The organism is Pseudomonas sp. B10(2017), from assembly GCF_002113295.1.
GTDB lineage: Bacteria > Pseudomonadota > Gammaproteobacteria > Pseudomonadales > Pseudomonadaceae > Aquipseudomonas > Aquipseudomonas pudica.
On sequence record NZ_NEJU01000004.1, the window covers coordinates 285237 to 333063 of the forward strand.

45 protein-coding genes (1 of these 45 running past the window's edge) are annotated in these 47827 nt (G+C 62.9%); 22 read left to right on the forward strand and 23 right to left on the reverse strand.

Going from position 1 to position 47827, the window contains the following annotated elements; genetic code table 11:
• On the reverse strand, positions 1 to 244 hold the 5' portion of the coding sequence (gene plsY / locus CAF92_RS07895; protein WP_085600102.1) for a glycerol-3-phosphate 1-O-acyltransferase PlsY. The gene continues 326 nt to the left of window position 1, outside the view; 244 of the gene's 570 nt are visible here — the first part of the coding sequence; its start codon is at positions 242 to 244; its stop codon lies off the left edge, out of view.
• Between the two features lie 74 nt (positions 245 to 318).
• Here plsY and folB point away from each other — a divergent pair, with 74 nt between their 5' ends.
• Together folB and folK are read left to right on the forward strand one after the other, a co-directional pair.
• Positions 319 to 675, forward strand: coding sequence for a dihydroneopterin aldolase (gene folB / locus CAF92_RS07900; RefSeq protein ID WP_004375185.1), 357 nt, complete (start codon positions 319 to 321; stop codon positions 673 to 675).
• A complete protein-coding gene (gene folK / locus CAF92_RS07905) occupies positions 666 to 1175 on the forward strand; it encodes a 2-amino-4-hydroxy-6-hydroxymethyldihydropteridine diphosphokinase (RefSeq protein ID WP_085600104.1) in 510 nt (169 codons plus the stop codon). Before folB ends, folK begins: the two co-directional genes overlap by 10 nt.
• Positions 1176 to 1338: 163 nt before the next feature.
• On the opposite strand, the gene CAF92_RS07910 is transcribed toward folK, so the two are convergent.
• The 11 genes from CAF92_RS07910 to CAF92_RS07960 all read right to left on the reverse strand — a co-directional run bounded on the left by CAF92_RS07910 (position 1339) and on the right by CAF92_RS07960 (position 15361).
• Positions 1339 to 2445 carry a multifunctional CCA addition/repair protein gene (locus tag CAF92_RS07910; RefSeq protein WP_085600106.1) on the reverse strand — a complete coding sequence of 369 codons (1107 nt, stop codon included), beginning with the start codon at positions 2443 to 2445 and terminating at the stop codon, positions 1339 to 1341.
• Positions 2446 to 2500: 55 nt separating this feature from the next.
• Positions 2501 to 4069 carry a SpoVR family protein gene (locus CAF92_RS07915; protein ID WP_025337455.1) on the reverse strand — a complete coding sequence of 523 codons (1569 nt, stop codon included), beginning with the start codon at positions 4067 to 4069 and terminating at the stop codon, positions 2501 to 2503.
• Positions 4066 to 5340 (reverse strand): YeaH/YhbH family protein, encoded by a 1275-nt coding sequence (locus CAF92_RS07920; protein WP_046614422.1) that lies wholly within the window; start codon positions 5338 to 5340, stop codon positions 4066 to 4068. The genes CAF92_RS07915 and CAF92_RS07920 overlap by 4 nt, the downstream gene beginning before the upstream one ends.
• Before the next feature lie 128 nt (positions 5341 to 5468).
• Entirely contained in the window at positions 5469 to 7391 is a 1923-nt protein-coding gene (locus CAF92_RS07925) for a PrkA family serine protein kinase (protein WP_046614421.1), read from the reverse strand.
• 283 nt (positions 7392 to 7674) lie between these two features.
• A complete protein-coding gene (gene glpE, locus CAF92_RS07930) occupies positions 7675 to 8007 on the reverse strand; it encodes a thiosulfate sulfurtransferase GlpE (protein ID WP_085600108.1) in 333 nt (110 codons plus the stop codon).
• A 5-nt stretch (positions 8008 to 8012) separates the two neighbouring features.
• On the reverse strand, positions 8013 to 8888 hold the full coding sequence (locus CAF92_RS07935) for a symmetrical bis(5'-nucleosyl)-tetraphosphatase (RefSeq protein ID WP_085600110.1): 876 nt from the start codon (positions 8886 to 8888) through the stop codon (positions 8013 to 8015).
• Entirely contained in the window at positions 8888 to 9268 is a 381-nt protein-coding gene (gene apaG / locus CAF92_RS07940; protein ID WP_012270198.1) for a Co2+/Mg2+ efflux protein ApaG, read from the reverse strand. Before apaG ends, CAF92_RS07935 begins: the two co-directional genes overlap by 1 nt.
• A gap of 205 nt (positions 9269 to 9473) precedes the next feature.
• Positions 9474 to 10277, reverse strand: a complete 804-nt coding sequence (rsmA, locus tag CAF92_RS07945; protein WP_085600112.1) for a 16S rRNA (adenine(1518)-N(6)/adenine(1519)-N(6))-dimethyltransferase RsmA — start codon at positions 10275 to 10277, stop codon at positions 9474 to 9476.
• Positions 10274 to 11263, reverse strand: coding sequence for a 4-hydroxythreonine-4-phosphate dehydrogenase PdxA (gene pdxA / locus CAF92_RS07950; protein WP_085600114.1), 990 nt, complete (start codon positions 11261 to 11263; stop codon positions 10274 to 10276). Before pdxA ends, rsmA begins: the two co-directional genes overlap by 4 nt.
• Positions 11260 to 12579 (reverse strand): peptidylprolyl isomerase, encoded by a 1320-nt coding sequence (locus CAF92_RS07955; RefSeq protein ID WP_015268722.1) that lies wholly within the window; start codon positions 12577 to 12579, stop codon positions 11260 to 11262. Before CAF92_RS07955 ends, pdxA begins: the two co-directional genes overlap by 4 nt.
• Entirely contained in the window at positions 12560 to 15361 is a 2802-nt protein-coding gene (locus CAF92_RS07960) for an LPS-assembly protein LptD (RefSeq protein ID WP_085600116.1), read from the reverse strand. The genes CAF92_RS07955 and CAF92_RS07960 overlap by 20 nt, the downstream gene beginning before the upstream one ends.
• Before the next feature lie 130 nt (positions 15362 to 15491).
• Here CAF92_RS07960 and CAF92_RS07965 point away from each other — a divergent pair, with 130 nt between their 5' ends.
• Genes CAF92_RS07965 through CAF92_RS07975 form a run of 3 tightly spaced genes read left to right on the forward strand, consistent with a single transcriptional unit; the run spans position 15492 to position 17948 of the window.
• Positions 15492 to 16511: an aminoglycoside phosphotransferase family protein gene (locus tag CAF92_RS07965; protein WP_085600118.1), complete on the forward strand. Its 1020-nt coding sequence runs from the start codon at positions 15492 to 15494 to the stop codon at positions 16509 to 16511.
• A complete protein-coding gene (gene murU, locus CAF92_RS07970; RefSeq protein ID WP_085600120.1) occupies positions 16508 to 17179 on the forward strand; it encodes an N-acetylmuramate alpha-1-phosphate uridylyltransferase MurU in 672 nt (223 codons plus the stop codon). The genes CAF92_RS07965 and murU overlap by 4 nt, the downstream gene beginning before the upstream one ends.
• A 1-nt stretch (position 17180) precedes the next feature.
• Positions 17181 to 17948 carry a TerB family tellurite resistance protein gene (locus CAF92_RS07975; protein WP_046614413.1) on the forward strand — a complete coding sequence of 256 codons (768 nt, stop codon included), beginning with the start codon at positions 17181 to 17183 and terminating at the stop codon, positions 17946 to 17948.
• A 107-nt stretch (positions 17949 to 18055) separates the two neighbouring features.
• Here CAF92_RS07975 and CAF92_RS07980 read toward each other — a convergent pair whose 3' ends face one another.
• Positions 18056 to 19051 carry an alpha/beta hydrolase family protein gene (locus CAF92_RS07980; RefSeq protein ID WP_046614412.1) on the reverse strand — a complete coding sequence of 332 codons (996 nt, stop codon included), beginning with the start codon at positions 19049 to 19051 and terminating at the stop codon, positions 18056 to 18058.
• A gap of 94 nt (positions 19052 to 19145) precedes the next feature.
• Here CAF92_RS07980 and CAF92_RS07985 point away from each other — a divergent pair, with 94 nt between their 5' ends.
• The 9 genes from CAF92_RS07985 (at position 19146) to trpE (ending at position 30281) form a co-directional block, all read left to right on the forward strand.
• On the forward strand, positions 19146 to 21533 hold the full coding sequence (locus CAF92_RS07985; RefSeq protein ID WP_085600122.1) for a PAS domain S-box protein: 2388 nt from the start codon (positions 19146 to 19148) through the stop codon (positions 21531 to 21533).
• Positions 21534 to 21540: 7 nt separating this feature from the next.
• A complete protein-coding gene (locus tag CAF92_RS07990) occupies positions 21541 to 22173 on the forward strand; it encodes a response regulator transcription factor (RefSeq protein WP_178081771.1) in 633 nt (210 codons plus the stop codon).
• Positions 22174 to 22467: 294 nt separating this feature from the next.
• Positions 22468 to 23592, forward strand: a complete 1125-nt coding sequence (locus tag CAF92_RS07995) for an ABC transporter ATP-binding protein (protein WP_012270208.1) — start codon at positions 22468 to 22470, stop codon at positions 23590 to 23592.
• Positions 23593 to 23632: 40 nt separating this feature from the next.
• A complete protein-coding gene (locus tag CAF92_RS08000; RefSeq protein WP_085600124.1) occupies positions 23633 to 24667 on the forward strand; it encodes an ABC transporter substrate-binding protein in 1035 nt (344 codons plus the stop codon).
• Between the two features lie 313 nt (positions 24668 to 24980).
• Positions 24981 to 26228: an ABC transporter permease gene (locus CAF92_RS08005; protein ID WP_013970602.1), complete on the forward strand. Its 1248-nt coding sequence runs from the start codon at positions 24981 to 24983 to the stop codon at positions 26226 to 26228.
• An 11-nt stretch (positions 26229 to 26239) separates the two neighbouring features.
• Positions 26240 to 27067: an ABC transporter permease gene (locus tag CAF92_RS08010; RefSeq protein WP_013970603.1), complete on the forward strand. Its 828-nt coding sequence runs from the start codon at positions 26240 to 26242 to the stop codon at positions 27065 to 27067.
• Between the two features lie 173 nt (positions 27068 to 27240).
• Entirely contained in the window at positions 27241 to 27915 is a 675-nt protein-coding gene (rpe, locus tag CAF92_RS08015; protein ID WP_046614408.1) for a ribulose-phosphate 3-epimerase, read from the forward strand.
• Positions 27912 to 28730 (forward strand): phosphoglycolate phosphatase, encoded by an 819-nt coding sequence (locus CAF92_RS08020; RefSeq protein ID WP_085600126.1) that lies wholly within the window; start codon positions 27912 to 27914, stop codon positions 28728 to 28730. Before rpe ends, CAF92_RS08020 begins: the two co-directional genes overlap by 4 nt.
• A gap of 69 nt (positions 28731 to 28799) precedes the next feature.
• Positions 28800 to 30281, forward strand: coding sequence for an anthranilate synthase component I (gene trpE, locus CAF92_RS08025; RefSeq protein WP_061550910.1), 1482 nt, complete (start codon positions 28800 to 28802; stop codon positions 30279 to 30281).
• 131 nt (positions 30282 to 30412) lie between these two features.
• On the opposite strand, the gene estP is transcribed toward trpE, so the two are convergent.
• Positions 30413 to 32293 (reverse strand): esterase EstP, encoded by a 1881-nt coding sequence (gene estP, locus CAF92_RS08030; RefSeq protein WP_085600128.1) that lies wholly within the window; start codon positions 32291 to 32293, stop codon positions 30413 to 30415.
• 368 nt (positions 32294 to 32661) lie between these two features.
• Here estP and CAF92_RS08035 point away from each other — a divergent pair, with 368 nt between their 5' ends.
• The 4 genes from CAF92_RS08035 to CAF92_RS08050 all read left to right on the forward strand — a co-directional run bounded on the left by CAF92_RS08035 (position 32662) and on the right by CAF92_RS08050 (position 36032).
• Positions 32662 to 33255 (forward strand): aminodeoxychorismate/anthranilate synthase component II, encoded by a 594-nt coding sequence (locus CAF92_RS08035; RefSeq protein WP_003259809.1) that lies wholly within the window; start codon positions 32662 to 32664, stop codon positions 33253 to 33255.
• 9 nt (positions 33256 to 33264) lie between these two features.
• Entirely contained in the window at positions 33265 to 34314 is a 1050-nt protein-coding gene (gene trpD, locus CAF92_RS08040; protein ID WP_046614404.1) for an anthranilate phosphoribosyltransferase, read from the forward strand.
• Positions 34311 to 35144 carry an indole-3-glycerol phosphate synthase TrpC gene (gene trpC, locus CAF92_RS08045; protein ID WP_046614403.1) on the forward strand — a complete coding sequence of 278 codons (834 nt, stop codon included), beginning with the start codon at positions 34311 to 34313 and terminating at the stop codon, positions 35142 to 35144. Before trpD ends, trpC begins: the two co-directional genes overlap by 4 nt.
• A gap of 183 nt (positions 35145 to 35327) precedes the next feature.
• Positions 35328 to 36032: a lipoate--protein ligase family protein gene (locus CAF92_RS08050; RefSeq protein WP_046614402.1), complete on the forward strand. Its 705-nt coding sequence runs from the start codon at positions 35328 to 35330 to the stop codon at positions 36030 to 36032.
• On the opposite strand, the gene crp is transcribed toward CAF92_RS08050, so the two are convergent.
• Positions 36029 to 36673 (reverse strand): cAMP-activated global transcriptional regulator CRP, encoded by a 645-nt coding sequence (gene crp / locus CAF92_RS08055; RefSeq protein WP_012270218.1) that lies wholly within the window; start codon positions 36671 to 36673, stop codon positions 36029 to 36031. The two genes, CAF92_RS08050 and crp, sit on opposite strands and share 4 nt — an antisense overlap.
• Positions 36674 to 36864: 191 nt before the next feature.
• Between crp and CAF92_RS08060 the strand changes: the two genes are divergently transcribed.
• On the forward strand, positions 36865 to 37287 hold the full coding sequence (locus tag CAF92_RS08060) for an OsmC family protein (protein WP_085600130.1): 423 nt from the start codon (positions 36865 to 36867) through the stop codon (positions 37285 to 37287).
• A gap of 141 nt (positions 37288 to 37428) precedes the next feature.
• Here the strand turns inward: CAF92_RS08060 and CAF92_RS08065 are convergent, their stop codons facing one another.
• The 6 genes from CAF92_RS08065 to hemJ form a co-directional block, all read right to left on the reverse strand.
• On the reverse strand, positions 37429 to 38469 hold the full coding sequence (locus tag CAF92_RS08065; protein WP_085600132.1) for a DUF2157 domain-containing protein: 1041 nt from the start codon (positions 38467 to 38469) through the stop codon (positions 37429 to 37431).
• A gap of 10 nt (positions 38470 to 38479) precedes the next feature.
• Positions 38480 to 39127, reverse strand: a complete 648-nt coding sequence (gene coq7 / locus CAF92_RS08070; RefSeq protein ID WP_025337477.1) for a 2-polyprenyl-3-methyl-6-methoxy-1,4-benzoquinone monooxygenase — start codon at positions 39125 to 39127, stop codon at positions 38480 to 38482.
• 65 nt (positions 39128 to 39192) lie between these two features.
• Positions 39193 to 39531, reverse strand: coding sequence for a histidine triad nucleotide-binding protein (locus tag CAF92_RS08075; RefSeq protein WP_013970615.1), 339 nt, complete (start codon positions 39529 to 39531; stop codon positions 39193 to 39195).
• A 63-nt stretch (positions 39532 to 39594) separates the two neighbouring features.
• Positions 39595 to 40377, reverse strand: a complete 783-nt coding sequence (locus CAF92_RS08080) for an SDR family oxidoreductase (RefSeq protein ID WP_046614400.1) — start codon at positions 40375 to 40377, stop codon at positions 39595 to 39597.
• Between the two features lie 67 nt (positions 40378 to 40444).
• A complete protein-coding gene (locus CAF92_RS08085) occupies positions 40445 to 41401 on the reverse strand; it encodes a nitronate monooxygenase family protein (RefSeq protein WP_085600134.1) in 957 nt (318 codons plus the stop codon).
• Between the two features lie 28 nt (positions 41402 to 41429).
• Complete coding sequence (gene hemJ / locus CAF92_RS08090; protein WP_046614398.1) at positions 41430 to 41855, reverse strand: protoporphyrinogen oxidase HemJ; 426 nt, start codon at positions 41853 to 41855, stop codon at positions 41430 to 41432.
• A 141-nt stretch (positions 41856 to 41996) separates the two neighbouring features.
• On the opposite strand from hemJ, the gene argC reads away from it, so the two are divergent.
• Together argC and erpA are read left to right on the forward strand one after the other, a co-directional pair.
• Complete coding sequence (gene argC, locus CAF92_RS08095; RefSeq protein WP_046614397.1) at positions 41997 to 43031, forward strand: N-acetyl-gamma-glutamyl-phosphate reductase; 1035 nt, start codon at positions 41997 to 41999, stop codon at positions 43029 to 43031.
• A 146-nt stretch (positions 43032 to 43177) separates the two neighbouring features.
• A complete protein-coding gene (gene erpA, locus CAF92_RS08100) occupies positions 43178 to 43528 on the forward strand; it encodes an iron-sulfur cluster insertion protein ErpA (RefSeq protein WP_015268740.1) in 351 nt (116 codons plus the stop codon).
• Positions 43529 to 43587: 59 nt separating this feature from the next.
• Here erpA and CAF92_RS08105 read toward each other — a convergent pair whose 3' ends face one another.
• Both CAF92_RS08105 and CAF92_RS08110 read right to left on the reverse strand, forming a co-directional pair.
• Positions 43588 to 44679: an anhydro-N-acetylmuramic acid kinase gene (locus CAF92_RS08105; protein WP_085600136.1), complete on the reverse strand. Its 1092-nt coding sequence runs from the start codon at positions 44677 to 44679 to the stop codon at positions 43588 to 43590.
• A gap of 4 nt (positions 44680 to 44683) precedes the next feature.
• Positions 44684 to 46105 carry a peptidoglycan DD-metalloendopeptidase family protein gene (locus CAF92_RS08110; protein WP_085600138.1) on the reverse strand — a complete coding sequence of 474 codons (1422 nt, stop codon included), beginning with the start codon at positions 46103 to 46105 and terminating at the stop codon, positions 44684 to 44686.
• A gap of 213 nt (positions 46106 to 46318) precedes the next feature.
• On the opposite strand from CAF92_RS08110, the gene tyrS reads away from it, so the two are divergent.
• Positions 46319 to 47518: a tyrosine--tRNA ligase gene (tyrS, locus tag CAF92_RS08115; protein WP_025337483.1), complete on the forward strand. Its 1200-nt coding sequence runs from the start codon at positions 46319 to 46321 to the stop codon at positions 47516 to 47518.
• The last annotated feature ends 309 nt before the right edge of the window (positions 47519 to 47827 follow it).

A 47827-nucleotide genomic window follows, 5' to 3' on the forward strand; every position in this document is an offset into this window, starting at 1 on the left:
AGGCCTGTGCGTGCAGGTCCAGCCCGGCACCGCGGGCAAGCAATACCGGCAACAGGCCCTTGCACAGGTCGCCAAGCAGGGTCAGGATCGCCAGCTTGCGGCCTGCCAGGCGTAGCATGTTGGTGGCGCCGGCATTGCCTGAACCGCTGGAACGCGGGTCCGGGCTGCCCGTGAGGCGGCTTAGGACGATGGCGAAGGACAGCGAGCCGAGCAGGTAGGCGAGCAACGCCAGTAACCAAAACATGCTAACTATTCCGGGCGAGGACGCCCTGATTCTAACGGCGCCAGTCGCCCTTGTCGTGCTGTGGAGAGAAGTGCTTGGACAGAGTGTTCATCGAAGGCCTGGAAGTCGATACCGTCATCGGTGCCTATGACTGGGAGCGGGATATTCGCCAGTGCTTGCGCCTGGACCTGAGCTTCGCCTGGGACAACCGCCCGGCTGCGGCCGGTGACGACCTGAACCTGGCGCTGGACTATGCCAGTGTGTCGGCGCGCATCCAGGCGTTTGCCGAACAGGCCCGTTTCGAGTTGGTGGAAACCTTCGCCGAGCGCCTGGTGGCGACGTTGATGGAAGAGTTCCACATTCCGTGGGTGCGGTTGAAACTGACCAAGCCGGGTGCGGTGCCGGCGGCCCGTGGTGGTGTTGGCGTGGAGATCGAGCGCGGATGTCTCTGAGCACGGTTTACCTGGGCCTTGGCAGCAATATCGACCGCGAGGTGCATTTGTGCGCCGGGCTCGATGCGTTGGCAGGCATCCTGACCGACATGCGCTGTTCGCCGGCGTTCGAAAGCCAGGCGGTGGGAATCAAGAGTGGGCCGTTCATCAACTTCGTGGTGACCGGGCAGACTGAGTTGCCATTGATCGAACTGGACCGCCGGCTGAAGTTCATCGAGGCCGATAATGGCCGCTATGCCCCGGACCGCAAGGGCCTGCCGCTGGATATCGACGTGCTGATGTATGACGGCCTCCACGGCACGTTCGATGGGTTGGTGTTGCCTCGGGCCGAGATCCTGAAGAACGCCTTTGTGCTTTGGCCGCTGTCGCTGCTGGCGCCGGAGCTGGTGCATCCGGGGGTAGGCAAGACAATGGCGCAGTTGTGGCAGGAGGCGCGGATCGAGCAGGTGTTGGCTCCGGTTGCCTTTGATTGGCGTGGGTTGCAGCTGACTCCCGCGTAAGCCTGTACCGGCCCTTTCGCGGCTAAAGCCGCTCCCACAGGGATCGCACAACATTGGGCATCATGCGATCCATGCAGGAAAAGTTGAATTCTTCGCGGGCATGTCCGCTCAGGCTCACGCAGTCCCTGTGGGAGTGGTTTCAGCCGCGAAGGGGCGGGTATCTTCAACCGAGCTTGTAAGCCTCGAGCGCTTTCAGCCGCTCACCTTTGAGCGCCTCTCCCAGGGCCTGGCCGGTCAGCCCTGTCAGCACCAACGGTTTCACATCCACCGCCCGCGCCGCCGCCGCAGCCCCTCGCAGGTAGTCGGCCTGTGGATAACCCGCTTTGCCCTCGCCCAGCGCTGTCATCTCGCAAGCGATCAGGAAGTCTTCGAACCGCTGTGGCCGCCGGTACACATCGAACTTCTGCAACAGCTCCAGGAGTGCCGTGGCAGGCAGCTCCTGCGCCTGGTTGCCCAGCTTCAGGCACTCACCCGTCAGCAGCGCCAGCTCCTGGCACTCCCGCGGCGCCTTCAGGCGCTGGTTGACGGCTTTGATAGCGGCCGGTGTCAGCGACTGCAGCAGGCAGGCCCAGCGTACCTGCAGGGTCTGTTCGTGCATGGCCGCCTGTTCCAGCGCCGCCAGGGCCTTGGGGGTGTCATCAAACTCTGGCAGCAGCTCCCGCAGTGCCCCACAAGCATGCAGCACCTGGAAGAACACCTGCGGCTGCGCCTCCATCAGCGCCCGCTCGATTTCCTTCCAACAGCGCTCGGCGGTCAGCGCCTGCAGTTCGCCAGAAGCACTGATCTGGCGCATCAGTTCAAGTGTCTCATCGGCAACCCGAAAACCCAGCGGCGCGTAACGGGCAGCAAAGCGCGCAACACGCAGCACGCGCAATGGATCTTCGGCGAATGCCGGCGAAACATGGCGCAAAAGGCGCTGATCGAGATCGTCCTGGCCATGATAGGGGTCGTACACCGTACCCATCTCGTCCTCGGCCATCGCATTGATGGTCAGGTCACGGCGGATCAGGTCTTCCTCCAGGGTCACATCGGGGCTGGCGTGGAAGGTAAATCCGCCATAGCCGCGCCCGCTCTTTCGCTCGGTGCGGGCAAGGGCATATTCCTCGCCGGTTTTCGGGTGCAGGAACACCGGGAAATCAGCGCCGACCGGGCGAAAGCCCTTGGCGTGCATTTCCTCGACCGTGGCGCCGACCACCAGCCAGTCGATATCGCTGACAGGGCGACCGAGCAGGCGGTCGCGCACGGCGCCGCCAACTTTGTAGATGTGCATGTGCAGCTCTCCATAACTGCCGACAGGATACCCTGTCGGCACTCATGGCGTGGCACTAGAGGTGGTGGATGACAGCCAGATCCATGCGGCCGTAGTCGGCGCTTTCGCCGTGCTCGCCGCGTGGTGGCATGTGATGGGTCTTCATCACCTGCTCGCCCTGAACGGTTTCCAGATGGATGTCGAAGCCCCACAGGCGGTGCAGGTGCTTGAGCACTTCATCGGTAGAATCGCCCAGCGGTTTGCGGTTGTGTTGCTGGTGACGCAAGGTCAGCGAGCGGTCGCCGCGGCGGTCGACGCTCCAGATCTGCACGTTCGGTTCACGGTTGCCCAGGTTGTACTGCGCCGCCAGCAGTTCGCGAATCGTCCTGTAGCCGGCCTCGTCGTGGATGGCAGGTACATACAGGTCGTCGCGCTGGTCGTCATCGAGGATGCTGAACAGCTTCAGATCGCGCATGACCTTCGGCGACAGGTACTGCAGAATGAAGCTCTCGTCCTTGAAGCTGCTCATGGCGAACTTGATGGTAGAAAGCCAGTCACTGCCAGCAATGTCGGGGAACCAGCGGCGATCTTCTTCGGTCGGGTTCTCGCACATGCGGCGGATGTCGGTGTACATCGCAAAGCCCAATGCGTAGGGGTTGATGCCGTTGTAATAGGGGCTGTCGAAGCCGGGCTGGAACACCACGCTGGTGTGTGACTGCAGGAACTCCATCATGAAGCCTTCGGTGATCAGCCCCTCGTCATACAGGTCGTTCATCAGTGTGTAGTGCCAGAACGTCGCCCAGCCTTCGTTCATCACTTGGGTCTGGCGCTGTGGGTAGAAATACTGTGCGATCTTGCGCACGATGCGCACCACTTCACGCTGCCAAGGTTCCAGCAGTGGGGCGTTCTTTTCGATGAAATACAGGATGTTTTCCTGCGGTTCGGCAGGGAAGCGCGCATCATCGCGCTCGTTACCCTTGTCAGCGCTTTTCGGAATGGTGCGCCACAGGTCATTGATTTGCCGCTGCAAGTGCTCCTCGCGCTCCTTCTGCCGCCGCCGCTCCTCTTCGGCGGAAATCGGATAAGGCCGCTTGTAACGGTCGACGCCGTAATTCATCAGGGCATGGCAGGAGTCGATCAGGTCTTCTACTGCATCGATGCCATGGCGCTCTTCACATTGGGCGATGTACTGCTTGGCGAACACCAGGTAGTCGATGATCGAGCTGGCGTCGGTCCAGGTGCGGAACAGATAGTTGCCCTTGAAGAAACTGTTATGGCCGTAGCAGGCATGGGCAATCACCAGTGCCTGCATGCACATGGTGTTTTCTTCCATCAGGTAGGCGATGCACGGGTCGGAGTTGATCACGATCTCGTAGGCCAAGCCCATCTGGCCACGGCTGTAGGATTTCTCCGTGCTGAGGAACTGCTTGCCGTAGGACCAGTGGTGATAACCCAGCGGCATGCCGACCGAGGCGTAGGCGTCCATCATCTGCTCGGCGGTGATCACCTCGATCTGGTTGGGGTAGGTGTCCAGGGCGTAACGCTCGGCCAGGCGGCTGATTTCCCGGTCGTAGGTCTGGATCAGTTCGAACGTCCACTCGGACCCGGTGGAAATTGGTTGGCGTCTCTGTGCTCTGGCGGTCATGTGGCTAACCTGCGCTGGAAGAGTTCACGGAAGACCGGGTAGATATCGCCGGCCGATACCAACTGCTGCTGGGCGAACGTGTCGGGGAAGGCTTCGCCGATGCGCTCGTATTCGTACCACAGCGCCTGGTGTTCACGAGGGGTGATTTCAACGTAAGTGTAGTACTGCACATGCGGCATGATCTGCTTGGCCAGGATGTCGCGGCAGATCGGCGAGTCGTCGTTCCAGTTATCGCCGTCGGAGGCTTGGGCGGCGTAGATGTTCCAGTCGCTGGCCGGGTAGCGTTCGGCCATGACCTCCTGCATCAGCTTGAGCGCGCTGGAAACGATGGTGCCGCCGGTCTCCCGCGAATAGAAGAATTCTTCCTCATCGACTTCACGGGCGCTGGTGTGGTGGCGGATGAACACCACTTCGATGCGCTCGTAGTTACGCTTGAGGAAGAGGTACAGCAGGATGAAAAAACGCTTGGCGATATCCTTGGTGGCCTGGGTCATCGAGCCAGATACGTCCATCAGGCAGAACATCACCGCCTTGGAGCTGGGGTTGGGCTGCTTGACCAGCAGGTTGTACTTGAGGTCGAAGGTGTCGAGGAAGGGCAGGCGGTTGATGCGTGCCTTCAGGCGTTCGATCTCGTGTTCGACTTCCTGGATATCGGTGAAGTTGTCTGGTTCCTCGACCTTCAGGCGGGCGAGTTCCTTCTGCGCCTCGCGCAGCAGTGCGCGGCTGCTGCCGGTCAGGGCGATGCGCCTGGCATGGGCTGAACGCAGGGTGCGCACGATGTTGATGCGTGACGGGTTGCCTTCGTTGGCGATACCGGCGCGCACGGTCTTGAAGGTATCGGCCCCGGTCAGGTGACGTTTGACCAGGTTGGGCAGTTCGAGGTCCTCGAACATGAACTCCAGGAATTCTTCCTGGGTAATCTGGAAGACGAAGTCGTCCATGCCCTCGCCGGAGTTGCCGGCCTTGCCACGGCCGCTGCCACCGCCTCCGCCGCCTTGCGGCCTGGGGATGTGTTCACCGGCGGTGAACTCCTTGTTGCCTGGGTGCACGATGGTCTGTTTGCCCCCGCGACCATGGTGCAGCACCGGTTCGTCGATATCGCGCCCCGGAATGCTGATCTGCTCGCCATGTTCCATGTCCATGATGGAACGGCGGCTTACCGCCTCTTCGACGGCCTTCTTGATATGTTCGCGGTACCGCCGCAGGAAGCGCTGGCGGTTGACCGTGCTCTTGTTCTTGCCGTTCAGGCGTCGATCTATAACGTAGCTCATGGCCCCTCCGGTAGCTGGGAACAGCTGCACGCTTCAAGCTACGAGCTGCTGCACGTAATGGCAGCAAAGCAGCTTCCGCCGCCCAAGGCTGGCAGCAGCCTTGGGCGTGCGGTGGGTAGCTTGTCGCTTTATTGCGATTTCCTGACCCGCAGGTACCATTCCGACAGCAGACGAACCTGTTTGTCGGTGTAACCACGCTCCACCATACGCGTGACGAAGTCGTTGTGTTTCTGTTGGTCCTCCTTGCTTGCCTTGGCGTTGAAGCTGATGACCGGTAGCAGGTCTTCGGTGTTGGAGAACATTTTCTTCTCGATCACCACCCGCAGCTTTTCGTAGCTCAGCCAGCTCGGATTCTTGCCGTTGTTGTTGGCACGGGCGCGCAATACGAAGTTGACGATTTCGTTGCGGAAATCTTTCGGGTTGCTGATGCCGGCCGGCTTCTCGATCTTCTCCAGTTCTTCATTGAGGGCGATACGGTTGAGGATTTCGCCGGTTTCCGGATCGCGGTATTCCTGGTCCTGGATCCAGAAGTCTGCGTACAGCACGTAGCGGTCGAAGATGTTCTGGCCGTATTCGCTGTAGGACTCGAGGTAGGCAGTCTGGATTTCCTTGCCGATGAACTCGATGTAGCGCGGGGCCAGGTACTCCTTCAGGTAGCGCAGGTAGCGTTCCCGCACTTCGGCCGGGAACTGTTCCTGCTCGATCTGCTGCTCCAGCACATACAGCAGGTGAACCGGGTTGGCTGCCACTTCATGTGGGTCGAAGTTGAACACCTTGGACAGGATCTTGAACGCGAAGCGGGTCGACAGGCCGTTCATGCCCTCATCGACGCCGGCGGCATCTCGGTATTCCTGGATCGACTTGGCCTTCGGATCGGTGTCCTTGAGGTTTTCCCCATCGTACACCCGCATCTTCGAATAGATGTTTGAGTTTTCCGGCTCTTTCAGGCGCGACAGTACGGTGAACTGGGCGAGCATCTTCAGCGTGTCTGGAGCACAGTGGGCCTTGGCCAGCGAGCTGTTGATCAGCAGCTTGTCGTAGATCTTGATTTCGTCGCTGACGCGCAGGCAGTACGGCACCTTGACGATGTAGATCCGGTCGATGAACGCCTCGTTGTTCTTGTTGTTGCGGAAGGTGTGCCACTCCGATTCGTTGGAGTGGGCCAGCAGAATCCCGGAGTAGGGGATGGCGCCGAGGCCTTCGGTACTGTTGTAGTTGCCCTCCTGGGTGGCGGTGAGCAGCGGGTGCAGGACCTTGATCGGTGCCTTGAACATCTCGACGAATTCCATCAGGCCCTGGTTGGCCCGGCACAGCGCGCCCGAATAGGCATAGGCATCGGCGTCGTTCTGCGGGAATTCCTCGAGTTTGCGGATATCCACCTTGCCGACCAGGGCCGAGATGTCCTGGTTGTTCTCGTCGCCGGGTTCGGTCTTGGCGATGGCGACCTGGTTGAGGATCGACGGGTACAGCTTCACCACCTTGAACTTGCTGATGTCGCCGCCGAATTCCTGCAGGCGCTTGGTAGCCCAGGGCGACATGATGGTGTTCAGGTAGCGCCGCGGGATGCCGTACTCTTCCTCGAGAATGGCCCCGTCTTCGGTGGCGTTGAACAGCCCCAGGGGCGACTCGAATACCGGCGAGCCCTTGATGGCGTAGAACGGTACCTTTTCCATCAGCTGCTTGAGTTTTTCGGCCAGCGACGATTTACCGCCGCCCACCGGGCCCAGCAGATAGAGGATCTGTTTCTTTTCCTCCAGGCCTTGGGCGGCGTGGCGGAAGTAGGACACGATCTGGTCGATGCACTCTTCCATGCCATGGAAGTCGGCAAAGGCCGGATAGCGGCGGATAACCTTGTTGGAAAAGATTCGCGACAGTCTGGAATTGGTTGAGGTGTCGATCAGCTCCGGCTCACCGATGGCCAGCAACAGCCGTTCGGCCGCCGATGCGTAGGCACTGCGATCCTCTTTGCACAGCTCGAGGTACTCCTGCAGCGAGAGTTCTTCCTGGCGCGTAGACTCGAAACGTTGTTGGAAGTGGCTAAAAATACTCATGACGTCACCTCGCTCGATACGTGGAGACGACGCCGGATCAGTCAGCTGATGCTGGCATGCAACCGGGGTTGCCGATTGCTGTATACCCCCCAGAACACCTTGTAACGCTACCGATGACCCGCACGCCGGTGTACCGGCTCTCCCCTTTTTCTGGATGGCCTGCGCTTAAGAATAGTTGGTTATCCGCAAGGTCAAGGGTGAGGGGCGGAGAAGTTGCGAACGACCGTTCGTCAGATAAGCCGCAAGCCCGCATGGGGCGCGGGCTGCAGTAAAAATGAAAAAATTATTCGTCAGCGCCCTGGGCGGTCTCGGCCGGGTAGGTGGCGCGCCACAGCTCAAAGCCGCCGTCGACGCTGTATACGTCCGAGAAGCCTTGGTTCACCAGATAGGCCGCAGCGCTCTGGCTGGAATTGCCGTGGTAGCACACCACCAGGGTTGGGGCGTCGAGGTCGGCATTGCGGATGAACTCGGCGACAGAATGGTTATCCAGATGCTTGGCGCCGGTGATGTGGCCGGCAGCGAAAGCTTGTGGGTCGCGAATATCGACGACGACCGCACCTTCTTTCTTGCGAAGCTCCAAGGCCTGCTCGGGAGGGATGCGCTTGAATTCGCTCATGGGTACTACTTCCTTCGGGTGTGGTCGTTGAGTGTAGTGGGTTGTGCCGATTGGCGCAGGGTGCCGTCGTCGGCGCAGTCACAGCGGTGGTATTCGCCGCTGTCGACGTTGTACAGAGTCATGGCGCCGCCCCACACGCAACCGGTGTCCAGGGCGATGATGCCGGGCTCGTCGACCTGCCCCTGCAGGGCGGCCCAGTGGCCGAAGATGATCTTCACGTGCCGTGAGCGGCGGCCTTTGTGCGCGTACCAGGGCTTGTAGCCTTTGGGGGCGGTATCCAGGCCTTCCTTGCTCTTGAGGTCGAGCTTGCCTTCGGCTGTGCAGAAACGCATGCGCGTGAGGTAGTTGGTGATGACCCGCAGGCGTTCGATGCCGCTGAGGTTCTTGCTCCACTTGTTCGGCTCGTTGCCGTACATGCCGTCCAGGTACAGTTTCAGGCGCTCGTCGTCGCGCAGCACTTCCTCGACCTCTGCGGCCAGGTCCAGGGCTTTGCCCAAGGTCCATTGCGGTGGAATGCCGGCGTGAACCAGGGCAATGCCACGGGGTTCGTCGTAATGCAGCAGCTTTTGCTGGCGCAGCCAGTCGAACAGCTGGTCGGCGTCCGGCGCTTCGATGATCTCGCGCAGGGTGTCGCTTTTCTTCAAGCGTTCGACGTTGTGCCAGGCGGCCAGCAGGTGCAGGTCATGGTTACCCAGCACGCACACCAGCGACTGACGGATCGAATAAAGGAAGCGCAGGGTTTCCAGTGACTCGGGGCCGCGGTTGACCAGGTCGCCGACCAGCCACAGGCGGTCGACGGCGGGGTTGAAGTTGACCCGTTCGAGCAGGCACTTGAGTGGCTGCAGGCAGCCCTGCAGGTCACCGACGGCGTAGGTAGCCATCAGTGCAGCGCCCCTGGCACCGCCAGGCGGAAGGGAGCGATCTCGGCATCGAAGCGTTTGCCGTCTTCGGCGAACATCTGGTAGCTGCCTTGCATTGTGCCCACGCGGGTGCTGATGACCGCGCCGCTGCTGTAGGTATGGCTCTGGCCCGGGTCGATATTGGGCTGCTGGCCTACCACGCCGGCGCCACGCACCTCCTCGACCTCGCCGTCACCATTGGTGATCAGCCAGTGGCGCGACAGCAGCTTGGCTTTGAGCGAGCCGTTGTTCTGCACGGTGATGGTGTAGGCGAAAGCGAAACGACTGTTTTCGGGGTCGGATTGTTCTTTCAGGTAGCGGGTCACGACGCTGACGTCGATTTGATAGCGGGGGTCGGACATGCAAGGGCCTTGGGCGAACTGACGCAATAATGCAGTCTAGGCCATTGGGAGGGGGGAGGGCCAGCGGTGAGGGGCTTGGGGATTTGTGTTGCCTGTCCCGGCCCTTTCGCGGGTAAACCCGCTCCCACAGGATCTCACCCTATTTGAAGGAGGTGATTTACCTGTGGGAGCGGGCGTGCCCGCGAAGAGGCCGGATCAGGTTGAGTCAGGCTTTGGGCTGATCGGCCAACTGGTCAGCCAGGCGCACGAAGGCGGCCAGGTCCAGCTGTTCAGGGCGCAGGCTGCCGTCCACGCCGGCAGCTTTGATGGCGGCGCTGTCGAGCAGGCCTTTCATGGTGTTGCGCAGGGTCTTGCGGCGCTGGTTGAACGCTTCGCGTACCACCTGCTCCAGCAGCTTTGCGTCCTTGGCTGGGTACGGCAGCACTTCGTGCGGCACCAGGCGGACGATGGCCGAGTCCACTTTCGGCGGCGGGTTGAAGGCGCCGGGGCCAACGTTGAACAGGTGCTCGACCCGGCAGTGGTACTGCACCATGATCGACAGACGCCCCCAGTCACCACCGCCAGGGCCGGCGGCCATGCGCTCGACCACTTCCTTCTGCAACATGAAATGCATGTCGCGGATCAGCCCGGCATGGCTGAGCAGGTGGAAGATCAGTGGGGTGGAGATGTTGTAGGGCAGGTTGCCCACCACCTTGAGGCTGCGCGGTGGCACGCCCAGCTGGTTGAAGTCGAACTTCAGGGCGTCGCCCTGGTGCAGGCGGAAATTGCTGCGGCCGGCGAACTTGTGCTGCAGGATCGGCACCAGGTCCTTGTCCAGTTCCACCACGTCCAGCTGTGCTCCGCTGCCCAGCAGGCCTTCGGTCAGGGCGCCCTGGCCGGGGCCGATTTCCAGCAGATGTTCGCCGGCCTTGGCGTTGATGGCACGCAGGATGCGGTCGATGATGCCGGCGTCGTGCAGGAAGTTCTGGCCGAAGCGCTTGCGCGCCCGGTGTTGGTATTGCTCGTTCATGGTCGGTTCTCGGCCATCTGGTAGGCGGTTTCCAGCGCGACGCGCAGGCTGCCGGTGTCGACCTTGCCGGTGCCGGCCAGGTCCAGGGCGGTGCCGTGGTCGACCGACGTGCGGATGATCGGCAGGCCCAGGGTCACGTTGACTGCAGCGCCGAAGCCTTTGTACTTGAGTACGGGCAGGCCCTGGTCGTGGTACATCGCCAGCACCGCATCGCAGTGCTCCAGATATTTGGGGGTAAACAGGGTATCGGCCGGCAGCGGTCCGCGCAGGTCCATGCCTTCGGTGCGCAGGCGGGCCAGGGTCGGCTCGATGATGTCGATTTCCTCGCGGCCCAGGTGGCCACCCTCGCCCGCGTGCGGGTTGAGGCCGCATACCAGGATGCGCGGGTTGGCAATGCCGAACTTGTCGCGCATGTCGGCATGCAGGATACGGGTTACACGCTCGACGCGCTCGGCAGTGATGGCGTCGGCAATGTCGCGCAGCGGCAGGTGCGTGGTCACCAGGGCCACGCGCAAGCCATGGGTGGCCAGCATCATCACCACTTGCGCGGTGTGGGTCAGCTCGGCAAGGAATTCGGTATGCCCGGAGAAGGCGATACCGCTTTCGTTGATCACGCCCTTGTGTACAGGGGCGGTGATCATCCCGGCGAAGTGCCCGTCCAGGCAGCCTTGCCCGGCACGGGTCAGGGTTTCCAGCACGAACGCGGCATTCGCCTTGTCGAGCTGGCCCGGTACTACCGGGGCTGCCAGGGGGGTGTCCCAGACGTACAGGCTACCCGCTGGCGCCGGCTGCTCGGGCCATAGGCCCGGCGCTACCGGCAGCAGGTTGACGGCCAGCCCCAGCTGCGTGGCCCGCTCGGCGAGCAGGTCACGGCTGGTGATGGCGATCAGGGGGTGGGGCTGGGCGTCTGCGGCGAGCAGCAGGCACAGGTCGGGGCCTATGCCGGCCGGCTCGCCGGGGGTGACGGCGAAGCGCAGGGGCTTCACTGGGCGGCCTGGTCAGCGCCAGGCAGCTTGATTTCAACGTAGGCCTCGTCGCGGATCTGGCGCAGCCAGGTCTGCAGCTCTTCGTCGTACTTGCGGTTGCGCAGTACGTTCATGGCCTGTTGCTCACGAGCCTGCTCGGTGCTGTCGGTGGCGCGACGGCCCAGCACTTCCAGGACATGCCAGCCGTACTGGGTCTTGAACGGACGGGTGACTTCGCCTTGGGCGGCGTTGGCCATCTGCTCGCGGAACTCCGGTACCAGGCTGTTCGGGTCAACCCAGTTGAGGTCGCCGCCGTTGAGCGCCGAACCCGGGTCTTCAGAGAAGCTCTTCGCCAGTTCGCCGAAGTCTTCGCCGTTCTTGATGCGCTCGTACAGGCGCTCGGCCAGTTGCTCGGTGGCAGCCTCGCTGCGGATCTCGCTAGGCTTGATCAGGATGTGGCGAACGTGCACTTCGTCACGCAGCACGTTCTCGCTGCCGCCACGCTTCTCCTCGAGCTTGAGGATGATGAAGCCATTGGGGATGCGGATAGGCTGGGTAATTTCACCAACCGGCATGCTGCTGAGCATCTTGGCGAAGTCCGGTGGCAGCTGGCCGGCTTTACGCCAGCCCATTTCGCCGCCTTCCAGGGCGTTTTCGCTGGCGGAGCGGGCAATGGCCATCTGGCCGAAGTCCGCACCCTGCTTGAGCTGCTGGTACACATCGCCAACCTGGCGCGCGGCGGCCTGGATGGCTTCAGAGTTGGCCGCTTCCGGGGTCGGGATCAGGATGTTGGCCAGGCGGTACTCTTCCGACATCTGCATCTTGCCAAGGTCGGAGTTGAGGAAGTTCTTCACCTCCTGCTCGGACACCTGGATGCGCTCGGCCACGCGGCGCTGGCGCACGCGGCTGATGATCATCTCGCGCTTGACCTGCTCGCGGGCGTCGTCGAACGACATGCCGTCACGGGCCAAAGCGGCGCGGAACTGGTCAAGCGACATGCCGTTGCGCTGGGCAATGGTGCCCATGGCCTGGTTCAGCTCTTCGTCGGTGATGCGGATGCCGGAGCGTTCGCCGATCTGCAACTGCAGGTTTTCGACGATCAGGCGCTCCAGTACCTGCTGGTCCAGCGCACCGGCAGGCGGCATGCCGCCGCCGCGCTTGGCGATGGTTTGCTGTACCTCGCGGACACGTTGGTCCAGCTGGCTTTGCATGACCACGTCGTTGTCGACGATGGCCACCACGCGATCAAGAGGTTGCACCGCGGCATGCACCGCGCCACTCAGCAATGCAACGCCCAGCAACGCCGGGCGCAGTCGATCAATAAGCTTGGTCTTCACGTTCACGGTAACCTTGAATGCCTTGGTCGAGGAAAGATTCGACCTTGTTGCCGACTACACCACCGAGGCCTTTCAGGACGATCTGAAGGAAGATGCCGTGGTCGCCTTTTTCGTTCGCCGGGAGGGCTTGGCTGAAGTCGTCGTAATCGATCCAGTAACGGTTGATCAGGCGCAGCTTCCAGCAGCAGTTGTCGTACTCGAAACCGCCCATGGCTTCCAGGGTGCGGTTGCGGTTGTAGTCATGCTGCCAGCGAGCGATGACGCTCCACTGCGGAACGATCGGCCAGATGACCGAGAAGTCATGCTGCTGGATCTTGTAGTAGTCCTTGATGTAGTTCTCGCTGCCTGGGACGCCGTAGTCGCCACCGCCCACTTTCCAGGTACCGGTCGTGGAGTCGTAGGAGATGGTGTCGTTACGGTAGCGATAACCGAGGTTGACCACTTTGTTCGGGTTGTCTTCAGGCTGGTAGTGGAACATCGCGCTGCCCGAGCGGGTGCTGCGGCTGTCCGGGTCCCAGTTGAAGTCCGAATTGAAGCGCCAGTCGCGGTTGAAGTAGTAGTTGTACACCAATGCGTATGGCGACACATCGGACTGCGAGTCGCTGCGGGTACGGTAATCGATACCAGGGAGCTGAACTTTGCGGTCCTTGAAGTAGAAGGCCTGACCGATGCTGAAGTTCTGGCGTTCGAAGCCGTTTTCTTCGATCCAGCGGGTGGTCACGCCCAGCGACAGCTTGTTCTCGTCACCGATACGGTCGGTGCCGCTGAAGCGATTGTCGCGGAATAGCGAATCGTAGCTGAACAGGGTTTCACCGGAGTCGAACAGCGGGATGTCCTTCTGGTCCTTGTATGGGACGTAGAGGTAGTACATACGCGGTTCGAGGGTTTGTTTGTAGTTGGTGCCGAACAGCGATGTTTTGCGGTCGAAGTACAGGCCGCTGTCCACGCTGAAGATCGGTACGTCGCGGTTCAGCGAGCTGTTGTAGCTGCCGTACGCCGGGTTGGCCGATTGCGCGATAGCCTGGGTTTTACCCTGGCTGTCCAAGTCCAGATCGTAGTGGGTGTATGCGTACTTCAGCTTGGGGGTCAGGAAGCCGTAACTGGCTTCCATCGGCAGGCTGATCGATGGTGCAACGTTGAAACGGTTGCCGTTGGCACGAGCGATGCCGCTGACGTTCTGGTCCAGGCGGCGACCAGGCGCACCCGCCGAAGTGTCGGGAAGGCCATCTTCGTTCAATACGAAGTCGTCTTTCAGGTCACGATCGAAACGGACTGCCTCGGTTTCGTAGGCAATATTGAGCCCACCTGGCTCGTACGGCAGCTTGCCATTGAAGGTAATCTGCGGCAGGCGATCATACGGGGTGATCTTCGAGATGGTCGCCATCTCGTAGGCATGCACATTCAACCGCGCGGTGTAGCTGTCGCCACGGTAGGTCAGTGCCCCCTGCTGGTTCAGCAGGTCCTGGGTTTCAATACCGATCTGGTCGGATTCCAGGTCCTGGAAGTAGAACGGGTCGCTGATGTCGGTGTAGTCCACCTCGGTCATCAGGCGCTCGTCCAGCCCGCCCTTGTGCTGCCAGTTGACCATCCAGCGCTGCTCTTTGTAGTCAGTCTGGTCTTTGCGGTCGTCGTTCTTGTCGTTGAGGTACGCGCCACCGAATTGGCCTTCGCTGGAAGGCGTCAGGTAGCGGAACTCGCCTTCCATCAGCAGGCCGCGCTTGGTCATGTAGCGCGGGTACAACGTGGCGTCGTAGTTCGGCGCCAGGTTGAAGTAGTACGGCGTGACCAGCATGAAGCCGGTGTCGCTGGTGCTGCTGAACGATGGCGGCAGGAAGCCGGACTGGCGACGGTCGTCGATCGGGAAGTAGATGTACGGTGTGTAGAACACCGGGAAATCCTTGACCCGCAGCGTAACGTTGGTCGCGGTACCGAAACCGGTGGCCGGGTTCAGGGTGATGTTGTTGCCCTTCAGCTGCCAGGCGTTGCTGCCCGGTTCGCAGGTGGTGTACGTACCGTCCTTGAGGCGGATGATGGCGTTCTCGCCACGCTTGGCGTACAGGGCACTGCCGCGAATGTGCGACTTGTGCATCACGTATTCGGCGTTGTCGACCTGGGCTTCGCCCGTGTCGAGCTGGATCTGTGCCTCGTCACCGACCACCAGCGAACCGTTGTCACGGATCTTGACGTTGCCCTTGAGCTCGCCACGGTTTTCGGTCTGGTAGAGGTTGGCCTCGTCGGCCTCGGCCTGCATGCTGCCCTGGCGCATCACCACGTCACCGGCGAGGGTAGCGATCTGCTGCTCCTGCTGGTACTTGGATACCTTGGCGTTGATGTAGGTCGGCGACTCGTCCTTCGGCGTGGTGTCGGCCATGCCCGGGCGGGTTGGCTCGATGTAGGCGCCACCGCAGTACGGGCCGGTTTCGGCCAGCTGTGCGGCAGTGAGCTTTTCACGCGGAACCCAGTCCAGGTGGCTGTAGTCTTCGCTACGCGACTTCAGGCCACGGCCCTTGGCCTCGGTGACCAGCATCGGCCGGTCCGCGGTTTCGCCTTCGCTCGCGGCTTCGGTGCCGGTGCTGACGGCAGCACCCTCGTGCACCGGGCGCGGTGGCAGGTTGTTGGCTGGGGTCTTGGGCTTGCAGTCCCAACCACCGGAGGCGGACACTTGGCAGTCGAATTGTTCGGCTGCCACCACGTAAGACGTGGCCAGAGGTTGCAGGGCCAGCAGACCGCCGGTTACCAGCAACGGAAACTTTCTACGAAACGCGGGGGATTTCAATGCCATCTTATTAGTCCGGGCTTCCTGCGTGCCATCTGCCCGCGTGTGGGGCCGCACGCCTCTCGATGGTCTGAAAAAGATGCTGGATAATAAAGCATGACCCGCTTGACGGCTAGGGCCGTCGGAGACCCTTGTAATGCCTGAACACGATGTACGCCTGCAACAACTGACGGTCTGGCTCGATGAGCAGCTCAATGATCTTTTCCGGAAAAACGCCTGGGGCGATGTGCCCGCAGGCAGCCTGACCGCGGCCAGCAGCGACGCCAGCTTCCGTCGTTACTTCCGCTGGCAGGGCGCTGGTCACAGCTTCGTGATCATGGATGCACCACCGCCCCAGGAGAACTGCCGACCGTTCGTCGCCATCGACCACCTGCTTGCCAGCGCCGGCGTACACGTGCCGCTGATCCATGCCCAGGACCTGGAGCGTGGCTTCCTGCTGCTGGGTGACCTGGGCCACCAGACATACCTTGATATCATTGATGCGGACAACGCCGACGGCCTGTTCGCCGATGCCATCGACGCGCTGCTGGCGTTCCAGCGCCTGCCGATGGATGCGCCGTTGCCCAGCTACGACGACGCACTGCTGCGCCGTGAAGTAGAACTGTTCCCGGAGTGGTACGTGGGCCGTGAGCTTGGCCTGGCCTTCAGCGATGCCCAGAAAACCATCTGGCAGCGTATCAGCCAGCTGCTGATCGACAGCGCGCTGGCCCAGCCCAAGGTGCTGGTGCACCGCGACTACATGCCGCGCAACCTGATGCAGAGCACGCCCAATCCCGGCGTGCTGGACTTCCAGGATGCCGTATACGGTCCGGTCACCTACGACATCACCTGCCTGTTCAAGGACGCCTTCCTCAGCTGGCCGCAGGCGCGGGTCGAAGGGTGGCTGCGCGACTACTGGCAGAAGGCGCAGGCTGCCGGCATCCCGGTGCAGGCCGAGTTCGAGGCATTCCAGCGTGCCAGCGACCTGATGGGTGTGCAGCGCCACCTGAAGGTAATCGGCATCTTCGCCCGAATCTGCCACCGCGACGGCAAGCCTCGTTACCTGGGCGACGTGCCGCGCTTCTTCGCCTATATAGAAGAAGTGATCAGCCGCCGACCCGAATTGGCGGAGTTGGGCGAGCTGATTGCCGAGTTGCAGGCCGGAGCGCGTGCATGAAGGCAATGATCCTGGCAGCGGGCAAAGGCGAGCGCATGCGCCCGCTGACCCTGCACACCCCCAAACCGCTGGTCCCGGTCGCCGGCCAGCCACTGATCGAATACCACCTGCGGGCCCTGGCTGCGGCGGGCGTCACCGAGGTGGTGATCAACCATGCCTGGCTCGGCCAGCAGATCGAGGACCACCTGGGTGACGGCAGCCGTTTCGGCCTGAGCATCCGCTATTCGCCCGAAGGCGAGCCGCTGGAAACCGGCGGTGGTATCTACAAAGCCCTGCCATTGCTGGGTGACGCGCCGTTCTTGCTGGTAAACGGCGATGTCTGGACCGACTACGACTTCGCGCGCCTGCAGGCTCCCCTGCAAGGCCTGGCCCACCTGGTGCTGGTCGATAACCCTGGCCATCACGGCCGCGGCGACTTCCGCCTGGTGGGCGAGCGGGTGGTCGATGGTGACGATGCGCCTGGCACGCTGACTTTCAGCGGCCTTTCGGTGCTGCACCCGGCGCTGTTCGCAGGCTGCCAGCCTGGCGCCTTCAAGCTGGCGCCGTTGCTTCGCCAGGCCATGGCTGCCGGCCAGGTCAGTGGCGAGCACTACCGTGGGCACTGGGTGGATGTCGGCACGCTCGAACGCTTGGCCGAGGCCGAGCGCCTGATTGGCGAGCGCGCCTGACATGTGGTGGCCAAGCACGGTGATTGGTGCCGGTGCCGGCTTTGCCGTTGCCAGCATCCCCGGGGCCTTGCTCGGCGCGTTGCTCGGCCAGGCCATGGACCGCCGCCTGCGTTTGCAAGGTTGGGAGGACATGCGCGAACGCCTGGGGGGGCGCCCAGCCTTGCAGGACGACGAGTTGCTGTTCGTGATGCTCGGGCGCCTGGCCAAGTGCGATGGCCGGGTGGTCGAACAGCATATCCAGCAGGCGCGCCAGGAGATGGTGCGTCTGGACCTGGCCGAAGCGGCCCGACTGCGCGCGATTGCCGCGTTCAACCGTGGCAAGGCGGGCAAGGACCGGCTGGGTGGGCACCTGCGCCGCATTCGCCAGCAGCCGCATGCGGCCGAAGGCACCCTGCGTGCCTGTTGGCGCATGGTCTGGGCCGACGGCAAGATGGGCAACAAGGAGCGTGAGCTGCTGCTGGACTGGGGGCAGAAACTGGGCCTGAGCCGGCGGCAGGTGCAGGCCATGTCGCTGGAGTACGAACCACGCAAGGCGGCGGGGCCGGAAGGGATCGCCATGACCTACGCGGCGGCATTGCGCTTGCTGGCGGTCGAGGCGGATACCGATGGCGACAAGGTCAAGCAGGCGTATCGTCGGCTGGTCAGTCGGCACCACCCGGACAAGCTGGCGGGCACTGGTGCCAGTGAGGCGCAGGTGCGTGAAGCGACCGAGCGTACCCGGGAGTTGCATCAGGCCTATGCAATGATCCGTAAGCGGCGGGGCCTTTGATGGCCCTGTCGCCGGCAAGCCAGCTCCCACTGGTATTGCACTGACCCTTAACTCTGTGGGGTACCTGTGGGAGCCGGCTTGCCGGCGATGGGCCATTATGGCGAACCTTACCCCTGCGGGTTCATCCACCCCCGCACTCGGCGGAACAGTTGCTCCTGCTCGGCCACCTTGTTCCCCGGCATGGCAATCAGCGACAACTGCCGATACTGGCTGTCCTTCTGCCGCTTGCTGGCCTGCAGGCGCTGCGCGGCTGCATTGCGGTCACCACTGCGGGTGACGTAGTAGATGTCGGCAGTCGGCACTTTCAAGGTTGGCGCCAGGCTTTCCAGGTCATGCTCTACCCGCGCCGGTGTCTGAGCGGCAACCATCACCAGTTTCTGCACCTGCGGTGGCTGTTTCTCGCTCAGGTAGCGGGCCGCCCAATACGCACCGCTGCCATGGCCGATCAGCACGATGCTGCGGGCGTTGTGCTGCTGGGCAAAGGCCACCGCAGCATCAAGGCGGGCGAAAATGCGCTCGGCATCGGCCGGGTCTGTTTGCTCGCTGGCCTGTTTGGCGTCGGTGCTTTCCGCGGTGTCGGCATCTGCTGCGGTAGCCTGGGCGACGTTGGCATTGGCATCGTCCGGCACGTCCTTGGCCGGGGCGCTTTCGCCCTTTTCTGGCTGCGGCTCGGCAGCCGGCTTGGCCTCGACCCGCGCCTGTGGGCTGTCGGCGAGCAGATCGGGCAGGCTGATGCTAAGGCTGTGCCAGCCGATATCGGGGAACTTCTGCCGCAGCGGGCCGACCGCATTCGGCCAGTCAGCCGTTTCGCCAGCCCCCGGGACGATGATGACCGCTCCCTCCGGGTCGCTGTCGTTGGCTGGTTTCCACAGGGCCAGGAAGCTGTCGGCACCAGCCTGCAGGGTCTGCTGTTCGGCCTTGGGTACCAGCCGTTCGAGCGCCTGGGCGTCCTCCTGGCTGCGTTCCAGCAGCGGCGGGCGAGGGGCTTGGGCAGCGGGTGCTTCGGTAGTGGATGGTTTTTCGGCATCGGCGGCCAGGGCGCCGAGTGGAAGGAGCGAGGCTAGGCAGCACATTGCCAGCGTCGTGCGATAAAGTGTGGACATGAGTCAACCCAGGGCCAGAATGATACCGGCAGCCTAATAGTATTTGCCCGTGACGGCCATGCTGCATGGCCGCCTTGCCAAGACGAGCGTGTAGATGAAGCGAGTGCGTCGCCTGTTTGTTATCGGCTGCTTGTGGCTGCCCTTGATTGCATTGGCCAGGCCCGAGACGGTGCCCACGGTTGCCTTGGAACCGGCCCAGCAGCAATGGCTGGATACACACCGCAGCCTGCGTGTCGGCCTGGTGTTGCAGGCGCCCTACGCTCAGTTCGACCGGCGCCTGCAGCAACTGTACGGAGCCAACGTGGAACTGGTGAGCAGCCTGGCACAGGCGCTGCGGCTGGACCTTACCTGGCGCAACTTCGCCGACCAGGCCAGCCTCGAGCATGCCCTTCAGGCCGGCGAAATCGACTTTGCCCCGGGGCTTACCCAGACCCCCGCCAGCCTGCGTCTGTGGCTGTTCAGCGACCCTTACATGCGCGTGCCGCAACTGGTGGTGGGGCCGCGTACCGGGACCATGGCCGTGGAACTGGAAACGCTCGAGGCCGAGCAGCGGGTGGCGGTGCGCATGCCCAGCCAGCTGGCGGACTACCTGTGTGGCAATTACAGCAACCTCAACCTGCAAGGGGTGCCCAACGAGCGCGAGGCCCTGCAACTGGTGGTGGGTGGCCAGGCCAGTTTCGCAGTGCTGGACGAAGCCCAGCTCAGCCGCCTGTCGCGCGAAAGCGAGTTCGGTGAGTTGGCCGTGGTCGGCGATATCGGCCTGCCGCAACTGTTGCGCATCGGTTCGCGGCGCGACTGGCCGCTGCTGGCCGATGTGCTCGAGCGTGGCCTGCAGGCGTTGCCGGCCAAGGAACTGGAGCAACTGCACCAGCGTTGGCTGCAGCCAAAGTACCCTCGTCTGAGTGAATCGACGGGTTTCTGGCAGAACCTGGCCTTGTTGTCCGGCATGCTGCTGTTGTGCGCGCTGGCTACTCTGGTGTGGCAGCGTCGGCAGCAGCGTCAGCTGGAGCGTAGCCTGCTGGCCACCCGAGAAAGCCTGGTGGAGCGGCAAGTGCGTGAAGAAGCATTGCGCCTGAGTCAGTTCGCCATCGACCAGAGCACAGTGGGCATCCTCTGGGTCAACTGGGACAGCCACGTACGCTACGCCAACCATGCCGCCGAGCGCATGCTGGGCTATGGCGAAGGCGCGCTGCTGGAGCGGCCGCTGAGCGACTTTGAACCCAGCCTGACCATGGACCGCTGGCTGGAGCTTTGGAAGGGCGCGCGCACCGGTGCGGGCGGTGTCGGCCAGTTCGAGACGCAGTGCCGGCGGGCAGACCACAGCCTGCTGCCGGTCGAGCTGTCGCTGAGTTTTCTGCGTTTTCGTGACTCCGAGTACCTGGTGGTGTACCTCGCCGATGTCACCGAGCGCCACCGCGCCCTGGCGGCTCTGCGCGAAAGCGAGGCGCGCCTCAAGGGCATCGCCGGCAACGTGCCGGGGTTGGTGTTCCGCCTGGAGCGAGACCCGGCCGAGGGTGACTTGGAATTCCCCTACATCAGCGAGGGCAGTGAGGCCTTGGTGGGCTATTCGCCCAGCGAGATCCAGCACCCGCAGATGGGCCTGCGCAACCTGGTACATCCCGAGGACCGCGCCGACTACCACCGAGTGCAGGACCTGGCCCTGGCCAGCGACCAGGATTGGTCCTGGCAGGGGCGCATCCTCACCCGGCAGGGTGAGCAGCGCTGGGCCGACATCAAGGCCAGCACCCGACGCCTTGGCAACGGCCAGGTGGTGTGGGACGGCGTGGTGTGGGACATCACCCAGGGCAAGCGGGCAGAGTTGGCGCTGGCCAGGTCCCAGGAGCAGCTGCGCGAACTGTCGGCCCATCTGGAAAGCGTGCGTGAGGAAGAAAAGGCCCGCATTGCCCGGGAAGTGCACGATGAACTGGGGCAGATGCTGACCGTGCTCAAGCTGGAGGTGTCGATGTGCGAGCTGGCCTTCGCCGAGCTGGACCCGGGCCTGAACGAGCGCCTGACCACCATGAAGCGCCTGATAGCCCAACTGTTCCAGCTGGTGCGTGACGTGGCCACCGCCTTGCGCCCGCCGATTCTCGATGCCGGCATCGCCTCGGCCATCGAATGGCAGGCGCGGCGCTTTGAAGCACGCACGCAAATCCCCTGCCTGGTGCAAGTACCGGATAATCTGCCAGCATTGAGCGATGCCAAGGCCATCGGGCTGTTCCGTATCCTCCAGGAGGCGCTGACCAACGTGATGCGCCATGCCCAGGCGCACAGCGTGGAGATCGAACTGGTGCGTGAGCACGGGCAATTGCGCATGACTGTCAGCGATGACGGCCAGGGCTTTTGCCGCGACCAGCCACGGCCCACCTCGTTCGGCCTGGTAGGGGTGCGTGAGCGGGTGCTGATGCTGGGCGGCAGCATGGCACTGGACAGTGAACCGGGCGAAGGCACCAGCCTGAGCGTGGCCATACCGTTGGAGTAGGAGAGCGATCGTGATTCGAGTGCTGGTGGCCGAAGACCACACCATTGTCCGTGAAGGCATCAAGCAGTTGATCGGCCTGGCCAAGGACATGCAGGTGGCGGGGGAGGCCGGTAACGGTGAGCAGTTGCTGGAAACCCTGCGCCACACGCCGTGCGAGGTGGTACTGCTGGATATCTCGATGCCGGGTGTGAATGGCCTGGAGGCGATTCCGCGGATCCGAGCGTTGCACGACGCCCCGGCGATCCTGATGCTGTCGATGCACGATGAAGCGCAAATGGCGGCTCGGGCGCTGAAGGCCGGGGCGGCGGGCTATGCCACCAAGGACAGCGACCCGGCGCTGTTGCTGACCGCGATTCGCCGGGTTGCCGCTGGCGGGCGCTATATCGACCCGGCGCTGGCCGACCGCATGGTCTTCGAAGTGGGCCTGACCGAGTCGCGGCCGTTGCACACGCTGCTGTCGGAGCGGGAGTTTTCGGTATTCGAACGGCTGGCACAGGGCGCCAACGTCAACGACATCGCCCAGCAACTGGCGCTGTCGAGCAAGACCATCAGCACGCACAAGGCACGCCTGATGCAGAAGCTGAAAGTGAACTCGCTGGCTGAGCTGGTGAAGTACGCAATGGAGCACAAGTTGCTCTGAATGCGACATGCCTGTTCTCGGAACTTGCCGAGATCCCTGTGGGAGCGGGCGTGCCCGCGAAAGGGCCTGACCTGCCGATCTCTATGGCTGAACCGGCTCCTTCGCGGGCATGCCCGCTCCCACAGGTTTGGCGGGTGGCTCGGATGAGCATTCCAAACCCGCCATCTTTGTAGGGGAATCCCTACAGCAAATCTTCCATCCGGATGATGGCATTCTCTCACCACCCCCGATTTTCCGGCGCTTGCCGCTTGTCTAGTCTTTGCCTACGCAGTCATCCAACAAGAAGGTGCAGGCATGAGCGAGGCGAAGTCGAACGCTGCAACCAGCGAAACGCTGGTCAGCTTCCGTGGTGTGCAGAAGAGCTACGACGGCGAGTCGCTGATCGTCAAAGACCTCAACCTGGATATTCGCAAGGGCGAGTTCCTCACCCTGCTTGGCCCATCCGGCTCGGGCAAGACCACCAGCCTGATGATGCTGGCCGGCTTCGAGACCCCCACCGCCGGTGAAATCCAGCTGGCCGGGCGCTCGATCAACAACGTGCCGCCGCACAAGCGCGACATCGGCATGGTGTTCCAGAACTACGCGCTGTTCCCTCACATGACCGTGGCCGAGAACCTGGCCTTCCCACTGACCGTGCGCAACCTGAGCAAGACCGACATCAGCGAGCGGGTCAAGCGGGTGCTGAACATGGTCCAGCTCGATGCCTTCGCCAAGCGTTACCCCGGCCAGCTGTCCGGAGGCCAGCAGCAGCGTGTGGCCCTGGCTCGCGCGCTGGTGTTCGAGCCGCAGCTGGTGCTGATGGACGAACCGCTGGGCGCGCTGGACAAGCAGCTGCGCGAGCACATGCAGATGGAGATCAAGCACATCCACCAGCGCCTGGGCGTGACCGTGGTGTACGTGACCCACGACCAGGGCGAAGCGCTGACCATGTCAGACCGGGTGGCCGTGTTCCACCAGGGCGAAATCCAGCAGATCGCCGACCCGCGCACGCTGTACGAAGAACCCTGCAACACCTTCGTCGCAAACTTCATCGGCGAGAATAACCGCATCAATGGCACCTTGCTCGCCAGCGATGGCAAACGCTGCCAAGTGCAGTTGCCGCGTGGCGAGCGGGTCGAGGCGCTGGCGGTGAATGTCGGCCAGGCCGGCGAGCCGGTGACCCTGTCCATCCGCCCGGAGCGCGTGCGCCTGAACGGCCACAGCGAAAGCTGCGTGAACCGTTTCTCGGGCCGGGTGGCCGAATTCATTTACCTGGGCGACCACGTGCGGGTGCGCCTGGAGGTTTGCGGCAAGGGCGACTTCTTCGTGAAGCAGCCGATTGCCGAGCTCGACCCGGCCCTGGCCGTGGGCGATGTGGTACCGCTGGGCTGGGAGGTGGAGCACGCCCGCGCGCTCGATCCGATTGCCGAAGCCCATTGATGGATTGCTTCACCAACCCTGTACTGTGGAGAGAATAATAATGCGCAAGCAGTTGAAACTGACCGCCCTGGCCCTGGGGCTGTTCGCCGCTGGCCAGGCCATGGCCGCAGACCTCACCGTTGTTTCGTTCGGCGGTGCCAACAAGGCGGCCCAGGTCAAGGCGTTCTACGAACCTTGGCAGAAGGCCGGCAATGGCAACATCGTCGCAGGCGAGTACAACGGCGAGATGGCCAAGGTCAAAGCCATGGTCGACACCAAGAGCGTGTCCTGGAACCTGGTGGAAGTTGAGTCGCCAGAACTGGCCCGCGGTTGTGACGAGGGCATGTTCGAGGAGCTCGACCCGGCGCTGTTCGGTAATGAGGCCGACTACGTGCCGGGTGCCATCCAGCCATGCGGCGTTGGCTTCTTCGTATGGTCCACGGTGCTGGCCTACAACGCCGACAAGCTGAAGACCGCACCGACCAGTTGGGCCGATTTCTGGGATACCAAGAAATTCCCGGGCAAGCGCGGCCTGCGCAAGGGCGCCAAGTACACCCTGGAATTCGCCCTGATGGCCGACGGGGTGGCGCCGAAGGACGTGTATCAGGTGCTGGGTACCAAAGAGGGCGTGGACCGCGCCTTCAAGAAACTCGACGAACTCAAGCCAAGCATCCAGTGGTGGGAAGCCGGCGCCCAGCCGCCGCAGTACTTGGCCTCGGGTGATGTAGTCATGAGCTCCGCCTACAACGGCCGCATTGCTGCGGTGCAGAAAGAGAGCAACCTGAAAGTGGTGTGGAACGGCGGCATCTACGACTTCGACGCCTGGGCCATCCCGAAAGGCGCCAAGGATGTCGAGGAAGCGAAGAAATTCATCGCCTTCAGCGTGCAGCCCGAGCAGCAGAAGACCTACTCCGAGAACATCGCCTACGGCCCGGCCAATTCCAAGGCCGTGAGCCTGCTGTCGGACGCGGTGAAGAAGGACATGCCGACCACGCCTGAAAACATCGCCAACCAGGTGCAGATCGACGTGGCCTTCTGGGCTGACAACAGCGAGCAGCTGGAGCAACGCTTCAACGCCTGGGCGGCGAAGAAGTAAACGACCAGCGTAGGGGGCCGCTTTGCGGCCCATCGCCGGCAAGCCAGCTCCCACAGGGGCCGCGCTATCCCCGAGATCAGCGCAGTACCTGTAGGGGCAGCTCCCACAGGGATCAGAAGCCCCGAGGCCAGTGCAGTACCTGTGGGGAAAGCTCTCACAGGGATCACAAGCCCCGAAGCCAGTGCAGTACCTGTAGGAGGTAGCTCCCACAGGGATCAGAAGCCTCGAAGCCAGTGCAGTACCTGTGGGAGCTGGCTTGCCGGCGATGGGCTGCGCAGCAGCCCCATTTTCAGTTCGTATCGCGGAGTTCGCCATGGCCATTGCAGTGCCCCTCAAAGAAGGCGCAGGTCCAAGTCTCAAGCAGCGCCTCAAGCACGCCGAGCGGGTAAACCGCTGGAAGGCGCAGGCGTTGATCGCGCCGCTGGCGCTGTTTCTCCTGCTGGTGTTCCTGGTGCCGATCGCGGCGCTGCTGTACAAGAGCGTCGGCAACCCGGAAGTGGTTGGCGGCCTGCCACGCACCGTGGGCGTCATCACCCAGTGGGATGGCAAGAGCCTGCCGGGCGAGGACGTGTACAAGGCGTTGAGCCAGGACCTGGCCGAGTCGCGCAAGAACCAGACCCTGGGCGATCTGTCCAAGCGCCTGAACATGGAGCTTGCCGGTTACCGCAGCCTGTTGGCCAAGACCGCGCGAGCGCTGCCGTTCAAGAGCGAACCCGCTTCCTATAAAGATGCCTTGCAGGCCCTCGACGAGCGTTGGGGCGACCCGGCCTACTGGCAGGCAATCCGCCGCAACACCAGTACGGTCACCTCGTTCTACCTGCTGGCTTCGCTCGACCATCGTATCGATGACCTTGGCGAACTGGCCAAGGCCACCCCGGACCAGGCCATCTACCTGGATATCTTCGCCCGTACCCTGTGGATGGGTGTGGTGATTACCGCCATCTGCCTGGTGCTGGCCTACCCGCTGGCCTACCTGCTGGCCAACCTGCCGACCCGGCAGAGCAACCTGCTGATGATCCTGGTGCTGCTGCCGTTCTGGACCTCGATCCTGGTGCGGGTGGCGGCGTGGATCGTGCTGCTGCAGTCGGGTGGCCTGATCAACAGCGCGCTGATGGCCATGGGCATCATCGACCAGCCGCTGGAACTGGTGTTCAACCGCACCGGCGTGTACATCTCGATGGTGCACATCCTGCTGCCGTTCATGATCCTGCCGCTGTACAGCGTGATGAAGGGCATTTCGCCAAGCTACATGCGTGCGGCGATCTCGCTGGGCTGCCACCCGTTCGCCAGTTTCTGGCGGGTCTACTTCCCGCAGACGTACGCCGGAGTTGGCGCTGGTTGCCTGCTGGTGTTCATCCTGGCCATCGGCTACTACATCACCCCGGCACTGCTGGGCAGCCCGAATGACCAGATGGTCAGCTACTTCGTGGCCTTCTACACCAACACCAGCATCAACTGGGGCATGGCCACCGCGCTGGGCGGGCTGTTGCTGCTGGCGACCGTGCTGTTGTACCTGATCTATAGCTGGCTGGTCGGCGCCAGCCGCCTGCGCCTGAGCTGAGGAGCCTTGTCATGCTGAGCCCTTACATGTCGCCCGTGGAGCGGGTGTGGTTCTACAGCCTGCGCATTCTATGCGGCTTGATCCTGCTGTTCCTGATACTGCCGGTACTGGTGATCGTGCCGCTGTCCTTCAACAGTGGCAGTTTTCTGGTGTACCCGCTGCAGGGCTTCTCGCTGCAGTGGTACCAGGACTTCTTCGGCTCGGCCGAGTGGATGCGGGCCTTGAAGAACAGCATCATCGTCGCGCCGGCGGCCACAGTGCTGGCCATGGTGTTCGGCACCCTGGCGGCCATCGGCCTGACCCGTGGCGACTTTCCGGGCAAATCGCTGGTGATGGCGCTGGTGATTTCGCCGATGGTGGTGCCGGTGGTGATCATCGGTGTTGCCAGCTACCTGTTCTTTGCCCCGCTGGGCATGGGCAACAGCTTCACCTCGCTGATTCTGGTGCATGCGGTACTGGGCGTGCCGTTCGTCATCATTACCGTTTCTGCGACCTTGCAGGGCTTCAACTATAACCTGGTGCGCGCTGCGGCCAGCCTGGGCGCCTCGCCACTGCTCACGTTCCGCCGGGTGACCCTGCCGTTGATCGCACCCGGGGTGATTTCGGGGGCGTTGTTCGCCTTTGCCACGTCGTTTGACGAAGTAGTGGTGACCCTGTTCCTGGCCGGGCCGGAGCAGGCGACCCTGCCGCGGCAGATGTTCAGTGGTATTCGCGAAAACCTGAGCCCGACCATTGCCGCGGCGGCGACCTTGCTGATTGCCTTCTCGGTGGTGTTGCTGCTGACCCTGGAGTGGTTGCGCGGGCGTAGCGAGAAGTTGAGAACCCAGCAGCCTGGTTGAAGGTATGTTGCCTGTGCTGGCCTCTTCGCGGCTAAAGCCGCTCCCACAGGGTTTGTGCACCTGTGGGAGCGGCTTTAGCCGCGAAGAGGCCAGTACAGGTTGATGCTAATCAGCCTTCATCCGCTTCCCTGGGTTACAATGCGCGCCACCGTGATTCTGCCAACAGGTGCGCCATGCAGCCCTACGCTATTGCCCCCTCCATTCTCTCCGCCGATTTCGCCCGTCTGGGCGAGGATGTCGACAAGGTATTGGCCGCGGGTGCCGACATCGTTCACTTCGATGTCATGGACAACCACTACGTCCCCAACCTGACCATCGGCCCGATGGTCTGCACCGCCCTGCGCAAGTACGGCGTCACCGCCCCGATAGACGTGCACCTGATGGTCAGCCCGGTCGACCGCATCATCGGCGACTTCATCGAAGCTGGTGCCACCTACATCACCTTCCACCCGGAAGCCTCGCAGCACATCGACCGTTCGCTGCAGCTGATCAAGGACGGTGGCTGCAAGGCCGGCCTGGTGTTCAACCCGGCCACCAGCCTGGACGCGCTGAAGTACGTGATGGACAAGGTCGACATGGTGCTGCTGATGAGCGTCAACCCAGGCTTCGGCGGGCAGAAGTTCATCCCTGGCACCCTCGACAAGCTGCGCGAGGCGCGTGCGCTGATCGACGCCAGCGGCCGTGATATCCGCCTGGAAATCGACGGTGGCGTCAACGTCAACAACATTCGCGAGATCGCTGCCGCTGGCGCCGACACCTTCGTGGCCGGCTCGGCGATCTTCAACGCCCCGGACTACCAGGAAGTCATCGCCAGGATGCGTGCCGAACTGGCTCAGGCCCGCGCATGAGCGGCTTCGAGCAGCTGTTCCCGGGGACGCTGCCCAGGCTGGTGATGTTCGATCTGGACGGTACCCTGATCGATTCCGTGCCAGACCTGGCCGCCGCCGTGGACCGCATGCTGCTCGAACTGGGGCGCCCGCCTGCCGGTCTGGACGCGGTGCGCCACTGGGTGGGCAACGGCGCCCAGGTGCTGGTGCGCCGGGCGCTGGCCGGTGGCATCGACCACGCCACCGTGGACGATGCGCTGGCCGACCAGGCGCTGGCGCTGTTCATGGACGCCTATGCCGAAAGCCACGAACTGACCGTGGTCTACCCCGGTGTGCAGGACACCCTGCGCTGGCTGCGCAAGCAGGGCGTGGAAATGGCGCTGATCACCAACAAGCCCGAGCGCTTCGTTGGCCCGCTGCTGGACCAGATGAAGATTGGCAACTACTTCCGCTGGATCATCGGCGGCGACACCCTGCCGCAGAAAAAGCCCGACCCTGCGGCGCTGCTGTTCGTCATGCAAATGGCCGGTGTCACCCCTCAGCAGTCGCTGTTCGTCGGCGATTCACGCAGTGACGTGCTGGCAGCCAAGGCGGCTGGCGTAAAGTGCGTGGGCCTGACCTACGGCTACAACCACGGCCGGCCGATCCACGACGAGTCCCCCAGTCTGGTGATCGACGACCTGCGCGCATTGCTGCCCGGTTGCGCAGACCCGGCCACTGGGATAACGTTGGCGGACCTTCAAGCCTCACAAGACAGAGAGTCCACCGTGGCGGTTACCGGCAAATTCTGGATGAAAGTCATCAAGGCCCTGGCCCGTTGGCGTTGGCGCGCCTGACTTGAGCCTGCCGGCGCGTGCCGGCCCGTCCGTTTGCCTGACCTATTGCTGCTTGCCACGAGGCTACTCATGACCCGCGAAGAATTCCTGCGCCTGGCCGCTGCCGGCTACAACCGCATTCCCCTGGCCTGCGAAACCCTGGCCGACTTCGACACGCCGCTGTCGATCTACCTGAAACTGGCCGACCAGCCCAACTCGTACCTGCTCGAATCGGTGCAAGGCGGCGAGAAATGGGGCCGTTACTCGATGATCGGCCTGCCGTCGCGCACCGTGATGCGTGTGCACGGTTACCACGTCAGCATCCTGCAGGATGGCGTGGAGGTTGAAAGCCACGATGTCGAAGACCCGCTGGCCTTCGTCGAAACCTTCAAAGACCGTTACAAGGTCGCCGATATCCCTGGCCTGCCGCGCTTCAACGGCGGCCTGGTCGGCTACTTCGGCTACGACTGCGTGCGCTATGTGGAAAAGCGCCTGGGTGCCAGCCCCAACCCGGACCCGCTGGGTGTGCCGGATATCCTGCTGATGGTGTCCGACGCGGTGGTGGTGTTCGACAACCTGGCGGGCAAGATGCACGCGATCGTGCTGGTCGACCCGGCTCAAGAGCAGGCTTTCGAACAGGGCCAGGCGCGTCTGCAAGGCCTGCTGGAAACCCTGCGTCAGCCGATCACCCCACGCCGTGGCCTGGACCTGAGTGGCCCACAGGCTGCCGAGCCGGAGTTCCGCTCCAGCTATACCCGCGAGGATTACGAGAACGCCGTCGGCCGCATCAAGGAATACATCCTGGCCGGTGACTGCATGCAGGTGGTGCCGTCGCAGCGCATGTCGATCGACTTCAAGGCTGCGCCTATCGACCTTTACCGCGCGCTGCGCTGCTTCAACCCGACGCCGTACATGTACTTCTTCAACTTTGGCGACTTCCATGTTGTCGGCAGCTCGCCCGAGGTGCTGGTGCGCGTCGAGGACAACCTGGTCACCGTGCGCCCGATTGCCGGCACCCGCCCGCGTGGTGCTACCGAAGAGGCCGACCGCGCGCTGGAAGACGACCTGCTGTCGGACGACAAGGAAATTGCCGAGCACCTGATGCTGATCGACCTGGGCCGTAACGACGTCGGTCGCGTGTCCTCGACGGGCAGCGTGCGCCTGACCGAAAAGATGGTGATCGAGCGTTACTCCAACGTGATGCACATTGTGTCCAATGTCACTGGCCAGCTGCGCGAAGGGCTGACTGCGATGGACGCGCTGCGGGCGATCCTGCCAGCCGGGACGCTTTCGGGGGCGCCGAAAATTCGTGCGATGGAGATCATCGACGAACTGGAGCCGGTCAAGCGTGGTGTTTACGGTGGTGCTGTCGGTTACTTCGCGTGGAACGGCAACATGGATACCGCCATTGCTATCCGTACCGCGGTAATCAAGGACGGTGAGCTGCATGTGCAGGCCGGGGGCGGCATCGTTGCCGACTCGGTGCCGGCGCTGGAGTGGGAAGAAACCATCAACAAGCGCCGGGCGATGTTCCGCGCGGTGGCGTTGGCTGAGCAGACTTCGGCCAAGTAAGTTGGTCGGGGCTGCGTTGCAGCCCTTCGCGGGCATGCCCGCTCCCACAGGGAAATCACATGCTGCAAGGCCTGTGCAATACCCGTGGGAGCGGGCGAGCCCGCGAAGGGCCGCAAAGCGGCCCCATCAATTCAAAAGTCGACGCTGACGCCCAAACTCACTCCCTGCTGCGTCAACTCATCGCTCTTGCGCCAGTTATAGTTGCCGCGCAAATGCACCCCCGCCACCACTTCATGGCTCACCCCCAGGCTCGCCCGGGTCAGGTCGCTGTGCGGCGTATACCCGGCCAGGGTGAAGTCATTCGCTGGCAGGCTGGTCAGGTGCATCGTCACATCCTGCTGGTCATCCTCGAACTCGTGCTCCTGCGCCACCTCGGCGAACAGCCGGGTACTCGGCAGCACCTGCAAACTGCCCAGCAACCCTACGCCCAAACGGCGTGATGTACGTTCCTGATCATCGAAGCCCAGCGCCGTCGAACGCCCGCTCTTCTCGTCATAGCCATCCACTTTCACCCGCGCATAGTCGGCGCTGATGAACGGCGCCAGCTGCCAGCTGCTGCTCTCGGCTGCCAGGTTGTAGCCCAGCCGCCCCGACATCGCCCAGGCCTCGCCATCGGTGTCGCCCTTTTCGCTGCGGTCGTTCACGCCAAGGGCGAAGGTGCGCTTGAGGTCGCTGTAGTCCAGGTGCCCGGCGGTCAGCGCCGCGTCGGCCCACCAGCGGTCCTGGCAGTATTGGGCGAAGGCGCTGGCAAGGTAGCTGTCCAGCTTGTAGTCCGAGTCCTGTGCGCCGGCTTCCAGCTTCTGCCGGTACACGCCTCCGGCCAGGCCCAGGCGCCATGCATCGTTCAGACGATAGCTGCCGCCCAGGGTCAGGTTGTAGCCGCGGCCGTCGCCGCTGGCCGCGCTGCGCTGGCCGTCGAAGTCCAGGTCCTGGGCGCCGGTGGCAACGAAGGCCTGCCACTGGCCAACTGCCTGCCAGGGTGTCTGCCACTGGTTGCGCAATTCGTCCTGGTGAGTGCGCAGGCTGGCGTGGGCCATTTCCGGGAGCAAGGTCAGTTCCCAGGGGGCGGCAATGATCGAATAGGCGTAGTCGGCAATCAGTTGTTGGCCGGCGATGGTCGGGTGCACCGAGTCGTTGAACAGCAGCTTGGTCGGGTCTGGCGTGGCGCCGTTGATGCCGTACACCGGGTTTTCCACGCAGCCTTCGCCGCTGTAGCAGGTGCCGACCAGATTCTGGCCGCTGGCAAGGCCGAACTGTTCGGGGCTGGCCAGCGCTTCGCTCAGCAGCACAGGGATGTTCAGTGGAATGATCTCGGCATCGATCTGCCCCAGTTGGCTGAGCAACGACTGGTTGAACGCGCCGGATAGCAGCGACAGTGGGTTTTGTTGCGGCGTACCGCTGAAGTTCGGTGTCTGCCCGAGGTCAGGCAGCAACCAGACCATGATGTAGCGGGCGCCGCCTTGCTGCAGGGCCTGGGCGCTGGCGGCCAGGCGGGCGCCAGCGGCCACGGCATCGGCCGGGCTGTTGACCAGGCCTTGCAGGAAGTCATTGCCGCCGCCAGTCAGGTAATACAACGCGTTGGGGTCGGCGCGCAGGCCGTTGGCCAGGTAGCCCGGTTTATCACGCAATACCAGCCCGGCGCCGGGGCGCCCTGGTGGGATGACGGTCTCCGAGGTAGTGGTGATCGAGTCCAGGATCTGCTGGGTGGTGTAGCCACCGACTGCCCAGTTGTTGCCGTCGGGAAGGCCCAGCACCGGATTGACCGGAGAGGTGGAAGGGCCTAGCTCGGTCGGGTTCACACCGAGCCGCCCGCCCAGGATCATCGGTGACACTGGCGCATAATTGCCATTGGCATCGCGGTTGGTGAAGCGCACCCCGCCAAACTGCCCGGCGTCGCTGAGGCTGTCACCAAAAACGATCATGTTCGAGTAGGGCGAGGGTGTCGCGAAGGCCTGGCTGCAGGCTAACGCCAATGAGGCGAGGGTAAAGCGCAATAACGGTGCTTTTCGCATCAGGGAACATCCTTTTCTTTGTTTTTATCAGGACAACCCCATCGACCTTAGCAAATCGCCGTGCATCCCTCCCAAGTCCATTCGTTTCCCCGTGTTTACAGGCATATTGCGCCCGCCGCCCCGGTAGGCTACTGTGCCGGGACGTATGAGCGAGACCTATCCTGTGTTGATCGTCAGCAAACTCTTGATGCGCGTAATCAAGGCCCACGCCCGTTGGCGTTGGCGCGCCTGACTTTATCCCCTGCCGGCCCGTCCGGCCCGCCCCCGTTTGCCTTCCTGTCTACCGCCCTTTGTGGCAAAGCCGCGCCTGTTGGCTGGTGCAGAAAGGTTCGAATTCTGAAGTCAGTAGATTCAAGAGGTTTAACCCGATGTTACTGATGATCGACAATTACGACTCATTCACTTACAACGTCGTTCAGTACCTTGGCGAGCTGGGTGCCGAGGTAAAGGTCATTCGCAATGACGAAATGACCATCGCCCAGATCGAAGCCCTCAACCCCGAGCGCATCGTCGTATCTCCAGGGCCGTGCACGCCGAGCGAGGCGGGCGTGTCCATCGAAGCCATCCTGCACTTTGCCGGCAAGCTGCCGATCCTTGGCGTATGCCTGGGCCACCAGTCCATCGGCCAGGCCTTTGGCGGCGATGTGGTACGTGCCCGCCAGGTGATGCACGGCAAGACCAGCCCCGTACATCACCGTGACCTGGGCGTGTTCGCCGGCCTTAACAACCCATTGACCGTGACCCGTTACCACTCGCTGGTGGTAAAGCGCGAAACCTTGCCCGAGTGCCTGGAAGTGACTGCCTGGACCGCCCATGCTGACGGTTCGGTCGACGAGATCATGGGTCTGCGCCACAAGACGCTGAATATCGAAGGGGTGCAGTTTCACCCCGAGTCGATCCTGACCGAACAGGGCCACGAACTGTTCGCCAACTTCCTCAAGCAGACCGGCGGCCGCCGCTAAGGATCGAACATGGATATCAAGAGTGCGTTGAGCCGTATCGTCGGCCAGTTGGACCTTTCTACTGAAGAAATGCGCGACGTCATGCGCCAGATCATGACCGGCCAGTGCAGCGAAGCGCAGATCGGCGCCTTCCTGATGGGCATGCGCATGAAGAGCGAAAGCATCGACGAGATCGTCGGTGCGGTGTCGGTGATGCGCGAACTGGCCGAAAAGGTCGAACTGCAGAGCCTCGATGGCGTGGTCGATATCGTCGGTACCGGCGGCGATGGCGCCAATATTTTCAACGTATCCACCGCCTCGTCGTTCGTCCTGGCGGCGGCGGGTTGCACCGTGGCCAAGCATGGCAACCGCGCGGTATCGGGCAAGAGCGGCAGTGCCGACCTGCTGGAGGCTGCCGGCATCTACCTGAACCTGACGCCCACCCAAGTGGCCCGTTGCATCGACAGCCTGGGCATCGGCTTCATGTTCGCGCAAAGCCATCACTCGGCCATGAAGCATGCTGCCGGCCCGCGTCGCGACCTGGGGCTGCGTACCCTGTTCAATATGCTCGGCCCGCTTACGAATCCGGCCGGGGTGAAGCACCAGGTGGTCGGTGTATTCGCCCAGACCCTGTGCCGCCCCTTGGCTGAAGTACTGCAGCGCCTGGGCAGCAAGCACGTGCTGGTGGTGCACTCCAAGGACGGCCTGGACGAGTTCAGCCTGGCTGCCCCGACCTTCGTCGCCGAACTGAAGAATGGCGAAATCACAGAATACTGGGTGGAGCCGGAAGACCTCGGCATGAAGAGCCAGAGCCTGCACGGCCTGGCCGTCGAGAACCCGCAGGCTTCGCTGGAGCTGATCCGCGATGCGTTGGGCCGGCGCAAGACCGAAAACGGCCAGAAGGCCGCCGAGATGATCGTGCTCAATGCGGGCGCGGCGCTGTATGCCGCTGACCATGCCATGAGCCTGAAAGCCGGTGTGGAACTGGCCCACGACGTACTGCACACCGGGCTGGCCTGGGAGAAGCTGCAGGAGCTGGGGGCCTTTACTGCAGTATTCAAGGTGGAGAACGAAGCATGAGTGTGCCGACGGTGCTGGAAAGGATCATTGCCCGCAAGTTTCAGGAAGTGGCCGAGCGCAGCGCGCGCGTCAGCCTCGCCGAACTGGAGGGCCTGGCCAAGGCTGCCGACGCCCCGCGTGGCTTTGCCAAGGCCCTCATTGAGCAAGCCGCGCGCAAGCAGCCAGCGGTGATTGCCGAAATCAAGAAGGCCTCGCCGAGCAAAGGCGTGATTCGCGAGCATTTCGTGCCGGCGGAAATCGCCGTCAGCTACGAGAAGGGCGGGGCGACCTGCCTGTCGGTGCTGACCGATGTGGATTACTTCCAGGGGGCCGACGAGTACCTGCAGCAGGCCCGCGCGGCAGTGTCGCTGCCGGTGATTCGCAAGGACTTCATGGTCGACCCGTACCAGATCGTCGAGGCCCGGGCCTTGGGCGCGGACTGTGTGTTGCTGATCGTGTCGGCGCTGGATGACGTGAAGATGGCAGAGCTGGCGGCCACGGCCAAGGGTGTCGGCCTAGACGTGCTGGTGGAAGTGCACGACGGCGATGAGCTGGAGCGCGCGTTGAAAACCCTGGATACTCCGCTGGTGGGGGTGAACAACCGTAACCTGCACACCTTCGAGGTCAGCCTGGAAACCACCCTCGACCTGCTGCCGCGTATTCCGCGTGATCGCCTGGCGATTACCGAGAGCGGCATCTTGAACCGGGCTGATGTGGAGCTGATGGCGATCAACGAAGTCTACTCGTTCCTGGTAGGTGAGGCATTCATGCGCGCCGAGCAGCCAGGGCTGGAACTGCAGCGGTTGTTCTTCCCGGATCAGGTGAAGAAGACTGTTCAGCAACTGGACTGATCGAAACGAAGCCGGCGCTATTGCCGGCTTTTTTGTATGCCTGTAATGGCCATTTCGCGGCTGTCCGACGCTTCGGTAAGCCCGCTCCCACAGGATGATCACTGCCTTTGGGATCTGCGATACCCCTGTGGGAGCGGGTTAACCCGCGAAGAGGCCATCGAAAACAACAACATAGGTGGATCAATGACCGATCAACCCCTGGCCCTGACTGTCGAACAAGGCCTGCACGCCGAACAGGAACTGCTGGCCGCCGTCTGCCGCGGCGAACGCGACAGTGGCGTGCTGTTCTGGCGCCCGACCGACCATGCCCTGGTCATGCCTCGGCGGATGAGCCGTCTGGAAAACTTCGAAGCCGCCTGCTCGGAGCTGGCAATCGCCGGCTGGCCGGTACTGCTGCGCGAAACCGGTGGTGAGCCGGTGCCGCAGTCTCATTCGACGGTGAACGTTGCCCTGGTCTATGTCGCCCCCCGCAGCGAAGGCGACCATGGCCGTATCGAAAATGCCTACGAGCGCCTGTGCCTGCCGCTGTGCGAGGTGTTGCGCGAATGGGGCGGAGTGGCGTCGGTGGGCGAAATCGACGGCGCTTTCTGCGATGGCCGCTACAACGTCAACCTCAATGGCCGCAAGCTGGTAGGCACCGCCCAGCGTTGGCGCCAGGGGCTGGGCGGCAAGCGCCCGGTGGTGCTGGTGCACGGTGCGCTGCTGCTGGACAACGAGCGTGAATCGATGGTGGCGGCGGTCAACCGTTTCAACGAGTGCTGTGAGTTGGAGCAGCGCTGCCGCGCCGACGCGCACATCGCCCTGCACGAAGTGGCGCCTGCAGCCCCATGGTTCGAGCGGCTGTCGCAGGCCTATGCCAAGGTGCTGGCCGACCTGCCCAAGGACTAGCGGGTTCCGTAGACCACCATGGTCTTGCCTTTGACCTGCACCAGGCTGCGTTCTTCAAGATCCTTGAGGACGCGGCCGACCATTTCCCGCGAGCAACCGACGATGCGGCCGATTTCCTGGCGAGTGATCTTGATCTGCATGCCATCGGGGTGGGTCATGGCGTCGGGTTGTTTGCACAGCTCCAGCAGGCAACGGGCGACACGCCCGGTAACGTCGAAGAACGCCAAGTCGCCGACCTTGCGCGTGGTGTTGCGCAGGCGCTGTGCCATCTGGCTGCCCAGGGCATAGAGGATTTCCGGGTCCTGGCGCGCCAGTTCGCGAAACTTCTCATAACTGATTTCGGCCACTTCGCATTCGGTCTTGGCGCGTACCCAGGCACTGCGCTGCTGTTCACCCTCGACCGGTTCGAACAGGCCCAGCTCGCCGAAGAAGTCGCCATTGTTGAGATAGGCGATGATCATTTCATGGCCGTCATCGTCCTCGATGAGGATGGTGACCGAACCCTTGATGATGAACGACAGTGTCTCGGCCCGGTCGCCGGCGCAGATGATGTTGCTTTTGGCGGTATAGCGACGGCGTTGGCAGTGCACCAGCAGTTTGTCGATGTTCTTGATCTTGGCGGGTAGGGCGGAAGCAACCATCACGAAATCCTGTTCGATATGACGCAGAGGCTTTTTATAAAGGTTGGCTGGCAGGGCGCGCCAGTCATTTGGCGCCAGCTTATCAGACACTACAGGATGTTTCGGTACTAAACCGACACGACTCGTGCTTTTCCCACGGCCGCACAAGGTCTAAGCTGACACCCTTTTCCGAAAATCAGGAGTCCGGGTAGATGAAGGCACGTATCCAGTGGGCCGGTGAGGCTATGTTCCTCGGCGAATCGGGGAGCGGCCATGTCGTCGTGATGGACGGCCCGCCCGAGGCCGGTGGCCGTAACCTGGGCGTGCGCCCGATGGAAATGCTGTTGCTGGGCCTGGGTGGTTGCAGCAGCTTTGACGTGGTCAGCATTCTGAAGAAGTCGCGCCAGGCGGTGGAAAGCTGCGAGGCGTTCCTGGAGGCCGAGCGTGCCAGCGAAGAGCCGAAGGTGTTTACCAAGATCCACATGAACTTCGTGGTGAAGGGGCGTGGGCTGAAGGAGGCCCAGGTCAAGCGTGCGGTAGAGCTGTCGGCGGAGAAGTATTGCTCGGCTTCGATCATGCTCGAGCGTGCCGGGGTTGAGATTACCCACGGGTACGAGATTGTAGAGCTGGGTTGAACAGCAAATTTTGGGGGCTGCGTTGCAGCCCATCGCCGGCAAGCCAGCTCCCACAGGGATAGCACATGGCTTGAGGTCAATGCGGTCGAGGTGGGAGCAACTGTCTTGCCGGCGATGGGGCGCAGAGCGGCCCCGACAATTTCAGCTGCGAAGCGCCGGCAGCGCAGCACGCACCCATCCCGGCAAACAGCCGCGCATTACCTGGCTCAATCGCTCCCGCCGCTTCTGGTAAACCAGCCCCAGCCCGATAACCCCCAGCCCGATCAGGGTCACCACCACCGGGAACAGCAGCGAGTCGGCAAACACCTCGTACGACAGGTACCCCAGGTAAGCCGCCACGCCCAACGCCCCGAATACCATGAACACCGGCCGACGCAACAGCACCGCCATAGCCATCAGGGCAATATTGATCAGGCAGTACAGGGCCTTGCCCAGCTCGCTGCCGCTGTCCACCAGCGTAAGTCCGCCCCAGAATGCCGCCAGTCCGGCCAAGTAGCCCCAGTGGGCATAGTCTTCGCGGGTGCGGCCGTCCATCCCGACGAACACCACCAGTAGCCCGAGCCCGAACCACAGCGAAACCTCGCGGCGCTGGTCCCAGCTGAATGGCGAGCCGAAGAACCATTCGCTCAGGTCCATCGACATGAACCACAAGGCCACGGCAATCGGCATGACGATGAATGGGTAGGGGATCAGCCTCAGCATCAACAGCCCGGCTAGTACCGTGGCTGCTTCCATTGCCAGCCAGCCGCCCTGCACGTAGGTGTAGTACTGGTGATAGTTAGCCTGAGCATCATCCATTGGCCACCAGCCGGCCAGCCGTTCGATGGCGAACACCGCCAATGGCACTATGCTGACCGCGACTGCCGCCAGCACCCCAGCCGCGACCGGCTGGACGCGCCGTTGCAGGTTAATGGCGAACAGCGTGAGCAGCAGGATATAGAGGCTGGCGATGACCAGCAGCGCCCAATCGCCGATGCGCATCCAGGCTTCGGTGAGCAACCAGCCCATTGCTGCCATGATCAGCATCGCACCGAAGTAGAAAGCGACATGGGCCAGCTGGAAGCTGCCGCGCTGTGCCGGCTGCTGGCGCAGGAAGGCCAGCAGGGCCTGGTCCTGTCCCTGCTGGAGAATGCCGGCTTGCACGGCGCGCGCCAGGTCCTTGGCGTCGAAACGGTCCGTCATGGTGATGCCTTCAGATACGGTAGGTGCTCTTGGTCATGACCTTGGCCAACAGGCTCATGCCAAAGCGAACAGGGGCGGGGAAGCGATAACCGCCGGCTTCCAGTGCAGACTCGGCGTGCTGTTCCTCATCGATACGCATCTGTTCGAGGATGGCCCGGGACTTTTCGTCTTCCTGCGGGATCTGCTCCAGGTGCTCGTCGAGGTGCTTGCACACCTGATGCTCGGTGGCGGCGACGAAGCCCAGGCTGACCTTGTCGCTTACCAGCCCGGCAAGTGCACCGATACCGAACGACATGCCGTAGAACAACGGGTTGAGCACGCTGGGGTGGCTGTTCAGCTGGCGAATGCGCTGTTCGCACCAGGCCAGGTGGTCCACTTCTTCCTCCGCGGCGTGTTCCATGGCCTTGCGCACTTCGGGCAGCTTGGCGGTCAGGGCCTGGCCTTGGTACAGCGCCTGGGCGCAGACTTCGCCGGTGTGGTTGATACGCATCAGCCCGGCAACATGGCGGGCCTGCTGTTCGTCCAGGTCGACGTCCGGCTGGACGATGGCCGGCGATGGACGGGCGGGTTGGCCGCTGAAGGGCAGCAAGGTGCGCATGGCGGTATCGGCCTGCAGCAACAAGCGGTCGAGCGGCGAGTAGTGACGTTCGGTAGCCATCGGGCACCTCCGCAAGAATGTGCCCGACAGTTTACCGCAATAGTGGCAGGGTCGCTTGCCGTGGATCAGCCCGGTGGCCAGTGCATCTGGCGCTGGCCAAGCACGTGCATGTGGATGTGGTAGACGGTCTGGCCGCCTTGCTCGTTGCAGTTCATCACTACGCGGAAACCCTCCTCGCAGCCAAGTTCCTTGGCCAGGCGCTGGGCGGTGAACAAGATGTGACCGGCCAGGCCTTTGTCTTCTTCGGTCAAGTCATTGAGGGTACGGATGTGCTTTTTCGGGATGACCAGAAAATGCACGGGCGCCTGGGGGGCTATATCGTGGAACGCCAGAACCTGGTCGTCCTCGTAGATGATCTTCGCCGGGATTTCCCGGTTGATGATCTTGATGAATAAATCGTCCACAGCACTTGCTCCATGGTGAGGGTCGGGCCGAGTGTACTCAGCCAGGCGCCGCTCGCCCAGTAGCTATTCCATGCCGAGCGGGCAATAACGGCGGTGGATGGCCCCGGCCAGCTTGCGCGCCAGCCAGCGCGGCAGCAGGCGCGGAGCGAACGCCAGCCAGCGGTTGCGCCGGCCGGGCAGGATCAGAGCGCGGTTTTTGTCCAGCGCGCGCACGGTGTACAGCGCCACTTCCTCAGGGCTGAGGCAGCGTGGCTTGCCATCCAGCCGCGGAATGCGCCGGCGCGAGGAGCGCACCGGGCCGGGGCACAGTACCGAAACCTTGATGCCGGTGCGCTTGAGTTCTTCACGCAAGGCTTGGGAGAAGCTCAGCACATAGGCCTTGCTGGCGGCATAGGCGGCCATCCACGGGCCTGGCGCCACCCCGGCCAGGCCGGCGACATTGAGGATTTGCCCGCCGCCCTGTACGGCCATCAAGTTGCCGATGGCGTGGCACAGGCGGCTCAGGGCCAGCACGTTGACTTCCAGAAGGTCCTGCTCGTCGGCCCACTCATGGGCCAGGAATGGCCCGTAGGTGCGCAGGCCGGCACAATTGACCAACAGGTCGATGCGTCGCTCGCCCTCCTCCAGTTCCAGCACGAAGCCCGACAGGCGTAACGGCTGGCTGAGGTCGCAGGCACGGAACAGCACCTCGACACCGAAGCGTTGGGTCAGTTCTATGGCCACCGGCTCCAGCGTTTCACGCTGGCGTGCCACCAGGATCAGGTTGCGCCCGCGCCGCGCCAGGGCTTCCGCCAGGGCCAGGCCCAAGCCGCTGGAAGCACCAGTGATCATGGCGTAACGGGTCATGCTAGGCTCCTGGGGGCTGAAGAGGGCGCCTAGTGTACAGCGTGGTCGGGCAAGGTGTTGCCTTTTGCTAGTGGCTACCGGCGCGCAGGGCCTGGCAGCGCTCCAGTGCGTCCCGGTACTCGTCGTGCAGCCGTTCGATCAGCGCGCTGGCGCTGGGCAGGTCGTCGATACTGCCGACCCCCTGGCCCGCCGACCACACGTTTTTCCAGGCCTTGGCCTCGTCGTCGATCGGCTTGAGCTTGCCTTGCTCGTGGCCACCCTTGAGGGCTTCCATGTCATAGCCAGCCTGCTCCAGGCTTGGGCGCAGGAAGCTGGCAGGGACGCCGGACACCGCCGGGGTATGGATGATGTCGGCGGCATGGGAATCGAGCAGCATCTGCTTGTAGGCGCCCGGGGCCTGGCTTTCTGCGGTGGCGATGAAGCGGGTGCCCATGTACGCAAGGTCCGCACCCAGCATTTGCGCGGCGAGGATCTCGTGGCCGTGGTTGAGGCAGCCTGCCAGCAGCAGGGTCTTGTCGAAGAACTGGCGGATCTCCGCGGCCAGGGCGAACGGGCTCCAGGTGCCCGCATGGCCGCCTGCGCCAGCAGCGACGGCGATCAAGCCATCGACACCGGCTTCGGCGGCTTTCTCGGCATGGCGGCGGGTGGTGACGTCGTGGAACACCAGGCCGCCGTAGCCATGCACGGCATCGACCACTTCCTTCACCGCGCCGAGGCTGGTGATGACGATCGGTACGCGGTGTTCCACGCACAACGCCAGGTCGGCCTGCAGGCGCGGGTTGGTCGGGTGGACGATCAGGTTGACGGCATAGGGTGCTGGCGCCTGCAGCTTTGCCAGGCCTGCCTCTATTTCCTCCAGCCAGGCCTTGAAGCCGGCGCTGTCGCGCTGGTTCAGGGCCGGGAAGCTACCGACCACACCGCTGGAGCAGCAGGCCAGTACCAGCCTGGGGTTGGAGATCAGGAACATCGGTGCAGCAACCACGGGCAGGCGCAGGCTTTGTTCGAGGGAGGCAGGTAACGACATGGCAAGGCTCCTTGAGCGGGTGGCTATGTCAGAACGGTTTGACCACCACCAGAATTACGATACCCAGCAGGAACAGCACGGGTACTTCGTTGAACCAGCGATAGTAGACGTGGCTGCGGGTGTTGCTACCGCTGGCGAAGCGCTTGCGCTGGGCGCCGCACATGTGATGGTAGATGGTCAGCAGGATGACCAGGGTCAGCTTGGCATGCAGCCAGCCCTGGCTGAGCCAGCCGGGGGTGAGGTAGAGCATCCATGCGCCGAACACGTAGGTTGCGATCATCGCCGGGTTCATGATGCCGCGATACAGCTTGCGCTCCATGGTCACGAAGCGTTCCTGGCTGATGCTGTCCTGGCTTTGGGTGTGGTAGACGAACAGCCGCGGCAGGTAGAACAGGCCGGCGAACCAGCAGACTACGCTGACGATATGCAGCGCTTTGATCCATAGATAAAGCATGGGGGAGTTCCTTCAGGTATTCACGGTCGTCAGATAGTAGTGGTCAAGCGCCCGAAGGGTCACCCGAAGAGTTGTTACAGGCGCCTTGCGCCCCTATTATCGTGCGCTTTCCAGACGGCTCGTTGATAAGGGGCAAGCGTTATGATCAAGGTCGGTATCGTCGGCGGCACGGGTTACACCGGCGTCGAACTGTTGCGTCTGCTGGCACAGCATCCACAGGCCGAAGTGGCGGTCATCACTTCGCGCTCCGAGGCGGGCGTTGCAGTGGCGGACATGTACCCGAACCTGCGCGGCCACTATGACGGACTGGCATTCAGCGTGCCGGACAGCAAGACCTTGGCCGCCTGCGATGTGGTGTTCTTCGCCACCCCGCACGGTGTTGCCCACGCCCTGGCTGGCGAACTGCTGGCGGCAGGTACCAAGGTGATCGACCTGTCCGCCGACTTCCGCCTGCAGGACGCCGCCGAGTGGGGCAAGTGGTACGGCCAGCCGCACGGTGCGCCAGAGCTGCTGAAGGACGCGGTATACGGCCTGCCTGAAGTCAACCGTGAGAAGATTCGCCAGGCACGCCTGATCGCTGTGCCGGGTTGCTACCCGACCGCCACCCAGCTGGGCTTCCTGCCGCTGCTGGAAGCTGGCCTGGCCGACCCGTCTCGCCTGATCGCCGACTGCAAGTCGGGTGTCAGCGGCGCTGGCCGTGGTGCGGCGGTGGGCTCGCTGTTCTGCGAAGCCGGTGAAAGCATGAAAGCCTACGCAGTGAAGGGGCATCGCCACCTGCCAGAAATCAGCCAGGGCCTGCGCCAGGCCGCTGGCAAAGATATCGGCCTGACTTTCGTGCCGCACCTGACGCCAATGATCCGTGGAATCCACGCCACCCTGTACGCTACTGTCGCCGACACCTCGGTCGACTTGCAGGCGCTGTTCGAGAAGCGTTATGCCAATGAACCGTTCGTCGACGTGATGCCGGCCGGTAGCCACCCGGAAACCCGCAGTGTGCGCGGCGCCAACGTCTGCCGCATCGCCGTTCATCGCCCGCAAGGTGGTGACCTGGTGGTGGTGCTGTCGGTGATCGACAACCTGGTCAAGGGTGCGTCCGGTCAGGCGGTGCAGAACCTCAACATCCTGTTCGGCCTGGACGAGCGCATGGGCTTGTCCCACGCGGGCCTGCTGCCGTAAGCCGCCAGCGTTCGAAAAGGCCCGCGTCATGCGGGCCTTTTTGTAGGTCGCTACTAAAGCCGCACAATTCTTGACCGATTTTCTCGGGAAAGCGGATAATGCGCGTCATCGAGTTTTATGGCGGCTACCACGCCGGGAGAATCAACATGAGCGTCGAAACCTTCACCCCCACCGCTTTGGAATTCACCCACGGCGCTGCGCAAAAGGTGAAGAACCTGGTTTCCGAGGAAGGCAACGATCGTCTGAAGCTGCGCGTGTTCGTCACCGGTGGCGGCTGCTCGGGCTTCCAGTATGGCTTCACCTTCGATGAGGACGTGGCCGAAGACGACACCATCGTCGAGCGCGAAGGTGTTTCCCTTGTGGTCGACCCGATGAGCTTCCAGTACTTGGCCGGCGCCGAAGTGGATTACCAGGAAGGCCTGGAAGGCTCGCGCTTCGTGATCAAGAACCCGAACGCTGCTACCACCTGTGGCTGCGGCTCCTCGTTCTCGATCTGAGGCCTGGCCATACGAAAACGCCGCGCAATTGCGCGGCGTTTTGCTTTCTGGCGTAACGTTCAGGCCGGGTATATTGCGCCGAGTACGCGCAGGCCCTTGGCTGCTGTCACGCTAGGACGATTGGCAGCGATGCCTTCCAGGCAACAGTGGGCCAGCCAGGCGAAGGCCATGGCTTCGACCCAGTCCGGGTCCACGCCATGGGCGCCGGTGCTGGCGACACGGGCGCCGGGGAGCAACTGGCCGAGGCGTGTCATAAGGGCGCCGTTGCGCGCACCGCCACCGCAGACCAGCAGCGTTTCGGTGCCTTGCTGGGCGTTGCACAACGAGTCGATGATGCTGCGTGCGGTCAGTTCCAGCAATGTTGCCTGTACGTCCTCGTCGCGGTAAGCGGGTAGGCGGGCCAGGTGACCATCCAGCCAGGGTAGGTTGAATACTTCGCGGCCGGTGCTCTTCGGGCCGCTGCCCGCGAAGAACGGGTCGGCCAGCAGTGCGCTGAGCAAGTCGGCCTGCACCACGCCCGAGGCAGCCCAGGCCCCATCCGCATCGTAGGTCTGGCCGCGCTTGCGTTCGATCCAGGCATCCAGCAGCACGTTGCCCGGGCCGCAGTCGAAGCCGTGGACTGGCTTGTCGTATTCGATCAGGCTGAGGTTGCTGAAACCGCCCACGTTGAGAATGGCCAGGCGCTGGCCCAGGTGGCTGAACAGGGTTTCATGGAAGGCAGGCACCAGTGGCGCTCCTTGTCCACCGGCCGCCACATCGCGACGGCGGAAGTCGGCGACCACGCTGATACCGGTAAGCTCGGCCAGCAGCGCCGGGTTGCCGATCTGCACGGTAAAGCCGCGTGCAGGTTCGTGGCGGATGGTCTGGCCGTGGCTACCGATGGCGCGGATGGCTCCGGCCTGCAGCCCCTGCCTGGCCAGCAGTTGGCGGATGCCTTCACCTGCCAGATTGGCCCAGCGGTTTTCTGCCAGCGCAGCGCGGGCGATTTCGTCAGGGCCGCTGCTGCAAAGGCTCAGCAACTCCTGGCGTAGGTCGCCGGGCATGGGGAGGTAGTGGGTGGCGAGCAGTTCGAGCTGCTCGCCTTGTTCGATCAAGGCAATGTCCAGGCCATCGAGGCTGGTGCCGGACATTACCCCCAGGTAGAGCGCCATGGGCTTAGCGCTTGTTCGCTGCGAGCAGGGTGGCCTTTTCCTGATCCATGCGGGCGATCAGGGGTTGGCTCTGCTGCAGGAAGCGCTGGCGCTCGTTTCTGGCGATCGGGTCGGCCATCGGCACTTTCTGGCTCAGCGGGTCGACGTGCACACCGTTGACCTGGAACTCGTAGTGCAGGTGCGGGCCGGTGGACAGGCCGGTGGTGCCGATATAGCCGATGATCTGGCCCTGCTTGACCGAGCCGCCGGTCTTGATGCCCTTGGCAAAGCCCTGCATGTGGCCGTACAGCGTCTTGTATCGGTTGCCGTGCTGGATGATCACGGTATTGCCGTAACCACCGCGGCGCCCGGCCAGCTCGATGCGGCCATCACCGGCTGCCTTGATCGGAGTGCCACGTGGGGCGGCGTAGTCGACGCCTTTGTGAGCACGGATCTTGTTCAGGATCGGGTGCTTGCGGCCGGCGGAGAAGCGCGAGCTGATGCGGGCGAAGTCGACCGGGGTGCGGATGAAGGCCTTGCGCAGGCTGTTGCCATCGGCGGTGTAGTAGCTGGTGTTGCCCTGCTTGTTGGTATAGCGCACGGCGGTGTAGGTCTTGCCGCGGTTGGTGAAGCGTGCAGACAGGATGTTGCCGGTGCCGACGACCTTGCCGTCCATTACCTTCTGCTCGTAGACCACGTCGAATTCATCGCCTGGGCGAATGTCCTGGGCAAAGTCGATGTCGTATCCCAGCACGCGCGCCATGTCCATGGTCATGCTGTGGGACAGGCCGGCGCGCTGGGCCGAGGCCGAAAGCGAGCTTTTGATAACGCCGTGGGCATAGGCGGTACGTACAACCGGTTTGCTGATTTCGCGGTTGAAGGTATAGCCCTTGTCGGTCTTGGTCAGGCGAATGGTTTCGAGGTTGCTGACCTTGCTGTGCAGGCTGGCCAGCTGGCCGTCCTTGTCGAGCTCGAACTGCAGGACCTGGCCGTGCTTGAGCTGGCTGAACTGCTTGGCCTGCTTGTTGCTGGCCAGCAGGTCGTGCACTGCGTTGCTCGGCAGGCCGACCTTGGCGAACAGGGTGGACAGGGTATCGCCCCGAGCCACGGTGACTTCGCGGTGGCTGGGTTGCTTGGCGGCTTCGACGACCGGTTCGGCGGCAGGGGCTTCCTGCTCGGCCTTCTGGGTCTCGGGGGTGGCCTCTTCGATCTGGGCGAATGGCGAGCCTTGCTCACCGTCGGCCTGCACCAGAGGCGCAGCGCGGGATTCGTCCTTCAACTGCTCGGCAGGGCTCTCCAGCTCGAGATTGAGGGTGGTTTTCTTGGCTTCCACTTCGCTGGAAGGAAACACCAGCAGGGCCAGGCTGAGCAGGGCGGCGATGCCGCTGGCGGCCAACAGATGGCTTTTCGGATAAAGCGGGGGCGCTTTAGGCGGTTCGTTGGTCATGGGCAAGGTGACTTTGAATAAGGTGAAATGGAAAAGATGAATGACATGATGAAGATGAAATAACTGTATAAAATATAACCAAATCCATTTTCACGCAAGGGCGCGTAGACGCCGCAAGCCTGTGCTCGGGTCACATTCCTTTGCGAAACTTGTAATTGACGGCCGATCTTGTATGGTTGGCTCCCCCTGAATCTGAGCCTTGCGGGTTTGTCTATGAAGTCGGTTGAAGAGCAGCTGGCGCTTATCAAGCGCGGTGCGGAAGAAGTACTGGTCGAGTCGGAACTGGTGGAGAAGCTCAAGCGCGGCCAGCCTCTGCGCATCAAGGCCGGCTTCGACCCGACCGCGCCTGACCTGCACCTTGGGCATACGGTGCTGATCAACAAGCTGCGCCAGTTCCAGGACCTGGGGCACCAGGTCATCTTCCTTATCGGTGATTTCACCGGCATGATTGGCGATCCGAGCGGCAAGAGCGCCACTCGCCCACCACTGACCCGCGAGCAGGTGCTGGAAAACGCCGAGACCTACAAGCAGCAGGTGTTCAAGATCCTCGACCCGGCCAAGACCGAGGTCGCGTTCAACTCCACCTGGATGGACAAGCTGACCCCGGCCGACTTCATTCGTCTGGCGTCGCAGTACACCGTGGCGCGCATGCTCGAGCGTGATGACTTCGACAAGCGCTACACCACCAACCAGCCTATTGCCATCCACGAGTTCCTGTACCCGCTGGTGCAGGGTTATGACTCGGTGGCGCTGAAGGCGGATGTCGAGCTGGGTGGTACTGACCAGAAGTTCAACCTGCTGATGGGGCGTGAGCTGCAGCGCGCCTATGGCCAGGAAGCGCAGAACATCGTGACCATGCCGCTGCTCGAAGGGCTCGACGGCGTGAAGAAGATGTCCAAGTCGCTGGGTAACTATGTAGGTATCCAGGAAGCGCCGGGAGTGATGTACAGCAAGCTGGTGTCGATCCCGGATACCCTGATGTGGCGCTACTTCGAGCTGCTGAGCTTCCGTTCGATGGAAGAGATCGAGCAGTTCCGTGCCGACGTCGCCAATGGTGCCAACCCACGCGACATCAAGATCAAGCTGGCGGAAGAGATCGTTGCGCGCTTCCATGGCGAGGAGGCTGCGGCCAATGCTCACCGTGCCGCGGGTAACCGTATGAAGGAAGGCGAGCTGCCGGAAGATCTGCCGGAAATCGAAGTGGCTGCGGGCGAAAGCCTGCCGATTGCTGCCGTACTGAACCGGGCTGGCCTGGTGAAGAACTCGGCGCAGGCGCGGGACTTGTTGAGTGGTGGTGCGGTCAAGGTTGATGGTGCTGTGGTTGATCGTGACTTCATGTTTGCGCTGGGTGCTACTCATGTGTGCCAGGCGGGCAAGAAGTCGTTTGCCCGGGTTACCCTCAAGGCTGAGTGATAGTCGGTAGGTGTAGCTATATAGAAGCGGGGAGGCCGGTAGGCCTCCCCGCTTTGTTTTTGGGTTTTGCATTTGTTGGTTGCGTCAGGGCTGCTATGGGCCTGTCATGAGATGGTATTGGCTTTGAGAGGGCCTGCCTTGTGTTTTCTGGCGGCTACACGATCGAGCGCCGCGCGGGCGGCGCTCGATCTCATAGGCGCAGAAGGTGTAGTGGCGAGCACCTGGTAGCCTTGATAAGGTCTTCGCCTGGAACATTTCAAATAAATGAAATTAAAGGTTGACGCCCTCTCGGATCCCCTTATAATGCGC

Excerpts from the sequence above, each read along its gene's own strand:
- apaG (WP_012270198.1), bottom strand. The coding sequence starts at position 9,268 with ATGTCCGACCCCCGCTATCAAATCGACGTCAGCGTCGTGACCCGCTAC.
- CAF92_RS07980 (WP_046614412.1), bottom strand. The coding sequence starts at position 19,051 with ATGTCCACACTTTATCGCACGACGCTGGCAATGTGCTGCCTAGCCTCG.
- trpE (WP_061550910.1), top strand. The coding sequence starts at position 28,800 with ATGACCCGCGAAGAATTCCTGCGCCTGGCCGCTGCCGGCTACAACCGC.
- CAF92_RS08050 (WP_046614402.1), top strand. The coding sequence starts at position 35,328 with ATGACCGATCAACCCCTGGCCCTGACTGTCGAACAAGGCCTGCACGCC.
- CAF92_RS07935 (WP_085600110.1), bottom strand. The coding sequence starts at position 8,888 with ATGGCTACCTACGCCGTCGGTGACCTGCAGGGCTGCCTGCAGCCACTC.
- CAF92_RS08085 (WP_085600134.1), bottom strand. The coding sequence starts at position 41,401 with ATGTCGTTACCTGCCTCCCTCGAACAAAGCCTGCGCCTGCCCGTGGTT.
- CAF92_RS07925 (WP_046614421.1), bottom strand. The coding sequence starts at position 7,391 with ATGAGTATTTTTAGCCACTTCCAACAACGTTTCGAGTCTACGCGCCAG.
- CAF92_RS08060 (WP_085600130.1), top strand. The coding sequence starts at position 36,865 with ATGAAGGCACGTATCCAGTGGGCCGGTGAGGCTATGTTCCTCGGCGAA.
- coq7 (WP_025337477.1), bottom strand. The coding sequence starts at position 39,127 with ATGGCTACCGAACGTCACTACTCGCCGCTCGACCGCTTGTTGCTGCAG.
- CAF92_RS08110 (WP_085600138.1), bottom strand. The coding sequence starts at position 46,105 with ATGACCAACGAACCGCCTAAAGCGCCCCCGCTTTATCCGAAAAGCCAT.
- folK (WP_085600104.1), top strand. The coding sequence starts at position 666 with ATGTCTCTGAGCACGGTTTACCTGGGCCTTGGCAGCAATATCGACCGC.
- CAF92_RS08005 (WP_013970602.1), top strand. The coding sequence starts at position 24,981 with ATGGCCATTGCAGTGCCCCTCAAAGAAGGCGCAGGTCCAAGTCTCAAG.
- CAF92_RS07995 (WP_012270208.1), top strand. The coding sequence starts at position 22,468 with ATGAGCGAGGCGAAGTCGAACGCTGCAACCAGCGAAACGCTGGTCAGC.
- CAF92_RS07915 (WP_025337455.1), bottom strand. The coding sequence starts at position 4,069 with ATGACCGCCAGAGCACAGAGACGCCAACCAATTTCCACCGGGTCCGAG.
- trpC (WP_046614403.1), top strand. The coding sequence starts at position 34,311 with ATGAGTGTGCCGACGGTGCTGGAAAGGATCATTGCCCGCAAGTTTCAG.
- CAF92_RS08065 (WP_085600132.1), bottom strand. The coding sequence starts at position 38,469 with ATGACGGACCGTTTCGACGCCAAGGACCTGGCGCGCGCCGTGCAAGCC.
- murU (WP_085600120.1), top strand. The coding sequence starts at position 16,508 with ATGAAGGCAATGATCCTGGCAGCGGGCAAAGGCGAGCGCATGCGCCCG.
- estP (WP_085600128.1), bottom strand. The coding sequence starts at position 32,293 with ATGCGAAAAGCACCGTTATTGCGCTTTACCCTCGCCTCATTGGCGTTA.
- CAF92_RS07975 (WP_046614413.1), top strand. The coding sequence starts at position 17,181 with ATGTGGTGGCCAAGCACGGTGATTGGTGCCGGTGCCGGCTTTGCCGTT.
- CAF92_RS08105 (WP_085600136.1), bottom strand. The coding sequence starts at position 44,679 with ATGGCGCTCTACCTGGGGGTAATGTCCGGCACCAGCCTCGATGGCCTG.
- erpA (WP_015268740.1), top strand. The coding sequence starts at position 43,178 with ATGAGCGTCGAAACCTTCACCCCCACCGCTTTGGAATTCACCCACGGC.
- CAF92_RS07960 (WP_085600116.1), bottom strand. The coding sequence starts at position 15,361 with ATGGCATTGAAATCCCCCGCGTTTCGTAGAAAGTTTCCGTTGCTGGTA.
- argC (WP_046614397.1), top strand. The coding sequence starts at position 41,997 with ATGATCAAGGTCGGTATCGTCGGCGGCACGGGTTACACCGGCGTCGAA.
- hemJ (WP_046614398.1), bottom strand. The coding sequence starts at position 41,855 with ATGCTTTATCTATGGATCAAAGCGCTGCATATCGTCAGCGTAGTCTGC.
- CAF92_RS08000 (WP_085600124.1), top strand. The coding sequence starts at position 23,633 with ATGCGCAAGCAGTTGAAACTGACCGCCCTGGCCCTGGGGCTGTTCGCC.
- trpD (WP_046614404.1), top strand. The coding sequence starts at position 33,265 with ATGGATATCAAGAGTGCGTTGAGCCGTATCGTCGGCCAGTTGGACCTT.
- CAF92_RS07965 (WP_085600118.1), top strand. The coding sequence starts at position 15,492 with ATGCCTGAACACGATGTACGCCTGCAACAACTGACGGTCTGGCTCGAT.
- CAF92_RS08020 (WP_085600126.1), top strand. The coding sequence starts at position 27,912 with ATGAGCGGCTTCGAGCAGCTGTTCCCGGGGACGCTGCCCAGGCTGGTG.
- glpE (WP_085600108.1), bottom strand. The coding sequence starts at position 8,007 with ATGAGCGAATTCAAGCGCATCCCTCCCGAGCAGGCCTTGGAGCTTCGC.
- CAF92_RS08010 (WP_013970603.1), top strand. The coding sequence starts at position 26,240 with ATGCTGAGCCCTTACATGTCGCCCGTGGAGCGGGTGTGGTTCTACAGC.
- CAF92_RS07910 (WP_085600106.1), bottom strand. The coding sequence starts at position 2,445 with ATGCACATCTACAAAGTTGGCGGCGCCGTGCGCGACCGCCTGCTCGGT.
- CAF92_RS08035 (WP_003259809.1), top strand. The coding sequence starts at position 32,662 with ATGTTACTGATGATCGACAATTACGACTCATTCACTTACAACGTCGTT.
- tyrS (WP_025337483.1), top strand. The coding sequence starts at position 46,319 with ATGAAGTCGGTTGAAGAGCAGCTGGCGCTTATCAAGCGCGGTGCGGAA.
- CAF92_RS08080 (WP_046614400.1), bottom strand. The coding sequence starts at position 40,377 with ATGACCCGTTACGCCATGATCACTGGTGCTTCCAGCGGCTTGGGCCTG.
- CAF92_RS07985 (WP_085600122.1), top strand. The coding sequence starts at position 19,146 with ATGAAGCGAGTGCGTCGCCTGTTTGTTATCGGCTGCTTGTGGCTGCCC.
- rpe (WP_046614408.1), top strand. The coding sequence starts at position 27,241 with ATGCAGCCCTACGCTATTGCCCCCTCCATTCTCTCCGCCGATTTCGCC.
- crp (WP_012270218.1), bottom strand. The coding sequence starts at position 36,673 with ATGGTTGCTTCCGCCCTACCCGCCAAGATCAAGAACATCGACAAACTG.
- CAF92_RS07920 (WP_046614422.1), bottom strand. The coding sequence starts at position 5,340 with ATGAGCTACGTTATAGATCGACGCCTGAACGGCAAGAACAAGAGCACG.
- rsmA (WP_085600112.1), bottom strand. The coding sequence starts at position 10,277 with ATGAACGAGCAATACCAACACCGGGCGCGCAAGCGCTTCGGCCAGAAC.